57 protein-coding genes and 1 pseudogene (1 of these 58 cut by a window edge) are annotated in these 53952 nt (G+C 70.6%); 18 read left to right on the forward strand and 40 right to left on the reverse strand.

From position 1 onward, the window contains the following. Nucleotides 1-131 precede the first annotated feature (131 nt). The 4 genes from ACFYOB_RS27200 to ACFYOB_RS27215 all read right to left on the reverse strand — a co-directional run bounded on the left by ACFYOB_RS27200 (nucleotide 132) and on the right by ACFYOB_RS27215 (nucleotide 2384). A complete protein-coding gene (locus ACFYOB_RS27200) occupies nucleotides 132-716 on the reverse strand; it encodes a hypothetical protein (protein WP_388563729.1) in 585 nt (194 codons plus the stop codon). Nucleotides 717-825: 109 nt separating this feature from the next. After that, nucleotides 826-1323: a GNAT family N-acetyltransferase gene (locus ACFYOB_RS27205; RefSeq protein ID WP_388563731.1), complete on the reverse strand. Its 498-nt coding sequence runs from the start codon at nucleotides 1321-1323 to the stop codon at nucleotides 826-828. A 52-nt stretch (nucleotides 1324-1375) separates the two neighbouring features. Then, complete coding sequence (locus ACFYOB_RS27210) at nucleotides 1376-1990, reverse strand: restriction endonuclease (protein ID WP_388563733.1); 615 nt, start codon at nucleotides 1988-1990, stop codon at nucleotides 1376-1378. 184 nt (nucleotides 1991-2174) lie between these two features. Next, a complete protein-coding gene (locus ACFYOB_RS27215) occupies nucleotides 2175-2384 on the reverse strand; it encodes a hypothetical protein (protein WP_388563735.1) in 210 nt (69 codons plus the stop codon). 431 nt (nucleotides 2385-2815) lie between these two features. Here ACFYOB_RS27215 and ACFYOB_RS27220 point away from each other — a divergent pair, with 431 nt between their 5' ends. After that, entirely contained in the window at nucleotides 2816-3661 is an 846-nt protein-coding gene (locus ACFYOB_RS27220; protein WP_388563869.1) for a sulfotransferase domain-containing protein, read from the forward strand. A gap of 56 nt (nucleotides 3662-3717) precedes the next feature. On the opposite strand, the gene ACFYOB_RS27225 is transcribed toward ACFYOB_RS27220, so the two are convergent. Further along, complete coding sequence (locus ACFYOB_RS27225) at nucleotides 3718-4089, reverse strand: hypothetical protein (RefSeq protein WP_388563737.1); 372 nt, start codon at nucleotides 4087-4089, stop codon at nucleotides 3718-3720. 37 nt (nucleotides 4090-4126) lie between these two features. Next, a complete protein-coding gene (locus ACFYOB_RS27230; RefSeq protein WP_388563739.1) occupies nucleotides 4127-5161 on the reverse strand; it encodes a PucR family transcriptional regulator in 1035 nt (344 codons plus the stop codon). 107 nt (nucleotides 5162-5268) lie between these two features. Between ACFYOB_RS27230 and ACFYOB_RS27235 the strand changes: the two genes are divergently transcribed. Continuing rightward, complete coding sequence (locus ACFYOB_RS27235; protein ID WP_388563741.1) at nucleotides 5269-6168, forward strand: alpha/beta hydrolase; 900 nt, start codon at nucleotides 5269-5271, stop codon at nucleotides 6166-6168. Nucleotides 6169-6368: 200 nt separating this feature from the next. After that, complete coding sequence (locus tag ACFYOB_RS27240; protein ID WP_388563871.1) at nucleotides 6369-7502, forward strand: serine hydrolase domain-containing protein; 1134 nt, start codon at nucleotides 6369-6371, stop codon at nucleotides 7500-7502. A 557-nt stretch (nucleotides 7503-8059) separates the two neighbouring features. On the opposite strand, the gene ACFYOB_RS27245 is transcribed toward ACFYOB_RS27240, so the two are convergent. Next, nucleotides 8060-8380, reverse strand: a complete 321-nt coding sequence (locus ACFYOB_RS27245) for a hypothetical protein (protein WP_388563743.1) — start codon at nucleotides 8378-8380, stop codon at nucleotides 8060-8062. An 89-nt stretch (nucleotides 8381-8469) separates the two neighbouring features. Between ACFYOB_RS27245 and ACFYOB_RS27250 the strand changes: the two genes are divergently transcribed. Beyond that, the gene (locus tag ACFYOB_RS27250) at nucleotides 8470-9159 is read left to right on the forward strand and encodes a hypothetical protein (RefSeq protein ID WP_388563745.1); all 690 of its coding nucleotides are present in this window, start codon (nucleotides 8470-8472) and stop codon (nucleotides 9157-9159) included. A 337-nt stretch (nucleotides 9160-9496) separates the two neighbouring features. Here the strand turns inward: ACFYOB_RS27250 and ACFYOB_RS27255 are convergent, their stop codons facing one another. From ACFYOB_RS27255 to ACFYOB_RS27280, 6 genes are all read right to left on the reverse strand, one after another. After that, a complete protein-coding gene (locus tag ACFYOB_RS27255; RefSeq protein WP_388563747.1) occupies nucleotides 9497-10051 on the reverse strand; it encodes a hypothetical protein in 555 nt (184 codons plus the stop codon). Nucleotides 10052-10053: 2 nt separating this feature from the next. Next, nucleotides 10054-10623 (reverse strand): matrixin family metalloprotease, encoded by a 570-nt coding sequence (locus ACFYOB_RS27260; protein ID WP_388563749.1) that lies wholly within the window; start codon nucleotides 10621-10623, stop codon nucleotides 10054-10056. Nucleotides 10624-10878: 255 nt separating this feature from the next. Then, nucleotides 10879-11319, reverse strand: a complete 441-nt coding sequence (locus tag ACFYOB_RS27265; RefSeq protein WP_388563751.1) for an SRPBCC family protein — start codon at nucleotides 11317-11319, stop codon at nucleotides 10879-10881. A 189-nt stretch (nucleotides 11320-11508) separates the two neighbouring features. Further along, on the reverse strand, nucleotides 11509-12075 hold the full coding sequence (locus tag ACFYOB_RS27270; protein ID WP_388563753.1) for a TetR/AcrR family transcriptional regulator: 567 nt from the start codon (nucleotides 12073-12075) through the stop codon (nucleotides 11509-11511). Between the two features lie 279 nt (nucleotides 12076-12354). Beyond that, nucleotides 12355-12972, reverse strand: a complete 618-nt coding sequence (locus ACFYOB_RS27275) for a GNAT family N-acetyltransferase (protein ID WP_388563755.1) — start codon at nucleotides 12970-12972, stop codon at nucleotides 12355-12357. Nucleotides 12973-13062: 90 nt separating this feature from the next. Next, nucleotides 13063-14145 carry a serine hydrolase domain-containing protein gene (locus ACFYOB_RS27280; RefSeq protein ID WP_388563873.1) on the reverse strand — a complete coding sequence of 361 codons (1083 nt, stop codon included), beginning with the start codon at nucleotides 14143-14145 and terminating at the stop codon, nucleotides 13063-13065. Nucleotides 14146-14492: 347 nt separating this feature from the next. Between ACFYOB_RS27280 and ACFYOB_RS27285 the strand changes: the two genes are divergently transcribed. Both ACFYOB_RS27285 and ACFYOB_RS27290 read left to right on the forward strand, forming a co-directional pair. Then, on the forward strand, nucleotides 14493-15821 hold the full coding sequence (locus ACFYOB_RS27285) for a S28 family serine protease (protein ID WP_388563757.1): 1329 nt from the start codon (nucleotides 14493-14495) through the stop codon (nucleotides 15819-15821). 13 nt (nucleotides 15822-15834) lie between these two features. Then, complete coding sequence (locus tag ACFYOB_RS27290; RefSeq protein WP_388563759.1) at nucleotides 15835-16425, forward strand: DUF6461 domain-containing protein; 591 nt, start codon at nucleotides 15835-15837, stop codon at nucleotides 16423-16425. A 51-nt stretch (nucleotides 16426-16476) separates the two neighbouring features. Here ACFYOB_RS27290 and ACFYOB_RS27295 read toward each other — a convergent pair whose 3' ends face one another. From ACFYOB_RS27295 to ACFYOB_RS27320, 6 genes are all read right to left on the reverse strand, one after another. After that, on the reverse strand, nucleotides 16477-17694 hold the full coding sequence (locus ACFYOB_RS27295; RefSeq protein ID WP_388563761.1) for an MFS transporter: 1218 nt from the start codon (nucleotides 17692-17694) through the stop codon (nucleotides 16477-16479). A 210-nt stretch (nucleotides 17695-17904) separates the two neighbouring features. Continuing rightward, nucleotides 17905-18771, reverse strand: a complete 867-nt coding sequence (locus ACFYOB_RS27300) for a DUF5995 family protein (RefSeq protein WP_388563763.1) — start codon at nucleotides 18769-18771, stop codon at nucleotides 17905-17907. Next, the gene (locus ACFYOB_RS27305; protein ID WP_388563765.1) at nucleotides 18768-19343 is read right to left on the reverse strand and encodes a hypothetical protein; all 576 of its coding nucleotides are present in this window, start codon (nucleotides 19341-19343) and stop codon (nucleotides 18768-18770) included. The genes ACFYOB_RS27300 and ACFYOB_RS27305 overlap by 4 nt, the downstream gene beginning before the upstream one ends. 10 nt (nucleotides 19344-19353) lie before the next feature. Continuing rightward, complete coding sequence (locus ACFYOB_RS27310; RefSeq protein WP_388563767.1) at nucleotides 19354-21876, reverse strand: SpoIIE family protein phosphatase; 2523 nt, start codon at nucleotides 21874-21876, stop codon at nucleotides 19354-19356. A gap of 242 nt (nucleotides 21877-22118) precedes the next feature. Further along, nucleotides 22119-22610 (reverse strand): lamin tail domain-containing protein, encoded by a 492-nt coding sequence (locus ACFYOB_RS27315; protein ID WP_388563769.1) that lies wholly within the window; start codon nucleotides 22608-22610, stop codon nucleotides 22119-22121. A gap of 525 nt (nucleotides 22611-23135) precedes the next feature. Then, nucleotides 23136-23372 (reverse strand): hypothetical protein, encoded by a 237-nt coding sequence (locus ACFYOB_RS27320; protein ID WP_388563771.1) that lies wholly within the window; start codon nucleotides 23370-23372, stop codon nucleotides 23136-23138. Nucleotides 23373-23602: 230 nt separating this feature from the next. Between ACFYOB_RS27320 and ACFYOB_RS27325 the strand changes: the two genes are divergently transcribed. Then, complete coding sequence (locus ACFYOB_RS27325; RefSeq protein ID WP_388563773.1) at nucleotides 23603-23878, forward strand: isoamylase early set domain-containing protein; 276 nt, start codon at nucleotides 23603-23605, stop codon at nucleotides 23876-23878. Nucleotides 23879-24160: 282 nt separating this feature from the next. Here ACFYOB_RS27325 and ACFYOB_RS27330 read toward each other — a convergent pair whose 3' ends face one another. The 3 genes from ACFYOB_RS27330 to ACFYOB_RS27340 are packed head-to-tail and all read right to left on the reverse strand — an operon-like array spanning nucleotide 24161 to nucleotide 25918. After that, complete coding sequence (locus ACFYOB_RS27330) at nucleotides 24161-24442, reverse strand: hypothetical protein (protein ID WP_388563775.1); 282 nt, start codon at nucleotides 24440-24442, stop codon at nucleotides 24161-24163. Between the two features lie 10 nt (nucleotides 24443-24452). Continuing rightward, complete coding sequence (locus ACFYOB_RS27335; protein ID WP_388563777.1) at nucleotides 24453-25328, reverse strand: alpha/beta fold hydrolase; 876 nt, start codon at nucleotides 25326-25328, stop codon at nucleotides 24453-24455. Continuing rightward, nucleotides 25325-25918: a TetR/AcrR family transcriptional regulator gene (locus ACFYOB_RS27340; RefSeq protein ID WP_388563779.1), complete on the reverse strand. Its 594-nt coding sequence runs from the start codon at nucleotides 25916-25918 to the stop codon at nucleotides 25325-25327. The genes ACFYOB_RS27335 and ACFYOB_RS27340 overlap by 4 nt, the downstream gene beginning before the upstream one ends. A 202-nt stretch (nucleotides 25919-26120) precedes the next feature. Here ACFYOB_RS27340 and ACFYOB_RS27345 point away from each other — a divergent pair, with 202 nt between their 5' ends. Next, on the forward strand, nucleotides 26121-27035 hold the full coding sequence (locus ACFYOB_RS27345) for a C40 family peptidase (RefSeq protein ID WP_388563781.1): 915 nt from the start codon (nucleotides 26121-26123) through the stop codon (nucleotides 27033-27035). A gap of 89 nt (nucleotides 27036-27124) precedes the next feature. Here ACFYOB_RS27345 and ACFYOB_RS27350 read toward each other — a convergent pair whose 3' ends face one another. After that, a complete protein-coding gene (locus tag ACFYOB_RS27350; protein WP_388563783.1) occupies nucleotides 27125-27337 on the reverse strand; it encodes a hypothetical protein in 213 nt (70 codons plus the stop codon). Nucleotides 27338-27675: 338 nt separating this feature from the next. Here ACFYOB_RS27350 and ACFYOB_RS27355 point away from each other — a divergent pair, with 338 nt between their 5' ends. Then, nucleotides 27676-29178, forward strand: coding sequence for a long-chain fatty acid--CoA ligase (locus ACFYOB_RS27355; RefSeq protein ID WP_388563785.1), 1503 nt, complete (start codon nucleotides 27676-27678; stop codon nucleotides 29176-29178). Between the two features lie 530 nt (nucleotides 29179-29708). Then, nucleotides 29709-30363, forward strand: a pseudogene (locus tag ACFYOB_RS27360) (DUF5701 family protein). A 91-nt stretch (nucleotides 30364-30454) separates the two neighbouring features. On the opposite strand, the gene ACFYOB_RS27365 reads toward ACFYOB_RS27360, so the two are convergent. The 8 genes from ACFYOB_RS27365 to ACFYOB_RS27400 form a co-directional block, all read right to left on the reverse strand. Beyond that, nucleotides 30455-31846 (reverse strand): aldehyde dehydrogenase family protein, encoded by a 1392-nt coding sequence (locus ACFYOB_RS27365; protein WP_388563787.1) that lies wholly within the window; start codon nucleotides 31844-31846, stop codon nucleotides 30455-30457. Between the two features lie 34 nt (nucleotides 31847-31880). After that, nucleotides 31881-33665: an asparagine synthetase B family protein gene (locus ACFYOB_RS27370; protein WP_388563789.1), complete on the reverse strand. Its 1785-nt coding sequence runs from the start codon at nucleotides 33663-33665 to the stop codon at nucleotides 31881-31883. A gap of 103 nt (nucleotides 33666-33768) precedes the next feature. Beyond that, the gene (locus tag ACFYOB_RS27375; RefSeq protein ID WP_388563791.1) at nucleotides 33769-34320 is read right to left on the reverse strand and encodes a hypothetical protein; all 552 of its coding nucleotides are present in this window, start codon (nucleotides 34318-34320) and stop codon (nucleotides 33769-33771) included. Nucleotides 34321-34363: 43 nt separating this feature from the next. Continuing rightward, a complete protein-coding gene (locus ACFYOB_RS27380) occupies nucleotides 34364-35269 on the reverse strand; it encodes a hypothetical protein (RefSeq protein ID WP_388563793.1) in 906 nt (301 codons plus the stop codon). Beyond that, complete coding sequence (locus ACFYOB_RS27385; RefSeq protein ID WP_388563795.1) at nucleotides 35266-36369, reverse strand: hypothetical protein; 1104 nt, start codon at nucleotides 36367-36369, stop codon at nucleotides 35266-35268. Before ACFYOB_RS27385 ends, ACFYOB_RS27380 begins: the two co-directional genes overlap by 4 nt. Beyond that, nucleotides 36366-37439, reverse strand: a complete 1074-nt coding sequence (locus tag ACFYOB_RS27390; RefSeq protein WP_388563797.1) for a hypothetical protein — start codon at nucleotides 37437-37439, stop codon at nucleotides 36366-36368. The genes ACFYOB_RS27385 and ACFYOB_RS27390 overlap by 4 nt, the downstream gene beginning before the upstream one ends. Next, on the reverse strand, nucleotides 37436-38221 hold the full coding sequence (locus tag ACFYOB_RS27395) for a cupin domain-containing protein (RefSeq protein ID WP_388563799.1): 786 nt from the start codon (nucleotides 38219-38221) through the stop codon (nucleotides 37436-37438). Before ACFYOB_RS27395 ends, ACFYOB_RS27390 begins: the two co-directional genes overlap by 4 nt. 264 nt (nucleotides 38222-38485) lie before the next feature. Continuing rightward, nucleotides 38486-39043: a TetR/AcrR family transcriptional regulator gene (locus ACFYOB_RS27400; RefSeq protein WP_388563801.1), complete on the reverse strand. Its 558-nt coding sequence runs from the start codon at nucleotides 39041-39043 to the stop codon at nucleotides 38486-38488. Between the two features lie 79 nt (nucleotides 39044-39122). Between ACFYOB_RS27400 and ACFYOB_RS27405 the strand changes: the two genes are divergently transcribed. Then, on the forward strand, nucleotides 39123-40304 hold the full coding sequence (locus tag ACFYOB_RS27405; RefSeq protein WP_388563803.1) for an FAD-dependent monooxygenase: 1182 nt from the start codon (nucleotides 39123-39125) through the stop codon (nucleotides 40302-40304). Between the two features lie 36 nt (nucleotides 40305-40340). On the opposite strand, the gene ACFYOB_RS27410 is transcribed toward ACFYOB_RS27405, so the two are convergent. Then, complete coding sequence (locus ACFYOB_RS27410; protein WP_388563805.1) at nucleotides 40341-40580, reverse strand: response regulator transcription factor; 240 nt, start codon at nucleotides 40578-40580, stop codon at nucleotides 40341-40343. A 295-nt stretch (nucleotides 40581-40875) separates the two neighbouring features. Between ACFYOB_RS27410 and ACFYOB_RS27415 the strand changes: the two genes are divergently transcribed. After that, nucleotides 40876-41292 carry a hypothetical protein gene (locus ACFYOB_RS27415; RefSeq protein ID WP_388563807.1) on the forward strand — a complete coding sequence of 139 codons (417 nt, stop codon included), beginning with the start codon at nucleotides 40876-40878 and terminating at the stop codon, nucleotides 41290-41292. 19 nt (nucleotides 41293-41311) lie between these two features. Here the strand turns inward: ACFYOB_RS27415 and ACFYOB_RS27420 are convergent, their stop codons facing one another. Continuing rightward, on the reverse strand, nucleotides 41312-41755 hold the full coding sequence (locus ACFYOB_RS27420) for a MarR family winged helix-turn-helix transcriptional regulator (protein WP_388563809.1): 444 nt from the start codon (nucleotides 41753-41755) through the stop codon (nucleotides 41312-41314). Between the two features lie 126 nt (nucleotides 41756-41881). On the opposite strand from ACFYOB_RS27420, the gene ACFYOB_RS27425 reads away from it, so the two are divergent. Together ACFYOB_RS27425 and ACFYOB_RS27430 are read left to right on the forward strand one after the other, a co-directional pair. Continuing rightward, entirely contained in the window at nucleotides 41882-43447 is a 1566-nt protein-coding gene (locus tag ACFYOB_RS27425; RefSeq protein ID WP_388563811.1) for an MFS transporter, read from the forward strand. A 96-nt stretch (nucleotides 43448-43543) separates the two neighbouring features. After that, nucleotides 43544-43744 (forward strand): hypothetical protein, encoded by a 201-nt coding sequence (locus ACFYOB_RS27430; protein ID WP_388563813.1) that lies wholly within the window; start codon nucleotides 43544-43546, stop codon nucleotides 43742-43744. A 129-nt stretch (nucleotides 43745-43873) separates the two neighbouring features. Here the strand turns inward: ACFYOB_RS27430 and ACFYOB_RS27435 are convergent, their stop codons facing one another. Further along, complete coding sequence (locus ACFYOB_RS27435; RefSeq protein ID WP_388563815.1) at nucleotides 43874-44731, reverse strand: alpha/beta fold hydrolase; 858 nt, start codon at nucleotides 44729-44731, stop codon at nucleotides 43874-43876. Nucleotides 44732-44790: 59 nt separating this feature from the next. Between ACFYOB_RS27435 and ACFYOB_RS27440 the strand changes: the two genes are divergently transcribed. Next, complete coding sequence (locus ACFYOB_RS27440; RefSeq protein WP_388563817.1) at nucleotides 44791-45381, forward strand: TetR/AcrR family transcriptional regulator; 591 nt, start codon at nucleotides 44791-44793, stop codon at nucleotides 45379-45381. Between the two features lie 52 nt (nucleotides 45382-45433). On the opposite strand, the gene ACFYOB_RS27445 is transcribed toward ACFYOB_RS27440, so the two are convergent. Next, a complete protein-coding gene (locus ACFYOB_RS27445) occupies nucleotides 45434-46615 on the reverse strand; it encodes a serine hydrolase domain-containing protein (RefSeq protein WP_388563819.1) in 1182 nt (393 codons plus the stop codon). Between the two features lie 186 nt (nucleotides 46616-46801). Beyond that, a complete protein-coding gene (locus ACFYOB_RS27450) occupies nucleotides 46802-47182 on the reverse strand; it encodes a winged helix-turn-helix transcriptional regulator (protein ID WP_388563821.1) in 381 nt (126 codons plus the stop codon). A gap of 122 nt (nucleotides 47183-47304) precedes the next feature. Between ACFYOB_RS27450 and ACFYOB_RS27455 the strand changes: the two genes are divergently transcribed. Further along, nucleotides 47305-47712: a RidA family protein gene (locus ACFYOB_RS27455; protein WP_388563823.1), complete on the forward strand. Its 408-nt coding sequence runs from the start codon at nucleotides 47305-47307 to the stop codon at nucleotides 47710-47712. On the opposite strand, the gene ACFYOB_RS27460 is transcribed toward ACFYOB_RS27455, so the two are convergent. Then, nucleotides 47702-48103 carry a hypothetical protein gene (locus ACFYOB_RS27460; RefSeq protein WP_388563825.1) on the reverse strand — a complete coding sequence of 134 codons (402 nt, stop codon included), beginning with the start codon at nucleotides 48101-48103 and terminating at the stop codon, nucleotides 47702-47704. The two genes, ACFYOB_RS27455 and ACFYOB_RS27460, sit on opposite strands and share 11 nt — an antisense overlap. Beyond that, on the reverse strand, nucleotides 48103-49236 hold the full coding sequence (locus tag ACFYOB_RS27465; protein WP_388563827.1) for a molybdopterin-dependent oxidoreductase: 1134 nt from the start codon (nucleotides 49234-49236) through the stop codon (nucleotides 48103-48105). The genes ACFYOB_RS27460 and ACFYOB_RS27465 overlap by 1 nt, the downstream gene beginning before the upstream one ends. Before the next feature lie 136 nt (nucleotides 49237-49372). Here ACFYOB_RS27465 and ACFYOB_RS27470 point away from each other — a divergent pair, with 136 nt between their 5' ends. Next, nucleotides 49373-50023: an SMI1/KNR4 family protein gene (locus ACFYOB_RS27470; RefSeq protein ID WP_388563829.1), complete on the forward strand. Its 651-nt coding sequence runs from the start codon at nucleotides 49373-49375 to the stop codon at nucleotides 50021-50023. Nucleotides 50024-50030: 7 nt separating this feature from the next. Here the strand turns inward: ACFYOB_RS27470 and ACFYOB_RS27475 are convergent, their stop codons facing one another. Continuing rightward, nucleotides 50031-51713, reverse strand: coding sequence for a hypothetical protein (locus ACFYOB_RS27475; protein WP_388563831.1), 1683 nt, complete (start codon nucleotides 51711-51713; stop codon nucleotides 50031-50033). Between the two features lie 229 nt (nucleotides 51714-51942). Here ACFYOB_RS27475 and ACFYOB_RS27480 point away from each other — a divergent pair, with 229 nt between their 5' ends. Continuing rightward, nucleotides 51943-53562 carry a phospholipase D family protein gene (locus tag ACFYOB_RS27480; RefSeq protein ID WP_388563833.1) on the forward strand — a complete coding sequence of 540 codons (1620 nt, stop codon included), beginning with the start codon at nucleotides 51943-51945 and terminating at the stop codon, nucleotides 53560-53562. Between the two features lie 34 nt (nucleotides 53563-53596). On the opposite strand, the gene hemC is transcribed toward ACFYOB_RS27480, so the two are convergent. Next, nucleotides 53597-53952: the end of a hydroxymethylbilane synthase gene (hemC, locus tag ACFYOB_RS27485; RefSeq protein ID WP_388563835.1), read on the reverse strand. 580 nt of this gene lie beyond the right edge of the window; only the last 356 of its 936 coding nucleotides appear in the window; its start codon lies beyond the right edge, outside the window; its stop codon occupies nucleotides 53597-53599.

Raw genomic sequence — 53952 nt, forward strand, 5'->3', positions numbered from 1 at the left:
AACGACATCCGATCGTGTGACAGAAACAGCGGCAGGGGTAGCGGCCCGAGCCAGAGTTGGAGCGAGGGCCGGAGGCAGCGGCGCGACCGGTCAACGGACTTCGTCCCGTTCCGCTGACCCGCGCGGAGGTGTCAGGGAAAGGTGGGCGGCTCGGCGGCCAAGGCCTTCTCGTGACCGTCCAGCCACTGGGCCAGCTCCACGCAGCTCACCTTCCCGTGGTCGGGATAGTCGACCCGGTAGCCGCTGTCGTCATTGCCCGGCAGGCCCGTCTCCACGCACCGGGCGGCGTAGGGCAGGGTGAAGGCGATGCCCTTGGCGTTCGTGCGCACCGACGGGCTCGGGTGACTGCCGAGAATGACGGCAGCCGACGCAGCACGGGCGGCGAGGTCGTCATTGCCTTGCCGCAGACCGGCGATGACGGCCGGATCCCGTCTGGACTGCTCGTCGAGCCGCTCGAACCGCTGCATCAGGAACCGGACTCGGTTCGATGCCTGGATCAACTCCCCGTAGCGGGTGATCTGTTCATTGGTGCGGGCGGTGGCCTGCTGGCCCGCGATCTGGGCTTTCGCGGCTTCGATCGTGCTGCGCGCCTGAGCCCGGCCGGTCTCCAGCACGCTGTCGGCCTGGAGGTAGCCGGCGATGACGGTGCCGATGACGGCCGCCAGGCCTACGTATGACGGTGCGTGCCGTTGTACGTGCTCACCGAAGCTCGCCATTCTCCGATCCTGTCAGCCGCCCGAACCCATCCGTCCGAAGTGGCCTGATCGCTGCGGATTCCTGGCCGAATCGAACGTGCAGCTGGCCGACGCCCACTCAGACCGGAGATCAACAGGTTCGCTCGTATTCGACCTGGGCGAGGGGGTTGCCGTCGCCGAAGTCGAAGACCCGTGCGGCGCCGGATTCGGTGAAGCCGCACTTGGTATAGAAGCGGCGGGATCGCGGGGTGTCACGCAACGTCCACAAATGCACCCGGGCGAATCCCTCATCGCGGAGGCGGAGCAGCGTCCCGGTCATCAACGCGGGGGCGACACCGCTGCCCCAGCTGTCCGGGTGACTGTAGAAGCTACTGATCTCCGCGGCACCCGGCCTGGTCGGAGACGGCAGAAAGACGGACAGCGCCACGGGGCGGCCATCGAGGACGGCAAGCAGGATCGTCCCGGCCCCTTCGCTGATTCGCGCGTGCCATCGGTTACGCCTGCTGAGCACTCCACGGGCGGCGAACTCCGGCTCGAAGAAGGGGGCGTAGGCCGCCTCCCAGGCGGTGGCATGGATCTCACCGAGCACGTCACCGTCATCCGGACCAGCGTCACGAACCTCAATCATCCGATCATGCTACCGAGCGGGTCGGACGGCCGCTCGTGCGCTTCGAACCCCGTCATGCCCTGCCGGTCGGGGGGAGGGCGCGCAGGAGGTCCCACAGTGGGCGCGATCCGCCGGCCCATTCGGCGAGGAGGTGGCGGTCGACAAGGTGCAGTCGTTGGGACTTGGCGAACTGGGCCGCGTTGTCGGTGATCCGGCCGTTGGTGAGCATGACCAGGACGTCGCCGTGGTGGACCTGCCTGCCCGTGCCGTTGAGGACGTGGAGGTCGGGGGTGCCGACAGGCTTCCCCGACCAGCCGTCCTTCCGGTGCTTGCACTGGATGACCCACCGGCGCCCGTACGGGTCGGTGGCCTTGACGTCGGCGCCGTTGTCGCCGCGTCCGCCGACCTGTCGCGCGTCCGCGCAGCCGTCGCGGCGCATCAGGTCCCGCACCGCGAACTCGAACTCCCGATGATGCAGACCATCGAGCTGTCCGAGCACGTAGCGCAGGCCGCTCGCCCGTACCTGGTCCCACCGGGCGGCCTCCGTGCGGCGCCACGCCCACGCGGCGAAGACCGCGGCTGCCGCCAGCAGTACGGCGGCCACGGTCCAGGGGCGGGCGGACAGCCACCGCAGCGCGGCCGTCGCCAGGCTGAACAGAACCGCGACCGCGAGAGCGGCGAGGACCACCTGCTCCAGGCGTTGTTCCTTCCGCTGCCGTCGCCGCCGGGGCCGCCGGAGCCGCGTAGGCCGCCGACCGGAACGCCGGACAGGACGACGCCCGCTCACCTGATGCTCCCCGGGCAGGGATGGGCAGCGTGTTGCGAGGCCGCGGCGCACCACCCGGCCGGAAGAGGGAGACGGTATGTGATGGTCACTGGCCGGCCTGGGAGACGCCGCCGACGAGCTGGCCAAGGAAGTCGGCGATGCCCTGACCGACCTCGGTGGGAGCGAGGACGATCCCCAGCGCCAGAACGATGATCACGGTCATCTTCTCGTCGAACCGGGTCCGGGCCTGTGTGCGCCGACGCAGCCGCAGAACGACGATGACCACCAGCAGTACTGCCACGTTGATCGTCAACAAGCGCCCAGTCCCCCCGCCAGAACCCCCGCGGGGCAGCGGACGACAGCCCCTCGTTCCTGTGTAGCCCGAGGCCGGCGGCGCTGTGGCCAGATCGCTGGTGATTGGCGGCAACGCGACGCGCTGGCCGGATTCCGCGGGGCCGCGTGTTCGAAGACGTCCTCGGGCTCAACGCCGTCGGCCGGTACCACCATGCGCCAGGCCGAGCGTGCGCCGTTGTGCGCCCCGTCATGCCGCCGGGCGGTGCACCGACGCCGTTGTGGCAAGGGAGGACCGGGACGACCATTGCTGACGTTCGTCACCACACCCGGGGCCCGTCCAGGTACGCGGATCGCCCGGGGCGTACCGGATTCGCCATGGGTCGGGACCCGTGTTCGCCGCGGTGAACAGCCCGGCGCTGTGTTGTCAGAGCCCGAGAGGAACGGACTGCCGTGATGGACCCCCATGCCCTTCGCCGCCCCCTCGCCGACCCGCCAAAGACGGTTGACGCAGAGGGCGATGTCTACCTCATCTCCTTTCCCGCGTGTGGCCGGACCTGGCTGCGCCTGCTGATGGCCAAGGCCATCTCGGCAACTCACGGGATACCGATGGAAGTCTGCCGGGACCTGGAGCTGACCGATTTCAGCAACGCCGACTCGACGATTCCCCGCATCGTCTTCTGGCACGACGACCGAGTCGCCTGGCGGACACCGGCCGAACTCTCCTGGGACAAGGACTTCTACCGTGACCGCAAGGTCGTGTTCCTGCTCCGTGACATCCGGGACACGGCCGTCTCGCACTACTTCAAGCGGACGCGCGGGAAGGGAAATCCCTACACGGCCGGGCTGGGGGACTTCCTGACCGAGGAAGAGGGAAGCGTGCACACCTGCCTGGCGTGGTGGAACATCTGGCACGCCCGGCAGGACGTTCCCGCCTCGTTCCTGCTCACTTCGTACGAGGCCCTGACCGCCGATACCGCCGGGGAGCTCGCGCGCGTACTCAACTTCTGCGGCCTGCTCCCTGCCACTGACGAAACCCTGCGCAACGCGGTTCATTTCGCGAACTTCAAGGCCATGCGCGCCATGGAGATTTCCGACGCTCTACGTACCCAGCGGCTGCGACCGGGCTTGCCCGGGGATCCTGAGTCCTACAAGACCCGCAGGGGCGTCATCGGCGGGTTCCACGACTACCTCACCGCGGGGCAGATCTCGTACGTGAATGACGCCGTACGACATCGCCTCGCGCCGGAGTGGCACGAGGCGGCTCTCGCAGCGGACTCGGCGAGCTCCGGCCGCCCCTGAGCCGGGCCTTTCACCCGGGTCGAAGATCCGGCCGCCGAATCCCACCCGGCGGTCACCTACAGCGCGGAGTCGTCGAGCAGTTCACGCTTGACGGTCTCGAAGTCGGCCAGCGCCCGCGGGTCCCGGCGGTAGTAATCGGTCCAGAAGCCCGGGCGCTGCCACAGTGCGGGTGCCAGACTCAGGCCGCGGTTGTCCAGCACGAGGGCCCAGCACGCCGGCATGCCGGCATCGAGCACGTCGAAGTCGGCGACGTCCCAGAACAGTCCGGGCTCCTCGGAGTCCTCGCCCAACACGCGGATCTGTACCTCGCTGTCGGCGAGGACCTCGATCTCCAACACGGTGTAGATGCCGCCAACCCGGATTCCGTCGTACTCCGCAACGGGGAGATCGGCCTGCGGGTGGACGATCTTGGTGCATCGAACTCTCATGCGGTGAGTCTTGCAGAGGCGCCCGCCCCGCCCGCCGTCAGTCGTTCAGCAGCCGCCACGCGGTGAGGGCGAGCCTGGCCCGTGTCAGTCCGGTGGGTTCGGTGAGCTCGATGTCCAGGGTCTTCGCGATCTGTTCGAGTCGCCGGGCGATGCTGCTGTGGTGCAGGTGGAGGAGGTCTGCGGCCCGGCGCAGAGAGCCGGTGGCGCAGTAGGTGTCCAGCGTTTCCAGGTCTTCCGGGCTGTCGGCGATCCGGGCGATGGCGGCCACGTCGGCGTTGCGGCGCGCGGTGTCCTGGGGCACCTCGGCCAGGAGCGACAGCGCGCCCAGGTCGGCATAGCGCATCACGGGTTCGCGCGGGGTCGTGAAGCGGAGCGCGGTGCGGGCTTCCCGCCAGGATCGGTCGGGGCTGTCGGCGGCGCTGATCCCAGCGCGTACGCCTGCCGGAAAACGGTCTGCGGCGATGGTGGTGGCCAGGATGACGCCCACGTCCGCGAGCAGCGCCGCCTTCACCGGGCGGGCCGGGCAGAGGAGGCCGCAGATCCGGTCGAGCGCAAGCTGCGACCGCACGGCGACCACGTGGACCGGCAGGTCGGCGGCGAAACCCAAGAGTCGTAGCGCCCGTGCTCTGGCCGTCTCGTCGCTGTCGGGGCTGATCGCCAGTTCGACGAGGGCGGGGTCGGCCATGGTGGTGCGGGCCGGGCCGTACCGCTCGGCGACGGCCGCGGCGGCGATGGCGAGCCGGTCGAGGAGCACGTCGTCGAGCGGGCTCGGTGGGCCGGGGCGTTCCAGCCACGCCGTGCCGATCTCCTCCTCGTCGAGGGTGATCGGCGCGGTGGTGGAAGCGGGTGACGGCGTGTCGGACGCCTGCCTGCCGTCGGGCGAGATGCGGATCGCCCGCCCCGTGCCGTGGAGCCGGATCCCGGCCACGCACTCGGCCAGGCCCGCCGAGGCCCTTGCGAGCGCCGGGAGATCCACCCGTCGGCGCATCAGCGTGTCGTAGAAGGCGACGATGCGCATCGCGCCGTCGACATACGGATCCAGTCCCGACAGCCGTACGGCCAGTGCTTCCATGGCGGAAGGATAGAAGGACAAGCGTGCGCCGATCGGTGCGTGATCGGAGCGGTATGCGCGACGGATGGCGGATGACCCCTGGGTGACGGACCGTGAGGATGGTCGTCATGGATCCCGAACTCGAAGCCTTCATCCCGTTCCTCCCGCACTTGGACCTGAACGACCCGGTCACCTCGCGCAAGGAGTTCGCCGCGCGTGCCGCCGCCGCGCCGGCGCCGGACACCTCGAACATGGCGGTCGAGGACCGTACGGTGTCCGCTGATCCGGACGTGGCGGTGCGGGTCTATCGACCGCGCCGCCACGCGCAAGGCGCCGTCGTCTGGCTGCACGGTGGCGGCGGAGTCTTCGGTGACCTGGACACCGAACATCCCTGGGCCGCCCGGGTGGCGGACCTCTCCGGGGCGGTGGTGATCTCGGTGGGCTACCGCCTGGCGCCCGAGCACCGGTTCCCGGCCGCCCTGGACGACACGTACGCGGTACTGACCTGGGCGGCCGAGCACGCCGTCGAACTCGGCATCGACCCGGCGCGGATAGCGGTCGGCGGTCACAGCGCCGGTGCGAACCTCGCGGCCGCGGTGGCCTTGCGGGCACGTGACGAGCAGGGGCCCGCGATCCGCTTCCAACTGCTCAACCAGCCCGGACTGGACGACCGGCAGGAGACGTGGTCGGCGCGGAACTTCACCGACACGCCCTGGTTCGATCGCGGCAAGCTCACCGCGGCGTGGCGGCACTACCTGGGCTCCCGGCCCGCCACACCGTACGCAGCCCCCGCGCGGGCCACCGACCTGTCCGGCCTGCCACCGGCCTACATCGCCACCGCGGAGTTCTGTCCGAACCGCGACGAGGGCATCGCGTACGCGGTGCGCCTGATGCAGGCGGGCGTGTCGGTCGAGCTCCATCAGTGGCCCGGCACCTTCCACGGATCCCAGGCGATCCTCTCGGCCGACGTCTCGCAGCGCCAGATCGCCGAACTCGGCGCCGCCCTGCGTCGCGCGCTGGCCGAGTGAGCCATGGACGCCGAACGGCACGGGGGAGTTCCCCCATTGCACTCATTGATCACGAAAGGACGCACGTCATGAATATGCGAATGGTGTTGTGCGCGAGCGCGGCCGCGCTGATCGCTTGTACCGGCACGGTGGCGGCAGCTCCCTCGCCCGACGGGAGGAGTGCGGTGCCGGCCGACGGCAACACCCCGCTGAAGTCCGCCATGGACGGTGTACACCGCGCGGGGGTGCCGGGGGTGTACGCCGAGGTGCGTGATGCCGGCCGGACATGGAGCGGCGCTTCCGGGGTCGCCGATGTCAGGACCGGCCGGCCCGTCACGCCCGACATGCGGCACCGCGTCGGCAGCGTCACCAAGACCTTCACCGCCGCCGCAGTCATGCAGCAGGTCGAGCAGGGCCGGATCCGCCTCGACGCGCCGATCGGCGGCTATCTGCCGCGACTGGTGCCGGGAGAGCGCGGCAAGAAGATCACGGTTCGGATGCTGCTCAACCACACCAGCGGCATCCCCGACTACATCCCCTACGCGTTCCCGTCGCTCCAGGGGTTCCCTTCTCGGCCGGACGTCTCGGCCAAGAGCCTGGACGACAACCGGTTCCGGCAGTTCCGCCCGGCCGAGCTGATCGAGATGGGGCTCGCGGCGCCTCCCGTCGGCGAGCCCGGAGGCCCTGAAGGGGTGTACTCCAACACCAACTACCTGCTCCTCGGCCAACTCCTCGAGCAGGTGACCGGTACCACGGCCGAGGAGTACATCACCCGGAACGTCATAGAGCGTGCCGGGCTCCGGCACACCGGCTTTCCGACCGGGCCGCGCATCGAGGGACCGCACTCGCGGATGTACGAGGCCCTGTACGGCCTGATCGACGCGCCGCGCGACTACAGCGTCTACAACATGTCCTGGACGGGGACAGGTGCCGCTCTGGTGTCGACCATGGAGGACCTCAACCGCTTCTACGGCAAGCTGCTCGACGGCAAGATCGTCAACCGGTCGTCTCTGGCGCAGATGCAGCGCACGCTGCCGGTCCGCGCCCTGGACGGATCGACGATCGAGTACGGCCTCGGTCTGCACAAGGTCACCGTCCAGGGCTGCGGGACCTTCTGGGGCCACGACGGCACGGTCTGGGGAGCCGGAACGATGTCCCTGACCCGGGCCGACGGCAAGCGCCAGATGTCCGTGGCGATCAACCTCCAGAGGTGGAACACGCGGGACTCCTCGGGAATGCCGCAGCACCACGCCATCGACGACGCGCTGTTGGCGCTGTACCGGCAGGCGATGTGCGACAGCGGAAGTCCGGCCGGGACCGAGACCGCCTCGCAGGTCTCGGCGTTCGTCCCGTAATACCGGGTCAGGACCCGGGGCGCCGCGCCCTGGCGGGGCGTCCGTCCCTCTGCCGACGGAGCAGGGAGTACGTCAGATGGCCGGGTCGTCCTCGGCGTTGAGATGAGCGGTGGGCGGGGAGGCCGGAGACTCGTCGCGATTCCATCGCGGGGAGGCGCACGTGGCCGGGAGCGCAATCAGTGCCCAGATGGCCACATGCCGAGGGCAAGTACGCCACGACGAGTGGTACGACCACCACTGCCAGGCACTTCGCCAGGCCGAACGGGACCCGGGGCGTGACGGGGCGGCTGGTGACGAGGCAGCGGACCCGGCGGACACTGCCGAACGAGGCGATGAAGGCGACCATCGTCGCCCAGACACCGATCAGCGTGAGCCCTACGAACATGGTGGCCTCGTCCGGCAGCCCGGGAGCTTCTCGCTGACCCCGTCGTGGCTGACAGACACCTGGACGTCCCGCCAGGTGGTGACCTCCACCTCGTCGCCAGGCTTGATCAGTTGCGACAGTTCACCGTTCACAGCGAGGTGTACGGGCCGGTCGGCGGGAGCCAAAACAGGGGTCAGCAACCGCACGCTAAAACGTCCGCCTGCACGCTGGCGCTCTTGGCGCTCTTGGCGCTCTTGGCGGAGAGGACCGTGCCACGGATCGTGCGCAGACAATCTGCCGTCCCCTTCGCCGCCTCCTCGCCGGCGCACCTTGCGTCCAGGAATGCCGTCCCCTCGGCGATCCGCCCGGTGACCGGAATGCTCATCGCAGCCGAGGCCGCGGGCAACACCAGTCCCAGCAGCGCCCAGGCCACCGCACGAATCCGCTCCTGCCCACCAGACTTGTTTCGAGTGGGGCGTGGCATCACCATCCGATGCGCAATCAACGAGACCATCGACCCATGCCGAGGCTCGCCGCCCGAAACTGCCGACGATCTTGTCCGCCACCAGTCCGTCCTCTGCGCGTCCGGCGGGACTACTCCAGATGAGTAGACACGACACTTCCCGCCCGCTCGCCCCGCAGACCCAACATGTGGTCGTCGGTGAGGCCCGCTGGCCCATGGCCCTTGCCGTTGTGACTGTGATCGCACTGACCCTGCTGCTGCCCGACGACCTGATCCTGGCGCAACGCTGGGTGCTCCCTGTCATCGAGGGGATGCTTCTTCTGGCGCTGATCGCAGGCGATCCCGGCCGGATCGACCGCCGCTCCACCGCCCTGCGCGCCGCCTCGATCGCGCTGGTCGGCGTCTTGGCGTGCAGTGCCGTGTGGTCGACGATCCGGCTCGTCGACGATCTCATCCACGGCGGGAAGGAGACCAGCTCCGCCGACAGCCTGCTGCAGGCGGGCGGGACCGTCTGGACCATCACCGTTCTCGCTTTCTCCCTGCTGTATTTCGAGCTCGACAGCGGCGGGGCCGCAGCCCGTGCCCACCACATGCCGCGCACCCCCCAGCTCGCCTTCCCCCAGCACCTCAGCCCCGAGGTGAGCGCCCCGCACTGGCGGCCGCGCTACATCGACTACCTCTACCTCGCGCTCACCAACGCCACCGCCTTCAGCCCCACCGACGTCATGCCCTTGGCGCCCTGGGCCAAGATCGCCATGAGCATCCAGGCCCTGGTCTCGCTGCTCGTCCTCGGCCTCGTCATCGCCCGCGCCGTGAACGTCCTCGTCTAGCCGATGAACACGCCCTGCCTGGTGGATCTCGGCCCGATCCGATGCGCGATCAACCGCCTGAACCGTCCTGGTCGCGCCCATCAACGAGTGGCTGTGACGAGCACATTCAGTCGGTGAGGGGGTCTTCGAGAACTTGAACGAGCACCCGGGTCTGGAGGTGTCGTCGGCGGGAATGGCCAGGCCGAGGCCACCGCTTCTGCCCAGACGGACTGGCACGGGGCGATGTCGACGGCTTCCGGGAGCGTGTCGAGGGCCCGCTCGACCTGATCGCCGAAGACGCTGGGGTGGCAGCCCCGGAAGTGGGATTGGCGACCGGCGCCCGCTGTCGGTACACGCCCTAGCTGACGTCGATCACGTCATCACAAGCCGTCGACTCCGGGATCGGGGTGCGGGAGTCGACGGCCCTCACCCACGCCTCCTCCTGGGAGACGGCGCCGGGCCCGCCGATCTTGTCGGCGCCCCACACCCACATCCCGCCCTCCTCGACGCTCTTCCCGATCGCCACCGTGTATCGCTGCCCCGGCTCCAGCACCTGGATCTGCGGCTCGTACGTCGTGAACGATCCGTCGGCCTGCCGCCGGGCGGCCTGTGCGAGCGTGACCACGGCGGGCGGCTCCCCTTTCAGCCTCCGGTCCACCGTGAACTTCGACAGGATCACCCCACCCTGATCGTCCCCGCGCCCCGGCCCGTTCGCCTTGTACCCGACGCGTTCGGTCACCGTACCGATGGCTACCTGATGGGCGAAGGTGGCGACGTACTCGGGCCGGGACAGGTCCGGGGAGCACAGGGCGTGGACCGTGGTCGGCTTGCCCGACCAATAGGCGTACGCCGACGCCGCAGCCGCGCACAGAGCGGCGACGGACACCACGGCAGCGGTGGTCTTGCGGTTCATCCTCAGCCCCAGAGCTTCTTGTAGTTGTCCTTGTCGACCGGTTGCGGTCCGGTGATCGCCGGGTCGTCGCGCACCTTCGTCCACATGAGTGATGCGATGGCGTCCGACTTGTGGCACAGCCCCAGGGCGTGACCGAGTTCGTGAGCGCCCACAGCGCGCTGGAAGTCCCGTGAATGACCGGTCATCTTCTTCCGGTTGAAGCGGATGACGTCGGTCGCCCCGATCCGGTCGTCCCACACGTACTGCGCCACGGCGTCACCGGTGCCGCTGTCGACGTCCCTGAACGCGAGGTCGTTGACGGTGGTGGCACCGTCCGCCAAGATCTTGATCTTGCGCCCGGAGTAGGACCAGCTGGAGATCGCCCACTTACGGGAGTCGTCGTAGGCGGTCTCGTCCGTCCACCTGATCTCCCCCTCGTCCACGGCGCTCTTGTGACGTGCCTCGGTCTCGCCGTTGATGCACGGGGCCGCCGCGCGTGCGGAAGAGGCCATCGCGGGGTGCGGTACGGCCAGGAAGACGACGGCGGCGGTAGCCGCGGCGAGCCCTGACGGGCGGACACGGGGATGGGTCATGGCGCGGCATCGTAGCGCCGGTGGTGATCACTCCGAGCGACGCCGCTCGTGTGGGTGATCAGATCGGCGGCGAGGTGTTCGGCAGTCGTCCGTGTGTCCCGAACCGATGGGGGCGGCACCAGCTCCGGGGGCAGGTTGCCCTCTCGTCGGCCGCGTGGGTGTAGTGGCCGATCGGGTCCGGCTTGCTGGTCATGGCGGGAACCTCGCTTCTCGGATACGGCGGTGAGGGCTGGGAGAGTGCTGGCTGAGGCGGCGTCAGCCGGCCTGCTCGGCCCGGGTCTTGAGGGCTGCGAGCCAGGCGGTCAGGGAGTCGTGGAGCGCCTGGCCGAGCACCGTGGCGTCGGCGTCGACGGGGGCGCCGCTCCAGGACTCCTCGGTGCGGACGGTGACCTGGCCGGCGGTCTGCTCGAAGGTCCAGACGTGGACGCCCTCGATGCCGGCTGCGGGGCCGCCCCAGACCACGCGCTCGCCGGGGACGATCTCGCGGATGGTGGAAGTGATGTCCAGGCCGTGGGTCTTCCACCGGAAGGAACTTCCGGGCAGCAGCGGGCCGTCGAGCTCGGCCTGGTCGACGTCCGCGTTCCAACTCGCCCAGGAGTCGATGTCGGTGTGCAGCGCCCAGACGCGCTCCAGCGGGGCGTCGATCGCGATGGACAGGCGGACGATGACGGGGGCGGTCTCGTCGATGGTGAACATGGTGTGTGTCGTCCTCTCGGTGGATCTGGCGATGGGTAAGTGGGTGTGGATGGCGGGCGGCGCGTCGGTGGCGGCGGTCGGGTTTTCCTCACACACGCAGCTGTGTGGTTAATTACTCACACGTGACGCCTAAAGAATGGCGGGGCTTTCGCCCCGCCGGCAGGCCCGGCTGCGCGGGTGTGGCGGGTGTCAGTAGTGCCTGATGCCCGCCGCCAGCGTCCGGGTCCAGGGTGCGTCCACCTCGTCGGCGCCCATGGAGACGATGAGGTGGCACAGCATGCCGCGCGCGAAGAACTCCTGGACCTGTTCCTCGGTCCCGCCGGAGGCGCCGCGAACGTACTCCACCAGCCGGGCGTAGCCCTGGCGGACCGCCTCGCGTACGGCCTGCTCGGAGACGGCCGCCGCCTGGGCGTGGAGCTGGATCAACATCAGGTCGTTGTTGCTGATCAGGCGGGCGTAGGCCTCCCCCATGGTGCCCAGGACCACCTCCGGCGAACTGCCCGTCGCGTCGGCCGCGGCCTGCTCCAGGCCGGCCCGCACCTGTACGAAGCAGTGCTCGACCACTGCCGTGAAGAGCAGTTCCTTGTTCGGGAACAGGCGGTAGACGTACGCCTGGGAGATGCCGGCCGCCTTGGCCACCTCGGTCGTGGTGGTACCCCAGTAGCCGCGGGCGGCGAAGGCGCCGATGGCGGTGCGCAGCACCGTTTCGCGGCGCTCCTCGGCGGTGGACAGCTGGCGGGGGCGTTCGGTCTTCATGTGAGTACTCAACCACTCACACTTTTGAGTGTCAACCCACCCATGCGGCAAGACGCCATCCTCGCCGGCCGGCCTGCCCCGGCGGATGTGCCCGACGGTCGGGTGCTGTGGGATCGCGAGCCGGGGACGCTGACCCGGCGTCGGGCTGCACCGCCAACTCCGTCTCCGCAAGCCCCAAGTGAACCGGCGTGCACAGCGGAGTTCTGCGGCGGCAGCCCGACGACGCAGCACCGGACGAACGACGGCACCGGTCTCCGGGACCAATCTGTCAGGAGTTCTCTAACCGCCGGCCGGGAGGCGCGGCTCGCGCCGCATGGCCCACAGCACCGGCCCGCCTCCCGGCAGTCGCACCTCTTCGCGCACGGTGAAGCCGAAGTGCTCGTAGAAGGGGAGGTTGGACGGTTTGGAGGACTCCAGGTAGACGGGCATCCCCGCCGCGTCGGCCTTGGCCAGCCCCGAGCGCAGCAGGGCAGCCCCGTGTCCCTGGCCCCGGGCGGCCGGGTCGGCGCCGATGACCGCCAGGTACCAGTGAGGTTCCGTCGGGCCGTGCTCGGCCGCCGCCATGACGGCATCGCGGAACAGCGGCGCCCGGTCGCCGAGGATGCTCTGGAGCTCCTCGATGGTCTCCGCGTCGGGAACGGCCTTCGCCTGCCCCTCCGGCGGCACCCAGAAGGCGGTCGCTGCGTCGGTGCGCTCGCACACGCCGTGGCGGGCGTACTGCCGGGTGAAGAGTGCCGTGAAGTAACGGCCCAGCCCCGCCTCGCGAGTGGAGTCATCGGGGAAGAACCAGCGCATCATCGGGTCATCGTCGAAGGCGAAGGCCAGGGTGCGGCTGACGAGTTGAGCGTCGGCGACCGTTGCCTTCGTCACGGTGTTCGTTATCGGCATATAGATCATTCTGCACCCTTGATGATCTTCGAGGTCCGGCGGGTGTACACTCGCGGCGAGTGAGCGGCACAAGGGGAGCGCGGGACCGTGCGTCCGGATCTAGGCTCCGTTCCGTCCGGCGTCGCACAGGGCCGTGTCGACGACACTTTCGAGATGCTTCGTGGCTGCCCCGGCGGTCGGGATGCTGGTCACCGCGACGTTGGCGGCCCGGCCGTCGTCCGTGACTCCGCCCCGGGTCTCGAATCCCGTGATGTCACCGCCGTGGCCCCAGTAGACACCGCCGCACGACAGCGGCCTGCTCATGATCCCCAGTCCGTAGCCGGCGCCGGTGTCCCCGATCGGGACGGTGGTGCGCATCTGGGCGAGCTGGGTCGCCGGGAGGAGGCGACCTGCCAGGAGCGCCGTGTAGAACCGGTTGAGGTCGGAATTGGTGGAGATCATCTGACCGGCCGCCCAGCCCGCGGAGGGGTCGATTTCCGTGACGTCGCGCAGAGGCGCGCCTGCCGCATCCCTGTGGTAGCCCTTGGGGTGGGGCTCGCGGATGGTCATGTCACCGGAGGCGGGGAAGTAGGTGTGGCGCAGCCCGATGCGCTTGACGACACGCCCGTCCATCTCCTCGGCGAGGGGCCGGCCGGTGACCTTCTGGATGATCAGGCCGGCCACCACGTAGTTCGTGTTGCTGTACGCCCATTTCGTCCCGGGGGCGAAGCCGGCCTTGCGCTGGAGGGCGATGTCCAGGAGGTCGCGGGGTTCGAAGTACCTGTGCCGAAGGATGTCGTCGCCGACGAGGTCTTCGTATTCGGGCAGTCCGCTGGTGTGCTGGAGGAGCTGACGGACGGTGATGCGTCGTCCGTCGATCCCCTCCCCGCGGAGGAGGCCCGGCAGATAGGTGTCGACGGTGGCGTCGAGGCCGATCTTCCCTTCACCGACCAGTTGCAGCACGACCACGGCGGTGAACGTCTTGGTGCTGCTGCCGATCCGCACCTGCCCGTCAATCGGCACCTTCGAGCCGGTGGCCAGGTCGCCCACCCCTGCGGTGTACGTACGCACGTGGCCGTCGCGGTCCTTGACGCTCGCCAGCGCGGCGGGCAGGCCGTCGGTGTGCACCAGTGCGTTCAGACCCTGCTGGACGGTGTCCGGCCTGGCGGCGGCGAACGCCGCGGGCTGCGCCACGACCCCCATCGTCATGATGCCGACAGCCACGGCGGCCGCTGCCCGCACGGCGCTGCGCCGACCGCTCCGCTGCCGCCTGGAAGAACGAAAGCCGTGCCATGCCCATGCCTGCTCGCGCACGAGTCCACTCCTAAGGAATCAAGGAATCGCTGAGAAATCGGTGATGTGCTCCTGCCCCACCTTGTCCGGATCCGTCCGCCCGGGGCGATCCGGCTACCCGCCCAGCCCCAGGTAGGGCTACCCCCCGGGTGCGCTCACCCGATGGGGCAACGCCTGCGTTGTCTTCCCCCATGAGAGGGAGACGCCTTCCACGCTCGGGGGATCCGCGGTTCCACCGCGTGCGGTTGTCTGGAGTCATGACGAACGCGACAAAGCTCCTGCTCACTCTCTTCCTGATGACTCTGCTGACAGCGACCGGGCTGTCGGTCCCGGCTCTGGCACAGCCGTCGGACGGTGACATCCGGGCCCGGATCGAGGCCATCCCCGGAATGCGGGTGCTCGGCGAACGGCCTGCCGTCCCCGGCCAGGTCGTCCTCGACCTCACCTACCGGCAGCCCACCGACCATCGGCACCCCGACCAGGGTTCCTTCGACCAGAGGCTGACCTTGGTGCACAAGTCGACACAGCGGCCCATGGTGCTGTACTCCAGCGGCTACGACCTCGGACCGTCGCCGAACCGCTCGACCGAGCCGACCCAGTTGCTGGACGCCAACCAGATCACCACCGAGCAGCGGTTCTTCGGGACGTCCCGGCCTGAAGACCCGGACTGGTCCAAGCTCACCATCTGGCAGGCGGCCGGCGACCACCATCGCCTCATCACGGCCCTCAAGAGGATCTATCGCGGCGCGTGGATCTCCACCGGTGGCAGCAAAGGCGGGATGACCGCCGTCTATCACCGCCGTTTCTATCCGCGAGACGTGGCCGGTACGGTCGCCTACTCCGCCCCGAACAACGTGGATGACCGGGACGACACCGCCTTCGACGCCCGCCTCGAAGAGGTCGGCACCGCAGAGTGCCGCGCCGCGATCAAGTCGGCTCAGCGTGACGCGCTGATACGGCGCGAGGCGATGACGGGGCGGTACGCCCGCTGGGCCGAGGGTGAGAAGAGGACCTTCCAGACCATCGGCAGCGTGGACCGCGCCTTCGAACTCGCAGTGCTGCGACTGCCGATGATGTTCTGGATGCATCAGCCCACGGGCGGCTGCGGATCCATACCCGCCACCACAGCCACGGACGACGCCCTCTACGCATGGGTCGCCAAGGTGACCCAGCTGCCGGTCTACACCGACCAAACCCTCGATGCCTTCACACCGTATTTCTACCAACTGGGCACCCAACTCGGGTACGTACAGTTCGCCGCCCCCCACCTGGACGGACTGTTGCGCTACCCGGGCATCCAGGAGACACGCTCCTACGTGCCGCGGGACATCCCCTTGCGTTTCCAGCCTTCTGCAATGGCGGACATCGACCGCTGGGTACGCGACCACGGCAGCTCACTCATGTTCATCAACGGGGAGAACGACATCGCGCTCGCAGAACACTTCAGTCTGGGCAGCGGTACTTACGACTCCTACCTCTTCAACGTGCCCGACGCCAACCACCACGTTTCCATCACCGGCCTGAGTCCGAACGATGCCGAACAGGCGGCCACCGCACTGCGCCGCTGGGCGTGTCAGGGGGTGTGACAGCATCCACTGCATGACGAGCACAGATGCGGGTGGCGGCCTGGACCTGTTCCGGGAAGGGGACTTCCCCTTCTTCACGCTGACTTTCGTACGGGACCTGTCGCCGAGGGAGATTCTCACCCGCATGGGCGTGGACCCGTCGACCGTGGCGCTTCGCGATGCCATGGACTTGTCGGACGATTTCGACGACGATTTTCTCGACGACGATGAACCAGTCGTCACCACCGGCACCGACGGCCCCTGGTCGTGGGCATGGGAACAGGGCGGCACGCACGGGCTGGACGAGCGCATTCTCCGGGCCGTCTCCACGGGTACCGAGGCCGTGGTGCTGCACTACAACGAGAAGCCGATGCACTGGTTCAAGTACGCGGTCAACGGCGAGACCATCGTGGACTTCCACACGCTCCAGGCCCTCGAACCGACCGGGCTGGACCCGGCGAGGCTTGACGAGTACATGAGGCCGCTGGGGCTCGTTCCTGGCAGGGTCGCGCCCGTTCACAGTGTCCTGGCGCTGGTGGAGGGTGCGTTCGGTATCAGCCTGACGCATCCCGGTGAGGTCGATGACGAGCGTTGGAGCGGGAGGCTGAATCCCCTCCCGGACTGAGCTCTTCATGCGGCGGCCTTCGGGGCCGGAGCGCCGGACCGTGTTCTGTCATCACGTCCAGGTGCGGTGGGCCGCACGGGCGCGCACCACGAAGGGCCGGGAGAAGACGGTGACGGCGACGGAGATCGCGGCCAGAGCGGTGATCGCGGTCCCAGGGGTGCAATGTTGGGCGACGCCGCCGGCGATCGCTGCTCCGACGCCCTGCCACGTCATGCGGCCGGCGGACTCGACGCCTTGCACCTGGCCCCGGACCGGGTCGGGGGTCGACGCGAGGAGCTGTTCCTGGAGCGGCAGGGTGGCGGCGAACCCGATGCTCGCGACGAACACCGCGGCGATCGCCACCGGTGTGGACGGGTGGGTGGCGAACAGCAGGTACGGGACGGCCAGCAGCAGCCGCAGCCCGAACGCGTAGCGGCGCCGCTGGTCGGCGGTGAGCAGCCGCCCGACGACAAGGTCTCCGATGAGCATGCCGGCCGATCCGGCGGCCAGGAGGGCGCCGGCGTGGTGTGGGGAGTAGGAGATGAACAGGGCCTCGCACCCGACGAGCAGGCCGTTGGGGACCCACAGGTTCAGCATCAGCGCCCGCTGGCCGGAGCGGGAGAAGAGCGCGACGTTGGTGGTCCAGGTCTGGCGCAGTCCGGGGCGGCGGGTCAGACGGATCGAGTGTTCCCGGACGGTTGTCGCCACGACGACGAGTGCGAGCCCGGTCAAGGCGGCTGCTATGACGAAGACCCCTTGCGGGCTCAGGTACCGGAGCAGTAGGGCCCCGAGGGCGTAGCCGAGGATCGCCATGCCGCCCGAGGTGATGTTCATCAGCGAACGGGCGAGCGCGTACGTGGAGGCCGGCGCGACCTCGGCGAGCAGCCCCATCCGCGTTCCGGTCCCGAGGGACTGGAAGAACCCCAGTACCAGGAGCAGACCGAAACGGGCAGTCAGCGGCAGCCCCGGAATCGCCTGAGCGGCGACACCCGCCAGCGAGACGCACTGGAGCGCGACGAGCGTCCGGCGAGGACGGCCCCCGTCCGCGACCGACATCAGCGTCAGTGCGCCGAGCACCGTCGCGAACGTGGCGCCGTACATGCTGACGGCCGTCAGGAACGGCGACCCCGTCTGGTGGTCGACCAGCATGCCGAGGGCGAAGCCCGACAGGGTGGAAGCGGCGGTCGTCAGAGTGAAGCTGGCATACAGGCCGGCGAACTCACGGTTGCGGAGCAGCGCGCGGTAGCCGGTGGTGGACGGCGTGGTGGGCGAAGACGTGTCAGATGGCATAAAAAAAGCCTCCGGACACACCCGCTGGGGCGCCGAAGGCCAACGCGACCATTCTAACAGCTGGTCGTCAGCCCCTCCCGGCGCTTACTGCCCGTCAGATCCTCGCGACTGGCGGGCGTTTCGGCGCGGCGGGAAGAAGACGCGCCCGTGGCCGCACCGTACGCCGTGTGATCGATGGTCAGCCCTGAATGAGCGCCCCCCGCAACAGGCTCAGCGCATGGCCTCGACGGGCGTGCCCGGCGCCGGCCACTGGCGACGGGAGGGAACCAGTGCCCGCAGGACCTGGAAGGCGTGGCGGCGCCGCCAGTCGTCCGGGGAGCGGAACTCGGCGATGAACGCGGCCGTGGACCTGCTGATGGAGCCCATCGCCTCGTCCCTCGCATCCGGATCCAGGAGCCTGTCGCAATTGAACCAGGCCAGCCCCCGAGCGACCCGGATCCCGTAGCTGGTGAAGAGTTCGTCGTCGCGGGTGAACAAGCGGTCCAGTGAATCGAGCCGACGGCAGTAGCGGGCGGCGATCTCGTCCTGGACCACGTCGATGGAGGTGGCCAGCAGGTCGTTCATGCGGTGGAAGTCGGCGATGCGGTGGTGGACCTCCTCGCGCGCGACCAGGGCCCGCAGCGCCAGCGGCAGGTCGTACGACATGTGCGCCATCATGGAGAAGAGCACCTCCTCCAGGACATAGGAGTGCCGCACGGTCGAGGCGGCGTAGACATCCCGCCAGGGTTTCGGGATGGTCTCCGGAAGATCGGCGGGGCGGATCTCCTCACCGGGTCGGGCATCGGGGACGGGGCCCAGCCAGCTGTCGATGGCGTCCATCGCCGTGAAATAGCCCGCGGCGAGGGAGACGGACAGGTCGGCGACCCAATCGGGAGCCCTGAACGACAGGTCGTTCGTACGCAGGCTCGCGGCGAGGTCGGACGTGAGCCGGAAGTAGGTGTAGGCGAACGCCGCGCGATGGTCCCGTTGGGCGTCGTACCGCGTGACGCGGGCGGCGAGCTCCCCGGCCACTTTGGCGACCTTCTCGGCGGCGGCGGCGGCGGCAGCGGCGGCAGCAGCAGTGACGTCCCTTGTCATGAGACCCGGCGGGCGTTCTCCGTGGCCTTCGCCCAGTCGCAGACGAGTTCCCCCGCCAGGCTCTGCCGGTCGGCTGCCACCCGGTACGTAGCCGTCCACGGGCTCCCCAGCAGCGGCATGTGGTAGACGGACCCCATGCCGGATGGCTGGATCTCCGCGGGGTAGGTGAACTTCCGCGTCAGGATGCCCGGCACGGGGCCGAACTGCTCGCTCGCCTCCACGGTGACGCCCCTGCCGTCAGGGGCGAGCAGATAGCGCTCCTTCAACAGGTACAGCGTCACACCGAACTTGGAGAGCCTGACCACGTTGTCGGCCACCCCGAAGGCGCCCGCGGACGGGCTGACGATGATCTTCGACTCCAGCCGGGACGCGCCGGTCAGCCGCTGGGTGACGGCCATCGCGACGACGAGCACCCGGTTCCGCAGTCCGATGCCGCGGGTGTCGCGGAAGCGTCGCCACGAGGTGACGCGGAACGTGAACTCCCCCTGCCAGCGCCCGGCCCCCACGTCGAAGTAGTAGATGTGACTGGGAGCGTCCGAGCGGGACGGCGCACTGCCGACATTGTTCGTCACCCTGTGTAGTCTACCGTTGGCCGTGTGTGCGGAACGTGAGCGCGTGGGCGTGTCTCTCGTTCTGAGCGGTGTGCTTGTCGGGGGCGGTCTCGATGAGGAGCAGGGCGATGTCGTCCGCCCGGTAGGCGGAGCGGCGGGCGTTGTGCAGGAGCCGGTCGGCGAGTTCGTCCAGCGAGTCGGCACGGGCATGGGCCAGGGACGCTCGCAGCCGGTCGATCCCCACGTCGATGTCGGCTGTGGGCTCCTCGACCAGGCCGTCGGTGTAGAGGGCCAGGACGGATCCGGGCGGGAGCGCGATCCGGGTTTCGGGGTAGGTGCTCGTACGCTCCACACCGAGGATCGGGCCGACCTCCAGGTCAAGGACGTCGGTGGCCCCGTCGGGGTGACGGAGCAGGGGTGGGGGGTGGCCGGCGGTGACGGCGTGGGCCTGGTGGCTCCGGGGTTCGAGGTGGATGAAGCAGCAACTGGCCAGCAGCCCGGGGTCGAGGTCGATGAGGGTCCGGTTGGCGCCCGCCATCACATCGCCGGGCGCATGCCCCACGGCCGCGAAGGCTCGTACCGCACTGCGCAGCTGGGCCATGGTGGCCGCGGCGGCGATGCTGTGGCCCTCCACGTCTCCGATGACGAGACAGACCCCGCTGTCGGTGGGGATGACGTCGTACCAGTCGCCGCCGATCTCCATTCCTCTGGTGCCGGGCAGATAGCGCATGACGGTACGGATCCCCGGGAGTACCGGCAGCCGGTGCGGCAGGAGCGCCTGCTGCAGGCCGCGCGCGAGGGTGAATTCCGAGTCGTAGAGCCGAGCTCGTTCCAGAGCCTGGGCGATCAGCCCTGCGAGTGCGGTCAGGACGCCGCGGTCCTTCTCGGTGAACTGGTGGATCTCGTCGAAGCCGAGGATGCAGGTGCCGACGGGGTGACTGGAGGCGATCAGTGGCAGGTACGCCCAGGAGCTCACCCCACCCGTGGGGATGTCCGGATAGTTCCGGGCGAGGTCGTGCTGCGACTCGATGAAGAGCGGAGCGCCGGACGTCAGGGCTTCCGTGCCCGGCAGGTGGGCGTGCAGAGGTACGCCCTCCAGCCAGTCGAGGAACCCCTTGTCGTGGCCGGTGTGGAAGAGCAGGTGCAGCGTTTCTTCGCGCACCACATAGATGGCCAGCCGCTGGCCTCCGAAGGCCGGCAGGAGCTGGTCGGAGACCACTTCGCAGACTTCGCGGGCGGTGACCGCCTCGGTCAGCGCGCTGCCCAGCTGCAGGACGTGGTACATGACGCCCATGCGTGCCGGGGCGGTGGCGGGTGCTGCCAAGGCGGGCGGGGCGGATGGCGTCGAATCCGGAGGCGGTTGACCGACGGGCACGACGCGGCCGGTCACCCCGTCCGGGGCGGGGTGGAGGGAGAAGGCGAGCCACCGGTCGGGCGAGGGACAGGCGAGGAAGGATGCCGGCGCCTGGGAGATCATCGCGGACCGGTGCCGGTACTCGATGTCGGGATCGGCCAGCCACGGCAGCGCTTCCCAGAGGCAGCGGCCCAGCAGTGCTTCGCTGTGAACGTCCAGCAGATGCAGGGCGGTGCGGTTGGCGTACGTGACCTGTCCGTCGGGGGCGAGCGCGAACAGTCCGTCTGTCAGGCGCTCGATCGCTGAGAGCGCCATATGGCCGGCCCGCGCGTCCACGACCGCGCCGACCAGCTGGGCGCGTGCCGACCCGTCTTCGGCCTCCGGTGTGCGGCCCCACACCTCGACCGTGCGGTACTTTCCCCCGCCGTCCGTGCCGACCCGGACGCGCAGGCGGCGTGCCACGGGCTGGCCTTCGGCAGCTGCCGTCTGCCCGTAAGCCCGGAATACGGCGAGGTCGCCGGGGTGCAGGCGGGAAGTGAGCGTTTCGGATCGCCCGTCGAATGTGCGGGGGTCAAGCCCGAAGATCGCGCAGCCCTGATCGTCCATGGTCACGGTGCCAGTGGCAAGGTCCCAGTCGAAGAAGCCGACCCGCACGGCCGACGGCGAGGGAGCCGGAACCTCGACGGGGACCGTGTCCGGTTCGCATTCCACAGGATCGCCCGTACGCGCCCGCAACGCGGCGAGGGAGTCGCCGAGCCGTCTGGCGATGGTCCGCACGCGCCGTCGCTCGGCCTTGGAGAGCCCCTCCATGCCGGGGGACGCCGCCCAGACGATCGCCAGCGTGCCGAAGGCCTCGCCTCCCGCGCTCACCGGAACGGAGCAAGAGCCGAACGCGTACGGCAGGGCAAGCGCGACCTGCGGATACCGGCGCATGGTCTCCTCTGCGTCGGCCAGGTGGATCGTGCGTCCGGCGCTGTACGCCACGGCGACCGGGATGGGGCTGCTGACCGGAATGAGGCGCCAGCCGCCGAGCAGGGAGGGCGGCACTCCGCAGGCCGCGGCGAGCACGACCGATCGGCGGTCACGGGAACGGAGAAAGACACTCCCGGCGTAGGCACTGGTCCTTTCGACGGCTTCGACAGCAGCTGCAGAGAGCAGGTCCTCACGCTCCGCCGTCTCGCCGAAAGTCATCCCGGGCATGTTTCCAGTGTGCGCAGACAAACGCGGGTCAGCCCGGCCACGGTGGCGACTCAGGGCGATCCGTCGATTGCGTAGCGCGTGCACCCGCCCTGACCAGGGCGTTTTGCGGGGAGGCGAAGGCGCGAGTATCGGCATGGGCCGTGGCACGGGTGTGGCGTGCCGCGGCTGGTTGCCGCGACACGCCACACCACACCTCGTGGCCGGCAGTTCACCCTCCTCGTGGGTGCGGCTGCCGGTCTGGATCAGCCGCGGTGCATGTGTCCGCGGCGACCCCAGGATTCGGTGTCGATGACGTTGCCGCGGTTGTCGCGGAGGGTGGCCGTGTCGCGCTCGTCCCACACCTGGTGACGGCGGTCCTGGTAGACGTCGTGACGGGTGTCGCGGCCGTGGCCGGTGTGGACCCTGACGCTGGAGCGGCCTTCGAGGCGGAAGTCGGTGAAGCGGTAGCGGTTGCCGTCGCGGTCGCTGAGGGTGAAGCCGCGCAGGTTGACGCTGTGACGGCCGGTGTTCTTCACCTCGACCCATTCGCCGTTCAGGGCACGGTTGGACCGGTCGTTGCGGTCGTTGCGGCCGGGGCTCTCGTACTGGACGTCGCCGATGACGATCGAGGAGCGGGAGCTGTGGTGGTCGCGCCGGTGGTCGTCGGCGGCGGCCGGCAGCGCCGCCGCGCCGATCAGGCCACCGGCGGCCAGGACCGCGGCGAGAGCACGGCGGGTGGCGAGAGAAGCAGACATGGAGATGACCCCTTCAACAGACGGCCCGGTCCGGCCTCGTGCAAGCCGGACGGGCTTCGAGCGGTTCCCGGCGTCCTGCCGAGGAGCCACACTCTGGCCCCCAACCGCCCCTGAACACAGCTCATTCGGTGCGTGTTGCCTAATCCGGATATGTCCGTAACTCTCCCTTGTAATAGGCAACGGTCAAAGCCGCATTGACGCCGATAACGTGGCAATTGGACGCAGGCCAGTGGGAAGCCTGCGAACCGCGCTTCCGGCAACGGAGACCACACGTCCGAGGGCACCCCTCGTCCCTGCGCCGAACGGGTTCAGGGGCCTGTAACAGCCGGTGCTCGCATTTCTTCGCATGGAGATGCGGAAACGATTCTGGTGTGCGAGGCATGGCGTACTGAGACGGCACTCGTGCCGGTTGCCGCGTCGGCCGTCCGAGGGCGTGCGGACGGGCGAGGGCGCGTCCACCCACAGGAGCCCCGAACGCCTCCGCAGCGTCGCCCTCGGGGCGAGCCGCACCACCGGGCCGCCGTCTCAGAACGTATGCCAGTGGTACTTCCCGCCGCCGACCCATCGGACCTCGCCCGGGTTGTCCAGGTCGTGGATCGTGATGCCGGAGGCAGCGGCGGTCAGCACCACGTCCGTCATGGACCTGGCGGTGCCGACGACCTCGCCGTCGATCTCCACAATGCGGAACGGCGGGTCACCAGGCTGTACGCCGAGTACGGTGACCCGCGCCGAGGAGATGTAGGGACTCGCGCTTTCGGTCATGCGGAGATCGCTTCCACGTCACGACCTGCCGTAATCGCCGTCAGCCGCCGGCACACGCCGACGCGCTGCGCATGGGCTCGCCGAGCGCATGGGGCGTGGACAGGGCCGTGCGGCGGATCCGGTGGTCGCCCCGGCGGGGGTGTGCTGCTCGCGCCGCGCTGCTGCTCCGTCCTGCGGGAGTGACGATGGTGGCCTGTGACTCGTCCGACGGAGAAAAGGGAGCCGGCCCCGTGCTCGAACGCAAGCCTCGCAAGGATTCCACCGCGGTGACGTTCACCTTGCCCGCCGACGTTCCCGCGGGCCCGGTGAGCGTCGTGGGGGACTTCAACGGCTGGACCCCGGGCGCGCACCAGCTCAAGGGCCGAAAGGGCGGAATGCGGGCCGTGACCGTGAACCTGCCTTCCGGGCAGCGACACGCGTTCCGCTATCTGGCGGCGGGGGGCTACTGGTTCGACGACGACACGGCTGACGCGCACGACGGCCGCAACGGTCACATTCACACCTGAACTTCCGCCTTCCTCCGGCGCGCTTGGCGGCTGTGTCTCCGTCCCGGAGGGGACGGCTGCTTCTGCGAGCGACTGCAGCATGCGCAGGCGCAGGCCCGTCTACGGCCCTGGCCACGATCGGGTGGGGAAGCGGCCGCATGGGGTGGCGATCACGGCGAACGGGCGGCACGCCTGTGTGGCCAACGTGGATTCGGACCCGGTGATTGTGATCCCCAAGCGCCGGTCCTGAGCGCCTCACGTCGCCTTGAACGGATGGGGGACTCGGAATGAGGTCAGGTACCCCTACCCCGGAGCGTGTCCCCAAGGCTTGGCTCCCGCCGGGGCGAGAGCGTCCGCGCGGGCGCGCAGGTCCTCGGCGATGTCGTCCCAGGACGGGCCGTGTGCTTCGAGGTTGAGGGCCGCCTCCCGCATCATCGCCGGATCGTGGGGCCGCTGGAGCAGGATCAGCCGGTAGGCGAGGTTGCGTACCCACACCGGCAGGAGGCCGTGGGCCTCGCACTCGGGCGTAGGGCCATACTCGTCGCCCCAGACGCACCGGGCGTGCTCTGTGAGGGTGGTGTGCATGCGGCGAACGTTACGCGGAGTGTCCATCGGGCGTGGCCGCGATCGCCGCCCCGGAGCGGAAAGCCTTCCGGAGGAACTCGACGGACTCGGCGGGATGTGTGGTCAGGCCGGTGTGTCCGCCGGGGAAGTGCAGGAGTTCCGTGCCGAGCCGCTCTGCCAGGAAGGCAGCTGGACGGTAGGGCAGCTCGCCTCGTGAGTCCTGGCCACAGGCGAGCACGAGCCGGTCCGACAGCGCCTCCAGCCGGTGGACGTCCGGGACGTAGGACATGAAGCCGGGCACGATGCGCCCGACGAAATACGGCAGGTTGGCCATCGTCCGCTCGGCCCGGGCAGCAGCCTGCGGTGGAAGCCTGACCTCGGCCTTCGGCTCGGTGGTGTCGCCGTCCTTCTTCAGGCCCGCGGCGAACACGGCCATCGCCGGCATGAGCCCCTCCGAGCGGAACGTTGCCTGTACGCGCGCGATGAGCGCGCGATGCTCGGAGGCGTCCGGCAGGACCTCCACCACCGGCGGCTCGTGCGCCACGACGCGTTCGATGCGTTCAGGGTGGGCGGTGAGCAGGTGCAGGGCGGCGATCGCACCCGAACTGGCGCCGAACACCCGGGCAGGCTTACCGGGTGACAGCAGTTCCAGCATCCGGAAGGCGTCATCGGCGTGTTCAGCCACTCGCTGCTCGGCCTCGGGGTCGTCCAGAGTGCTTCGGGACATGCCGCGCGGGTCGTAGGTCGCGACGGTGTATTCGGCGGCCAGGTCGTCGCTGATGCCGTCGAACGAGGCCGCGCCGCCCGCCCCTCCGGGTATGAGCAGCAGGAGCGGGCCCTCGCCGCGTACTTCGTAGTGCAGGGTCGCGCCGTTCACGCGCAGGCTACCGATGGTCGGGTCGATCACGAGTCGTCTCCTTCTCGGGACGGGGGCCAGTGCTCCAGGAGGGTGTGCAGGGCGTCGAGGGCGCGGACCCAGGACTGCTGCGGCGTGCGCTCGTGCGCGAAACCGCCCGCGGCCTCCAAGGCGACGAAGCCGTGGAACGTACTGCGCAACAGCCGGACCGCGTCGGTCAGGTCCGGCTCGGCCAGTCCGTAGGCGCGCAGCATGCCGTAGGTCAGCTCGACCGCGCGTCGCGGTCCGGTCGCCTTCGCGGCCAGCTCGGGGTCGATCCGGATCGGGATCTGTGTCGCCATGTAGCGGCCCGGATGCTCGTGGGCGTACTCCCGCCATGCGTTGGCGAACGCGACCAGCGCGTCTCTGCCCGCCAGCCCGGCGGTCGCCTCCGCGATACGGATGGTCTTCTCGTCCGCCGCCAGGAGCGCGATCCGTCCGCGCAGATCCTCCAGGCCGCGGACGTGCGTGTAGAGGCTCGCATCCTTCACGCCGAACCGCCGGGCCACCTGCGACATGGTCACCTGGTCGAGCCCGACCTCGTCCGCCAACTCGGCGCCCGCGATCGTCACCCGCTCCGCCGTCAGCCCTGCCCGCGCCATGCGGCCTCCCTTGGTCGTTCCTAGTAGTCCTAGGTATAACCTAGGGCTACTAGGAACACAAGGCGCCGCTCCGGGGCCAGGAAACCGCTTGCAGTAATTTTCGCTCCTGGGCTTTCTGCGCTGACCTCGCACTGCTTGAATGGCCCGCCGCCAACTACCCCTCGCATCAAGCCACTTGTGGCCACGATCCTAGGAAACCTCCATGCCTGCGCGCGTCAACCCCCCACCGCGGCGCTCCCTCCCGGTCCTGCGCCTCGCCGCACTGCTCGCCGTGCTGGCCTCCGTCATCGTCTTCTTCTCCGGCGCCCCGCAGGCCCGCGCGGCGCCGGCCTGCGCCGTCCTGTCCTCCGGGGCCGCTCCACAGGCCAACTCGGCCGTGAACGCCGCCTGCGGCTTGATCGGCACGCCGTACTCCTGGGGCGGCGGCCACGGCGGGCGGCCAGGCCCCACGTACGGGATCTGCGATCCGTCCAACGGTGCCCCGAACGACTGCAATGTGCGGGGGCTGGACTGCTCCGGAATGGTCCGTTACGCGTACTACCTGGCCGTGGGCACCGACGTCATCAACGGAGCGAGCAGGATCCAGTGGGCCTCCTCCCGGGCGGTCGCCAGGTTCTACCGCAGCGACGGCGCCGCACCCCTGCTCCCCGGTGACCTGGTCTTCTTCGGGAACGCGCCTTCGACGATCCATCACGTGGCGATGTACCTGGGTCGGGGCTACATCGCCGAGGCGCCGTACTCCGGCGGTCACGTGCAGGTGTCCGCGCTCTCGTCGCACGGCGACTACTACGGAGCCGTACGCCTCTACGGCCCGGGAGGGGGATCCCCCGTACCGCCCGGCGGCGGCCGGTACTGGGTGGACACGTTCGCGAAGGCCCAGGTCTACGGTTCGCCGACGAGTACGTCGGGCACGGGCACGCTGAACGCGGGAACCAACTATGTGTTCTGCAAGGCGTGGGGGCGTGAGATCCGCAGTGGGAGCAGCTTCAACCATTGGTGGCTGAAGACCGATCCGGACGTGGGTCCGGCCGGGCAGTGGGTGTCCGCGTACTACCTGTCCAGGTGGGGCAATGACGTCGCCAAGGACAACAACGGCACCGTCATCCCCGACTGCTGAACCCATACTCCTGATCTCGGACACGATCGACTGCAACACGATGCCCCGGGCGCTCGCCCCGGGGCGTCGTCTTGCCGGAGGAGGCCGCGTCAGGCTTCGCGGTCCATGACTCGACGGGCCGCTTCCGCCTCCGCCGCGGGTGGTGACAGTTCATCGAGCGTGTCGAGCTCGTCGTCCGACTCCAGCTCCTGCTCCCAAGCGGACGCGAGACGTTCCTGCTCGTCGTGCGGTCTGCTGGTGACGGCCTCCCGATGGTCCGGTTCCAACGCTGCGAGGAAACGTCTGACCGCGTCCGTCGGCATGCCGTACTCCTTCTCGCCGTGGGGGAGGGGCGGCGGCAACTGCGATGCCGCGCCCGGCCCAGGATGGCGAACCAGGCCGGCGCCGGCAGCCCGACACGGCGCGTCGCCACCCGAATGCCTGCGCCGGCCCCTCACGGGCCAGGATCGTCGGCATGCCGGCACGATGACCGCCCACTGCCGAGGCCGGACAGTACGACCTCACCCACCGGGCCCGACCCTGCAGGCCCTGAGTGCTCGGCGTCCGACACCTGACCGATAGCCTGGTGGCGGCCAAGATCAAGTCAGGGTCGAAGCGACCGGCGCCCGCCTGAAGACCGAACCTCAGAAAGAGGTCAAAGATGACCAACCTCGCCCTCAACCTGGCCCGCACCGCCGCGGCGAACCCCGACCGCACCGCGATCCAGTTGGACGGCCTGGCGCTCGACTACCGGTCGCTGGACGAGCGCAGTGCCGGCGTCGCCGGCTGGCTGGCCGCCCAGGGCGTCGGGCCCGGCGACCGAGTGGCGATCCTGCTGCCGAACATCCCGCACTTCGCGGTCGCCTACTACGGCATCCTGCGGGCCGGCGCGGTCGCCGTCCCGATGAATCCGCTGCTGAAGGCCGCCGAGATCGGCTACGGCGCCGACGACTGCGGCGCCCGGCTGATCCTGGCCTGGGGGCCGGCGCTGGCCGAGGCCGGTGCCGCGGCGACGGAGCTGGGCATCGATTGCGTCGACGTGACCGCGGAGGACTTCGGTGCCGCCTTGGCCGCCACCGCGCCGCGTACCGAGGTCGTGGACCGGGACACCGACGACCTCGCCGTGCTGCTCTACACGTCCGGCACCACCGGCCGGCCCAAGGGCGCCCGCCTCACCCACGGCAACCTGGGCAGCAACACCGCCACGGTGGCGCGCATGCTGAAGATGTCGGCTTCGGACACGGTCTTCGGCGGCCTGCCCTTCTTCCACGTCTTCGGCCAGACCTGTGGTCTGAACGCGGCGGTGCTCACGGGCGCCCGCGTCACCCTGCTGCCGCGGTTCGACGCGGCGAAGGCGCTCGAGATCCTCTCCCGTGACCGCGTCACGGTGATGGAGGGCGTGCCCACCATGTTCCTGGGCCTGCTCGCCGCCGCCGACGCGAACGGCTCGACCGGTCTCACGGGCGAGAGCAGCGCCCTGCGGCTGTGCGTGACGGGCGGTTCGGCGATGCCCGTGGAGGTTTTGCACCGCTTCGAGTCGGCGTTCGGATGTCCGGTCGTCGAGGGCTACGGCCTGTCCGAGACCGCCCCTGTGGTCACCTTCGGTTCGCTCGACGGCCCCCGCAAGCCCGGCTCGATCGGCACTCCGATCGCCGGTGTGCGGGTACGCCTGATCGACGAGGAGGCCAAGGACGTCGCCGAGGGCGAGGTCGGCGAGATCGCCGTGCAGGGGCCGAACGTCATGGCCGGCTACTGGAACCGCCCGGAGGCAGACGAGGCCGCGTTCGCCGACGGCTGGTTCCGCACCGGCGACCTGGCGCGGCTCGACGAGGACGGCTTCTACTTCATCGTCGACCGCAAGAAGGACCTCGTCATCCGGGGCGGATACAACGTCTACCCGCGCGAGATCGAAGAGGTCTTCTACGAGCACCCGGCCGTCGCCGAAGCCGCCGTCGTGGGAGTCCCGCACGAGGTGCACGGGGAGGAGGTCGCCGCCGTCGTCACGCTGAAGCCGGGTGCCGAGGTCACTGCGGACGAACTCCGCGAGTTCGTCAAGGCCCGCGTGGCCCCGTACAAGTACCCCAGGGTCGTCCAGCTGGTGACGGGCCTGCCGAAGGGCCCGACGGGCAAGATCCTCAAGCGTGAGATCACGATCCAGAACTGACGGACCATCACGTTGGGTGGCGCCCGGGCAGGGCCGCCCACTGGAGCGGAGGCGACGCGGACGGCCTGGAGATCTCCCGGGCCGTCCGCACGCCCTGCGATCACGTCACGGAGAATGGGGCCGGGGGAGTCCCGAGGGCGGCGAATGAGGCTGGGGGCGGACGATGTCGAGGTCGATCCGGCGGTGGGCGGTGGCTGGTTGGGCAGTGCTCGTACTGGTCGCAGGCGTGGCCACGTTGTACCTGGAAGGCCCGGCGAGCACACCCGCCGATCCGCCGCGATGGGAGCGTCCGTCCTCACCGGCGGAGGTGCCGGTCCCGTGCCCGAGCCTCGCCCCGGGCGCCCCGGAGACCCGCCGCAACTGCACCTCCTGGGAGCGGGGTTAGCCCCCGACTCGGCACCTGTCGTCCTGCCGAACCGGATCCCGGGGCCGCCGCCGGGACGAATCGCCGAATGGCTTCGGGAACGACCTGGCAGGCTGCCTCGTTCACCTCAGGTCCACTGCCCCAGACGGCGGAGCCGATGAACACCTTGCCCGATACCTCGTCCACCGCCACCGTGCCTCCGCTCCCGCCGCTCACCGCCCAGGCGGAACACCTGATCGGGCTCGGGGTACATGAGCTCGCGGGGATGCCCGCCGACGAGCTGCACGCCTTCGCCGAGGACGCCGGCAGCCGACACGGCGACGCCCTGCTCGCCGTCCACCCGGACCGCGTTCCCGCGTCCGTCCTCGCACCGCTGCTCCGCCACGACGGCAAGCCCGGCTTCGTCGTCACCGACATGCCCGACGTCGACCGCTTCGTCCCCTGCACCGTCGAGCTGCCCGACGCCCCCCTCTACCTCGTCACCGGCCTCGATCGCGGCGACCACATGGCAACTGGAGCCGGACGAGGCGCTGCCCGCCTTCACCGAGGAGGACCGCACCCCACTGCTGCTCACCGAAGGCATCCACTGGGTGCTCCAGCAACCGGCGGTCGTTGAGCGCAACCACTGCTTCATGACCATCGGCTCGCGGCTGCGCAAGGCGAACGGCGCCCTGGACGCCCGCACCACGGCGATCTGGATCAGCAACGGCACGGGGCGGGACGGCCGCGAGCGGCGCAACGCGCCGAAGATCGGCTGGTGCTGGTGGGGCAACCGCCACACCTGGCTGGGCTTCGCCTCCGCCGGCGGCCGCGGGCACTAGGGGGTGCGGTCGGCCGGGACTTACCGGGTACGGGACGGGACGGGCCGGGCCGCGGGGCCCGGTTCCGTGAGGCGTCCGGGGTGGGCGGCCGCTACCGGGTCACCCGTACGGTCACCGTCTTCGGCCGCTGGTACTCCTGCAGCGCCAGGACGCTCAGGTCGGTGCCGTGACCGGACGTCCCCCGGCCCCCGTGCGGGAGTTCGGCCGTCTGCACCAGATGGCAGTTGAGCCACGCCTCGCCCGCGTTCAGCCGGGCCACCAGGTCGAGGCCGGTCTCCAGGTCGGTGGTCCACACGCTCGCCCCGAGCGCCTGCGGGACGCTGTTCGCCAGAGCCAGGGCCGCCTCCGTGTCCTGCGCCTGCTGGACCGTGAGGAGGGGACCGAACACCTCCTCGGTGACCGCCGGGTCGTCGTACACGAGATCCGCCAGCAAGCGTGCCGGGCGCCAGTTCCCCCGCGCGCCGTCGGCGTCAGGTGCGATGCCGGCCGCGAGGTTCCGCTTGGCCGTGGAGGAGGCGACCAGACGGTCGTACCGGGCCGCCTGGTCAGGATTGTTCAGCGGCCCGAAGTCGCGGCCGGCGAGCCGCGATCCCAGTGCCGCCGCCAGACCCGCGACCGTGTCCTCGTAGTTCTCCGCGAGGGTGATCACGCGGGCCGGGGCCGCACAGCTCTGGCCCGCGTTGTACGTGGCGGCCTCCGCCAGGGAGGCGTAGGTGTCGGCGGGGGCGTCGGGAAGGATGATCGCCGGTGCGTTGCCGCCCAGTTCCAGGCTGACACGGCGGGTCCCCGCCCGCGCCGCCACGTCGGCTCCGGCCCGGCCGCTGCCGGTGAACGCGACCATGTCCACCGCGGACTCCACGAGCAGGCGGCCGGTGCGCCGGTCGCCCGGGAGGGACTGGAGCACGCCGGCGCCCAGGGCCCGCGCAGCGTGCTCCGCGAGCAGCTCCAGGCTGTCGGGGGTCGTCTCGGCAGGCTTCGCCACCACCGTGTTGCCCGCCGCGAGGGCCGGCGCGCAGCGCCAGGCGGCCATCAGTAGCGGGTAGTTCCACGGCACGATCACCCCGACCACGCCGATCGGCTCCCAGCGGACCCAGCTCTCGTGGCCCGCCACCAGCCGGCCCGAGGCCGGGACGGTCCGGGTGCGCGCGGCCGTCGCGTAGAACCGGAACAGGTCCACCACCTGCTCGATCTCGCCCGCCGTCTCCGCCCCGGGCTTGCCCGTGCCGGCCTGCTCGCGGGCCGCGTACCGATCCGCGTGCTCCTCGATCAGGGCGGCGAGGCGGTCCAGCCGGCGGCCCCGGTCCTTCGGGGTCAGAGCGCTCCACTCGGCCAGGGCGATGCGGGCCGCCGCCACGGCGGCCGCCACCTCCGGCTCCCGCGAGAGGGTGGCCGTACCGCGCGGCCGCCCGGTGCGCGGGTCGGTCAACTCGGTCAACTCGCTCGACTCGGTCGATTTGTTCAGTTCGGTGGGTGCGGCAGTCATGGGCGCCTTTCACGGATCGGGGTTTGACCGGAACTCATACGTCGTACGACCTCAGCCACAGCTCCAGCGTCAGCACCAGCCACAGCTTGCCGCCCTGGCGGGGCAGCAGCGTGCCTTGGCCCTTCAGCCACGTACGGATCGTCTCCGGGCGGAACAGGCCCCGCTGCCGGGAGCGGCGACCGAGGAGGAGTTCGTGGCCGAGATCGCGCAGCGGACCGGTCAGCCACTGCTGGACCGGCACCCGCATCCCGCTCTTCGGGCGGTCGACCACCGTGCCCGGCAGCAGGTCCCGCACGGCCTCCTTGAGGATCCACTTCTCGGCCGTGCCGCGGAGTTTGTAACCCGGCGGCGTGGCGAAGGCGTGGTCGACGACCGACCGGTCGAAGAGCGGGGAGCGGCCCTCCACGCCCTGGGAGGAGGTCAGGCGTTCCACCTTCGTCAGGATGTGGTGCGCGCCCTTGGTCCGCAGGTTGCAGTGGAGCAGCCGGTTGAGGAGGTGTTCCATGGCGTACGGGCCGCCGGCTTCCGCAAGCAGGTACGGCTCCACGTGCCGCTCCAGGCGCGGGGCGTCCCGTAGCGCGTCGAGGACCGGCGCCGTCAGCAGGACCGGGAGGTCCGTCCAGCACTTGCGGTACGAGCGCAGGTACGCGGTCGCCCGGTCCTCGTCCCAGGGAGCGCCCGGCGTCCGGTGCATCTCCTGTACCAGCATGGGGAGGTTCTTGGGCCCGCCGAAGACGGGGTCGCCGCCCTCGCCGTTGAGGACCACGGAGGCACCGTCCGCGGCCACGGCCTCGGCGAGCATCAGGTTCGGCACCGTCAGCGGGTCCCCGACCGGGCTGTCCAGCAGCGCCGCGGCCTCGGCCAGCCGCGCCGCCACCGCCGCCCCGGAGACGTTCAGGATGCGGTGGCGGGTTTGGCAGTGGGAGGCCACCAGGCCGGAGTAGCCCAGCTCGTTGGGCAGGTCGTCGCCGAAGCTGATCGAGTACGTGTGGACGGGGTGGCTGTGGAGCTTCGCCGCCAGGGCGGTGACGAGGGAGCTGTCGATGCCGCCGGAGAGGAGCACCGCGGCCGGCTCCGCCACGGGCAGCCGGGTCGCGGTCGCCTGCTCCAACAGGCCGCGCAGGGCCAGGACATGGCCGGTCGGGTCGGCGGGGGCGGGGTCCTCGATGTGCTCCCGGGGCTCCCAGTGGACGGTTTCGGTGACCCGGCCGTCGCGGCCCAGCCGCAGCACCCGGCCGGGCAGCACCTCGCGGACCCCGGTGAGCAGGGTCTCCTCTCCCGGCAGGTACGCGAAGGTGAGGAACGAGCGGACAGCCGACAGGTTCATGGACGTGCCGAGCGCGGGCCAGCGGCGCAGTGCCCGCAGTGAGGTCGAGGCCGCCCAGGCTGCGCCTGCCCGCGCGTAGTAGAGCGTGCGGGCGCCGACGTGGTCACGGATCAGGACCAGGTCGGGGCCGTCGAGTACGGCCAGCACGAACATTCCTTCGGCGAGCGCCACTCCGGCCTCGCCGAGCGACGCCCAGCAGTGGAGGAGGAGTTCGCCGTCGGAGCAGTCGGGCGGTGGTGGCGCAGCGGCGGCGGCCCGGGCCGAGAGGGCGGCGCGCAGCACCGGGCGGTTGTGGAGGGTGACCTCGCCGACCGCGGTGCGTCCGTGCGCCGTGAACGGGCCGGTGGCGCGGCCGGGTTCGCCGGTGATGAGGCTCAGCCCGGCGCCCGGTACGTCCACGGGGACGTGGCCCGGTCCGGCGGCGCCCATCGCCTCGAGATGGGCGCGGGCCTGCCCGGTGGTGTCGGCCAGGCAGGCGCAGAAACGTGCCACGGGTGGCTCCTTCCCTTCGTGCTCGCGTACTGCTCGGTGCTCGGTGCTCGGTGCTCTGTGCTCGGTGCTCCGCGCTCCGTGTTTTCGTGTTCTGCGCTCCGGATCAGCCGAAGTCGTCGTCGCTCCAGGCGTCCTCGTCGCCGTCCCAGCCCGCTTCCCAGCTGTCGTCGCCGGAATCCCCGTCGCCTCCGGCGTCCCCGCCTCCGCCGTCACCGCCGGAAGCCGACGACGAGGCCTGGCTCTGCTCCTGCTGGCGGCGCAGGGCCTCTTCCTCCTCCGGCGTCATGCTCAGCGGCGGCAGATGGGCGGCCGTGATGGCGAGGGTCGCCACTCCCAGGCCGGCGAGCAGCACCCCCATCCGGCCACCGAAGGAGCTCCGGTTGACGGTGACCTTCTCGCCGCGCGCCCACACGGTGCGGCCGTAGCCGATGTCCCGGGCGTAGGTGGTGGTGCCGTCGGCGAGGGTGCGTTTGATGACGCGGTTGCCGAGGAGTTCATCGGTCCCCGAGGCACCCTGGTTGTCGTGCCAGCGCACCACGTGGGGGCGACCGGGGGTGCGGCTGCGCCACTCCTCCAGGCCGCCTTCGTATCTGCGGTGGACCGTGCCGTCGGCGAGGAGTTCGTCCGCGTAGCCGATCTCTTGGGGCCGGATCATCGTGTGCGTACCTCGGGTGTGTGGAAGGGGTCACGGGGGCCGCTCACGCGGCGGGCCAGGTCATGAAGCCGGCGGTGCGCAGACCGCTCAGCTCACCCCACATGGAGCCGCGGGGCGGCCGCGGCCCCCGGGTAAGGCGCAGCACCGTCCGTACGAGCCTGGCCGGCGGTACCGCGGCCACTTGGGCGAACCGGCCCCGCTCCAGCCACGCGGCCTCGCGCGGCCGCAGCGCGGCCGGCCAGTCGGCGCCCGGCGCCGGGGTGGGAGCCGGGCCGCGTCCCGAAGGCAGCCGCAGGGCGGCGGCGTGCCGCGGTACGAGACCCAGGGAGCTGACCCGTACCCCGGGGACGGGGCCGAGCGCGGCCCGTACCCGGGCCGGGAGCGTCACGCCTTCGGGGCTCGCGTCGTGCAGGACGTGCACCGTGGCGCCGTCCGCCCGTTCCAGGGCCGCGAGGAGGCGCGGGGGCAGGGGCAGGGCGTCGGGCGCCGCGAGGACGGGGCAGGCCGCCTCCAGGTGGACGTGGTTGGCGAGCAGCATCGCGGCGATGGAGCGGTCCTGGCAGAGCAGCAGGCGGGGCAGCCCGTAGTCGTACAGGTCCGGTTCGGACGGCCGGTACTGCGCGAGGTCCGGCTGGTGCGCCGGGGCCGTCGCGGCGGGGAGGAGGCCCGGTACGGTCGCCCGGCCCCGCGCGTCCAGGGCGCGGGTGAACGAGGGCAGGCGCAACGTCGGCGCCGGGGTGCCGGGGACACGGCGCAGGAGCGGCGCGGCCGGGCTCAGGACGCGGCAGGTCTCGTAGTAGAGCTGACGCTCGGTGAACCGGAGTCCGCCGGGGTCGGCCGCGCGGACGCAGGCGGCGCCGATGGCCAGGTCGAGCAGCCGGTCACCGATGGCGGGGGCTCCCGACGGGGAACGAGGCTTGCTCGTACCGGTAGACGTACTCGTGCTCATGCGGTGGGCGTGCCCTTCTTGCCGGAGGTGTCCGCGTCTGCCGACCCGTCCGGGTCCGGCCAGGTCAAGAAGCCGTACGCGGCGGCGGAGTCGGGCCGCGCCGCGGCCACGGCCCGTTCCACCGCGTCCTCGAGGACGGTGGCGAGCAGCGGCGGGGGCACGGCCGCGATCGGGCTCCAGAACCCCTCCGCCAGCCAGGAGGCGTCCTGTGCGGACAGGCCAGCCACGGCCCGCAGTTCCGCGGCGTCCACGGCCGCGACGGGCGAGACGCGGTGGACGGCGCCGCGATGGTGCCGGACCGCGGCCACCGGCAGCCCGGCGTCCACCACGGCCCGGTCCGGATGGGCGATGCGCAGGAGGGGTGCCAGCAGCGCGCCCAGTGCGCTCGCGTCGTGCAGCACCACGACCGGGAGCCGCCCCGGGAGGTCCACGAGGGCGTCGTGGGCGGAGCCCGGGTCCGCCTCCACAAGCACCACCCGCAGCCGCACGGGCAAGTCGTTGGCCTCCAGGAACACCGCCACGGAGTGGTCGGTGCACAGGATCACCGCCCTGGGCCGGGGCTGCCGCGGCGCGGAGTCCCCGCGGCCGCGTCCCGCGTCGTCGACCACTCCCGGCGGAAGCCCGCCGTACGCCCTACGCCAGACGCCGTCCATCAGCTGCCGGAAGGCCTGCTCGGTCGGGCTGACGGACGAGCCAGCGGGCCGAGCCCGCTCGTACGGCATGAACCCGGGCACCACGAGGACGAGGACGGCAGCGGTTGCGGCCAGGACGGCGGGGGTTCCGCTGGTGACGGCCGCGCACCCGACGAGCCCGGCGCAGACGGCCAGCGCCACGAGCCAGCGGATTCCGGGCCGGATGCCGCGCGCCTCGCGCGCCCTCCAGGCAGTGCTGGACCTACGGGAGCGGTACCAGAGCTGGGTGACGGTCACCTTGAGCCGCCCGCCGTCGGTGAGGGACTCCACGCACCGGCGTATCCGCAGGTCGTGCATGCCGCTGCCGTGCAGCTGGGGATCCAGGGCGAAGCGGCGGTGGCAGTGGGAGCACACCTGGTCTGTGCGCTCCGTACGTTTCAGCTCGGTCGAGCAGTTCGGGCAGATCACCGCCCACCTGCCGGATCCGGGCCGTCGTCGGCCACCCCTGGCCAGGTCAGGAAGCCGACCTCCGCGGCGTGACGCCGTTCGGCGTCGACACTGCGGCCGGCCTGTTCTGCGAGCCGGTCGAGCACGGTGAGCAGCCGGACCGGGGGGACGCCGACGAGCGGGAACCGCCAGCCCTGCGCCAGCCACTTCAGCTCCTGCGGAGTGAACTCGCCGAGGGTGGTCAGCCGGCGCATCACCTCCGCCGCGGGTTTCCGCTCGGGGTCGCGGTAGGCGACGGCCTTCGGCATGCTGCGGACCGTACGCAGCGACACACCGGCGTCGACGACCGGGCGGCCGGGGAGGGTCTCGCGGAGTTGCCGCAGGAGCAGTTCACCGTGCGCGTCGGCGTCGTGGAGCACCAGTACCGGGCCGCGCGGCGGCAGGGCGGGGAGCAGAGCCGTGACGTGCTCGGGGCCCTGGACGAGGGCGACTCCGTGGCGGTCGGGCAGGCCGTCGGCGGCGAGGAAGGCGGCGACGGAGGCATCGGGGCAGACGAGCACGGCGTTCGGCGGCGGCGCGTCGGCCTGCCGCCGGGGCCAGGGGTGGCCGGAGTCGTCGATCACGCCGGGCGGCAGCTTCCCGTACACCCGCAGCCACTCGGCGAGCGCCTCGGAACGGAAGGCTCCGCGGGTCATGGGCGCGATGCCCCGGCCCGCTCCCATCTGCCGGGCGATCTGGATGCCGAGCGCGGTGGCCAGCAGGGCCCCGGAGATGTACAGCATGAACGGCAGCTCACCGAAAAGGCCCCAGAAGCCGACGAACACGCCGCCGAGGAGCGCCCCGCCCGCGCATCCGGGCGCGAACTCCCCTTCCCTGAGCCGTTTGCGCGAGAGCGCGTACCACAACTGGCCCGGTGTGATCAGGATCCGGCCGTCGTCCGTCAGCCCGGTGGCGATCCGGCGCACCCGGAGGTCGCTGAGGCGCAGCGAGTTGGTCTTGGGGTCCAGCGCGTAGCGGCGCTTGCAGTGGCTGCAGATGTTGCCGGTGCGCTCCTTGCGGAGCAGGTTGCGTTCGCAGTTCGGGCAGATCACCGGTGGACCTCCAGAGCCGTCGCCACCCGGCGCAGCCGTGCGGCCAGCCGCTCGCGGACGGTGGTGCCGGCGATGCCGTGGACCCGCTGGGCGCGCTCGATGTCGCGCAGCGCGGCGGCGAGGACCCGGTAGTCGGTGGCGGCCGCGGTGGCAGTGCCGGTGCCGGTTCCGGTGGTGAAGGCTGTCGGAGCGGTGGGCCCCGCCGGGTCGGGCCGCACGCTGCTGGTGGCGGCCCGCTGCTCTGCATCCGCCGCGGTTATCGCGTAGTCCTCGTGGTCGATTCCGTATCCCGTGTTGGCTGCGAGGATGGTCAGTGGGGCGTCACCCCGGTTCGCGAAGGAGTGCGGCATCATCTCCGGGATGCGGATCAACATGCCCGGCGCGAGCAGGACTTCGGTGACGCGGCCGCGGTCCGGGTCGAACAGTCCGCAAGCGGCGTGGCCGAGGCTGAGGACGAAGTGCTCGCCCCCGTGCGCGTGCGGGGTGAAGGCGCTGCGCGGGCCCACCACCCCGAGTTTCACGGTGGCGTTGGAGGGCCGCTCGGGAGAGGTGCCGGCGTCGCCCACGAGATAGTGCGCGAACTGGCCGTCGTCGATGAACCGCAGGAACTCCCGCTCCGGCCCGAGCTTCCGGGACCCCTCCCGGTCGGCCAGCACGATGCCGCCGTCCGGCATCAGGTGGTACAGCTCCACCCCGCCCGGCAGCCCGCGCCCGGCGCGGTCCGGCAGGTCCTCGGACATCTCGCCCGGTCCGGGTGTGCGGTCGTACGGTCGTGCTGCCATCGCGCCTCCCCCTGACGCCCAGCTGTGCGCTCCACGCGCCTCGCACGCGCATGGTAAGGCCTTGATCGCCACGAGCGGGAGCACTCAGTACGTACTCGGGGTAACCGGCAGATGGCCGCCCGGTGCCGGGCCCGCGCGCCGGAAGGCGAGCCTTCCAGGGCGGGGCGGGGCGCCTTTCGACTGATCGACTGTTCCGAGGACGCGGGCGCCGTCGCGGCGCAGGTCCCAGGGCGAAGGGGATCGCGGGGGCCGACGCACCCTGCCTCAGCGCAGGGCAGCGGCGACCAGTCCCTCCAGGGCCTCGCGGGGGACCGGGGTGCCGGTCAGCAGGTGTTCCAGGACCAGGCCCTCCACGCAGGCCAGCAGGGTGTGCGTACGGGCGTCGAGGTCGGTGACGCCGTGCGCGGCCAGGAAGGCGCGTACGGCGTCGCGCCCCGCGTTGGCGCGCGGGACGAGGATCTCGCGCAGCTCCGGGTCGCGGACGCTCTCCACCATGCAGGCGTAGCGGGCCAGAGAGCGGCGGCGGCCTTCGCCGGTGAGACGGAGCACCGTCAGGAACTCGAAGGCGTCCGTGAGTTCGGCGGGGGTGCGGAAGGTCGGCATGCCCTCGCCTGCGGTGTGGAGCTCGGCCTGGTCCCGGGCGACCAGGCGGAGCACCAGCCCGGTCAGCAGTGCGGCGCGGGTGCGGTAGTAGGCGGACGTGGTCCCCGGCGGGAGCCCTGCCTCCCGGTCCACGGCGCGGTGGGTCAGCCCGCGCATGCCGGCCTCGGCCAGCACCTCGATGGCCGCATCGGCCAGGACGGTTCGTCGCTCTTCGCTCACACCCCCCTTTCTACACCTGTAGAAGCATCGGAGTACGCTGCACCGCAGGTCTTCTACACCTGTAGAAAGGGGAGGCGTCATGGCTGGCAGGGCTGTGGTGGTCGGGGCGGGCATCGGTGGACTGGCGGCGGCGGTCGGACTGCACCGCACCGGCTGGGAGGTGACCGTCCTCGAACGCGCCGCCGTCCTGGATGACGCGGGTGCCGGGATCTCGCTCGCCCCCAACGGGATCCGTGCCCTCGACGCGCTGGGTGTGGGTCCCGCAGTCCGCGAGGCGGCGCGCCGCCAGTACACGGGCGGGACGCGCACCCCCGGCGGGCGGTGGCTTTCGCGTATGGACGGCGCCGCGCTGGAGCGGGCCCTGGGAACCCCGATGACGGGGATCCCGCGTGCCGAACTGCACCGGCTGCTGCGGGCGGAACTGCCGGCGTCCTGCCTCATCGTCGGCGCGGAGGTGGAATCTGCCGAGGACCTGGACGCGGACCTCGTCGTGGCCGCCGACGGTCTGCGCAGCCGGATCCGGACCGCCCTGTTCCCCGGCCACCCCGGGCCCGCGTACAGCGGATCGACCGTGCTGCGCGCCATCACGGCCGAACCGGTGCCCTTGGACACCGACTTCGAGCTGACGTGGGGTCCGGGTGCGGAGTTCGGGCACATCGCCTTCACCGATGGGCGCGCCGAATGGCACGCCGTGATCAACTCGCCGGCGGGCGTGCGTCACCGGGACCCGCTGGCCGTGCTGCGCCGCCGGTTCGGCGCCTGGCACCGGCCGATCCCGGACTTGCTGGACGCGACCCGGCCCGAGGACGTCCTGCACCACGACATCCACGAGCTGGCCGTGCCTCTGCCGTGCTTCGCCGTGGGTCGGGTGGCCCTCCTCGGCGACGCGGCCCACGCCATGACCCCGAACCTCGGCCAGGGCGCCTGTCAGGCTCTGGAGGACGCGGTCACCCTGGCCGCCGAACTTGCGGCCGGCCCCAGCCTCCCCGCCGCACTGGCGCGCTACGACGCGGCCCGCCGCCCCCGCACCCAGTCGGTGACCCGCGCGGCCCGCCGAGCAGGCCGGATGGGCCAGCAGCTGACGCACCCCCTCGCCCTGGCGGCCCGCAACACGGCTCTGCGCCTCGCGCCTTCGGGCGCCACGATCCGCGCGATCCTCCGCCATGCGGACTGGACGCCGCCCGCCCTGGATCGCTGTCTCAACGGCGATGCGGACCGGGCTGGTGAGGCGCCGCCTGCCCCTGCCCGGACCGTCAGATGAGATTCGTACGCGGCGTATGACGCTTGTTGCTGAGCGTCACAGTCCTAGAGTGATGGCGAGACGGGTGAGCTCGGCGGTGCTGTGGACGTTGAGCTTGGCGCGGATGCGGCGGAGGTAGGCGTCGACGGTGTGCTTGGAGAGTCCCATGTGGCGGGCCGTCTGGAGGTAGGTGCGTCCGGCGGCGATGTGTCGCAGTGCTTCCTGCTCGCGCGGGGCCAGCTCGGGTGCGGTGGCTACGGTGGCTACGGTGTGCGACGTGGTGAGTGTGAGACTCATGGGATTTCCTCCGCCGAATCGGCTAGGTCATCACTGCTCACGTCCTCGGAAGCAGAGGGACATATGACTGAATGTCCCGATTTGTTCTCTTGTTAAGAGATTGGCCGCCTGACTTCACGGCGCTGTCCGCCGACTGTCACAGGCGTGTGACAGGGACCGGGCCGTCCCAGGGGGCACTCCGTCACCGTGCACATCGCGTGCGGTTACGACTACGTACCGGCGCCGCGTTCCTACTCGGGTGGAGCTGAGTAGCTGCGCTCTGACGGGCGTTCGGGTGGGCCCGGACACTGGGGTCATGTGCATGCGACTGCAGAAATCTGTTCGCCGACCGCTGGCGACCCTGGTGCTGGCCGGAATGGCGATGGCGGCGTGGGCTGCCTGGTTGGGCTGGGACCAGCACCGTGACGTGCATCCTGACGGTTCGACGACCGGCCCCTACGAGGCGTGGCAGGTGATCGGGCTCGGGCTGACCCTGCTGGCGCCGGTGTGCTGGGCAGCCTTCCGGGAGTACGCCGCGGCCGCGGTGCTCGGCACCACCGCTGGGCTGACCATTGCCGCCTGGTACGACTGGTCGGACGACTCCAGCGGGCTCTTCGCGATCGGCGTGGGCATGGTCATGATCGGGAGCCTGGTCGTCACCGGCATCCTTTCGCTCTTGATCGCCTCCTCGGCGCGGAAGGCCGGAGTCCGCCACCGCCGGCCCGGGCACTGATCCCTCGGAGCCGGGAGCGTTACTTCTCCACCGGTTCCTGGCAGGCGGTCGAGACGCCCGACATCCAGATGAGGGCGGCCTCCCGCTGTTCCGGGGTCAGTCCCTCCTCGAGCTGGGCCTCCCGTCGCAGGACGGCCGGAAGCGCCTCCTCGTAGCGCGTGCTTCCGGCGTCGGTCAGGTGCAACTGGTGCGTCCTGCGGTCGGTGGGGTGGGGGGAGCGGGTGATCAGGCCGTCGCGTTCCAGTGCCGCGAGCATTTCGTTCGCGGCCTGGCGGGTACTCCCGACGGAGCGGGCCAGCTGGGCCACCGACATGCCCGGCGACGTCCTGACCATCATCAGGGTCGCGAACTGCGGCACGGTGAGCCCGAACTCTTCCAGTTCGGCCCCGATCGCCGCCCGCATGCTGAGCCAGGCGTGGCGGACCAGGAAGCTCAGCACCCGACCGTGACCGTGCTCGCCCATGAGGCGACCTCCAAAGATGCGATTGACAGGAACTTGACGAATTGTCACGATGGCTCAACCGTCAGGTACCTGACGATTGTACGCTGCGGCCGCGTCGAAATCCTCCTGATCCGAAGGCAGTCACACATGTCATCCACCACGCCACCGCCGGCCCGTCGGCGCCTCATCCTCGGCGTCCTCGTCTTCGCCCAGCTCCTCATCTGGCTCGACGGCACCATCCTGTCCACGGCCTTCGAGACGCTGTCCGACCCCGTGCGGGGATTAGGGGCCACGCCCGGCCAGCTCCAGTGGGCCACGGGCGCCTACACACTGGCCTTCGCCGGCCTCATGTTCACCGGGGGCACGCTCGGCGACCGCTTCGGGCACCGCAACACCCTGCTGGCGGGCATGGCCCTGTTCGGCGTTGCCTCGGCCGTCGCCGCGTACGCCACCACCCCCGGCCAACTCATCGCCGGGCGGGCCGTGATGGGCGTCGGCGCCGCTCTGCTCGTCCCGGCCACCATGGCGGTGGTCAGCTGGACGTTCGAGCCCGCCGAGCGGCCGGCAGCCTTCGGCAGACTGTCCTCCTTCGCCGGCGTCGGCCTCGCCGCGGGGCCGATCCTCGCCGGGGCGCTGCTCGCGAGGTTCTGGTGGGGCTCGGTGTTCCTCGTCAACGTACCCGTGGTCGTCCTCGGTCTCGGCTTCATCGCGCGGTACGTGCCCAACTCCCGCAGCCCCCAGGTCCGCCGCCTCGACCCGGCCGGCATGCTCCTGTCGACGGCAGGGCTCGGCTTCCTCACGTACGGTCTGATCCGCGCCGGCCAGGACGCGTCCTTCGCCCAGCCGCACGTCTGGGGATGGACCGCCGCGGGCATCGCGCTGATCGCCGCCTTCGTCGTCACGGAGCTGCGGATCGCCCACCCCAGTTTCGATCCCCGGCTGCTGGCGCAGCGCCGCTTCGCCGCGGGGAACATCACCTTGATGATGGTCTTCCTGGCCATGACGGCCGGATCCTTCTACCTCGCCTTCTATCTGCAAGGCGCCCGCCAGTACTCGGCGTTCCACGCCTCGCTCCTTGCGCTCCCGGGAGCACTTGGAGTGGTCGTCGGCTCGCCCGTCGCCGTCAGGCTGGCCCGCCGGACGTCCGTCCGGCTCGTCTCGTCGATCTCCCTGACCGTCGCGGCCCTGGCGATGGGATCCTTGGCCCTTTTCGGCACGGCCACACCGATCGCCTGGTACTCGGCGGTCATGCTGGTGCAGGGCACCTCCATCGGCATGGTGATCGCTCCCGTCACGGGCGCGGTGCTGGGATCCCTGTCGCCGGAACGGTCCGGCGCGGGCGGCGCGGTCAACAGCACCCTGCGCCAGACCGGTAGCGTGCTGGGCATAGCGGCCGGCGGCACGATCACCTCGATCGTCTACCAGCGCTCGATCGACGGCTCGCTGACCGGCCTCCCGGATGCGGTGCGGCGGCAGGCTCACGTCTCGGCCGAGCTCGCCAGGCACGTGGCGGCCGCCACGCACGACACGCAGCTCGCCGCCGCGGCCGATGCCGCGTTCCTCCACGCCATGCATGTCGGTGCGCTCTGGACGGCGGGATTCGCGCTGATCGGCGCGGCGGTCCTGGCCGTCGGCTTCCGCCCGGACCGCCGTACGGGGCCGGTGAAGGAGGAGGCCCGGCCGAGGCTCGCGACGAGCTCCACACCTTCCTGAACGTGGGTACGAGCGGTGCACCGCAGGTTTCCCGCAGAGGTGTCCGGGCATGCGCCAGGCGACAAATGGGGGGCCGAACCGCGGAAGGAGACGGCCATGGACGACCAAGGTGGCGCCGGAGGCGCCCCCCTGCACGGCCACGACGATGACCAGCAGCGGCGCCGCGCCCCGCACGTCGCGCGCAAGGGCGAACCCAAGCCGACCATTCGGGCGGCGGAGGACGAGGCGAGCCGCCTGGACCGGCCGGGAGAGGCGGACGAGCCGGTCCGGCCGCCCCACCGCAAGGGGCCGGAGTGAGCCGCAGCGGCCCGACCGGCCAGGACGCGCCGTGGAGCCCTCACCACGTCCGGTAGGTGACTGAGCGGCGGCCGCCGGGCGCCCGCTCGGTCACGGCGCGGGAAGAGGGGCCGCCTGCCGCCTTCGCACTCAGTCGATGTGCCGGACCGGCCCTGCTCCGGTTTGGGCCAGGAAGTCGGTGAGTACTTCGGCGAGTCGTTCGGGCTGGTCCTCGGGGATGAGGGTGGACGAGTCGGCGATCTCGATCAGTCGGCCCTGCGGGTACAGGTCGGCCAGTCGGGGGCCGTGCTCACGCGGCATCAATCGGTCCTCAGTGGCCCAGACGACCAGTACCGGGCGGTCGAAGTCACGCAGACGCTCGCTCCAGGCGAGCAAGGTCTTGCGGTCGGGTGCCCCGGTGGCGAATTTGGCGAAGTCCCTGCGGATGGCCCTGCTGCGGGTGGCGGGGGCGAACCAGTCGTCCATGATCTCGTCGGGGATGCCGCGCAGGCTCATCCCGCCGTATCCGCCCCGGTTGTGGCGGAACGCGGGAATGCGCATGAGCCGCGTCAGGAGCCAGACGCTGCCGGGAACCCTGCTCACCTGAGCCATGGCCTTGGCCGGCCCCGGGGGAAAGTTGTCGAAGGCCTCGCAGGCCACCAGTACCAGGCGCGCGATCCGCTGGTCCCGCCGGTCCGACACCAGGAACTGGCCCCCGCCCCAGTCGTTGAGCACGAGGGTCACCTGGTCCAGGCCGAGCGCCTCGATGAACTCGCCCAGGAGCCGCGCGACACCGAGCTGGGTCAGGTCGGCATCCGGATTCATCGGCTGACGGTGACCGCCGAGCGGCAGCGTGGGCAGGACACAGCGGTATCCGTCCAGCAGCGGGACCACCTTGCGCCACTGGGTCTCGTTCATCGGCAGCCCGTGGCCGAACACCAGCACAGGCCCGTCACCGCCGGTGTCCTGGTAGTCGATGGGTCCGGCCGACAGTTCGATCCTTGGCATGACACCCCACTTGATAGATCGTTCTACTGTAACTTTGGACTGGAAAGGGGTGGAAGGCAATGGGACGGTCGGACACACGAGCCAGGATCCAGGCTGCCGCCACGGTGCTGTTCCGCCGCCACGGCTACTCGGCCACCGGCCTGAAGCGGATCGCGGCAGAGGCGGACGCACCGTTCGGCTCGATCTACCACTTCTTCCCGGGTGGCAAGCGGCAACTGGCCGAGGACATGATCCGCACGTCCGGAACCGAGTACGGCCGATTGGTACTGGCGCTGCTGGACAGCGTGCCGGATCCGGTGGAGTCCCTCGTGCACGCATTCGAAGCGGCGGCGGATGACCTTGCGGCGGCAGACTACGCCGACGCCTGCCCGATCGGGACGGTGGCGCTGGAGGTCGCCAGCAGCGACGAGGTGCTGCGGGCCGCGACGGCGGAGGTGTTCGAGGAGTGGGTCGCCGCTGCCACGCGCTGGTTCGGCCACTGGGTGGCCGAACCGACGGCGGCGCGGTCCCTCGCGTACTCGATGGTCATGATGCTGGAGGGAGCCTTCATGCTCAGCCGGGCCGCCCGTGATCCGGAACCGCTGAGGGTGGCCGGCCGGTCAATGGCCGAGTTGCTGCGCGCAGCCATCACGCAGGCGAGTGCCCACTGATGCCGGTCGGCGAGACGGGCAGCCCGTGCGCGGTGGGCGAAGGGTGTACGGCTCAGCCCGAGGACGCCGGTGTGGGGCAGTACTCGGCCTCCATGATGTTCTGAGCGGATCCCACCTTCCAGTCCCCGTTGCGGTTGTAGGCGAGCTGGTGGCGGCCGTCCTCGGTGGTGACGGCCATCGAGATCGACCCCACCATGCCTCCGCCGTGACCCCAGACCGTTGTGCCGCAGGTCGTCCGGAACCGGGTGAGGCCGAGTCCGTAGGACATGTCGGGGCGTTCGGGGTTCGAGACGGTGGTCTTCATGGCCTCGAGTTGTTTCGGCGGGAGCAGCTCGCCGCGCAGCAGGGCGCCGTAGAACCGGTTCAGGTCGCCGGTGGTGGAGATGATGTCGCCGTCGGCCCAGCCCTGTGAACCGTTCATCTCGGTGACGTCGTCGATCCGGTCGGGTGCCGACGCGAACAGCTTGGAGTAGCTGCGGCTGCTGGGCCGGGGTATGCGGATGCTGTTGCCGGGGTTGGAGGTGGCTGTCAGGCGCAGCGGATTGATGATGCGGTCGCGGACCTCGGCCTCGTACGTCCGTCCGCCCGCCTTCTCGATGATCAACCCGGCCAGGATGTAGTTGGTGTTGGAGTACGAGAACCGGTCACCCGGCTTGAACAACGGCTCGTGGGAGAGAGCCACCCTCACGTGTTTCTCGGGCGGCAGGGTGTCGTACCGGTGCTTGAGGTAGCCCTCCCCCCGCAGGTACGTCTTGGCGTACTCCTCATCGGCCAGGTAATCGAAGAGTCCGCTGGTGTGGCTGAGGAGATGACGTACGGTGATCTTGTCGCCGTCGTTGCCGTTGCCCCGTACCAAGCCGGGGAGATGGTGCTCCACGGTGTCGTCGAGACCGAGTTTCCCCTCCGCCTCCATCTGGAGCAGCACGGTCGCCACGAACGTCTTGGTGATGCTGCCGATCCGGAACCGGTCGTTCGTGCCGCGCGGCGCGCCGGTGGTCAGGTCGCCGACACCCGAGGCTGACTTCCAGACGCCGTTGGCGTCGCGCACCTGGGCCGTGATGCCGGGGATGCCCGCCTTCACCTCCGCCTCCATCGCGCGCCGGGTCGCTTCGTGCCCCGCCCTCGCGGGGGCGCTGTCCGGCGATGCCTGGGCGGGGACCGCGAAGGCGGCGGCCGCCAAGGCGGCCGCCGCCAGACCCACCGCGCCGACCCGTGCGGTCTTCCCTAATGCCATGTCGTGCTCCTAATCGTTCGCCGTACTCCGTGGCGCTCGTGCCGTGTCCGTGGACCAGAGTGGTCCACTTTCACAACATGACCGCAATTGACCGGAGATGGTTGAGCGAAGATCTGGATCGGCTGATTCTTCGGTATCGGGCCGCGATGCGCTGCTCGCGGATGTCGTCCCGGAGCGCTCCTCCTGTCAGCCGTCGAAGCGCTGCCGGGAGGCCTCGATGTCACCGAGGTACCGGTGGGTCCAGTCGCAGAGTCCGTCGATCGTCACGCGCAGGGCCCGTCCCGGCTCGGTGAGGGTGTACTCGACCCGCGGCGGCACGACGGGGTGCACCGTCCGATCGATCAGGCCGTAGCGCTCCAGCATGCGCAGGTTCTGGGTGAGCATCTTGTGGCTGATGCCTTCGATCTCGTCACGCAACTCGCTGAAGCGCAGGGTGCGTTCACCCAGAGCCTCGATGATCAGGAGCGCCCACTTGTTGGCGACGTCCGAGAAGATCTCCCGCGCCAGGGAGTCCGCGCGCCTGAGGTCCGCGTCCTCGGGCGAGCCGCTGTACTGCTTGGTCACCATCAGGTTCCCCAGTCACCGAAAAGTGCGTTCTTCCATGTCAGCGTTCACTCTCCTACGGTTCCTGAGTAACCACAAGAGAGCGGCTCTCGCGACAGCTCTCCCAGCAAATGGAGGCGGGCAACATGGCCATCACCCTGGTGAACCCCAACGGACTGCCGGAGATCGACGTCTACCGGCAGGTGTCGGTCTCGACCGGATCGAAGCTGGTCTTCATCGCCGGGCAGGTCGCCTGGGACGCCGACGGCGTCACGGTCGGCGAGGGCGACCTCGCCGCCCAGGTCGAGCAGTGTTACGTCAACATCGCCACCGCTCTGGCCGCGGTCGGTGGCTCCTTCGGCGACGTGGCGAAGCTGACCGTCTACGTCGTCGACTGGACCCCCGACAAGATGCCGCTGCTGCTGGAAGGGATCACCCGGGCCGGCGCGAAACTGGGGGTCACACCGGTCCCGCCGGCCAGCATGCTGGGCGTCGCGGCACTGGACGTCCCCGAGCACCTGGTGGAGATCGAAGCCACCGCCGTCATCGATTGAACGGCCGGCCTCCCCTGCGGCCCCGCAGCCACCGGGTGACGTGCAACAGGGCGGCCAGGACGGCCACCGCGACGAGGGCGAGCGACCAGTTGCGCGGATAGTCCAGCGGCAGCACGGAGGGGTTGTCCGGCGTGCCCGGCCGCAGGAGTACGGGCAGCGCGACCAGGGTCAGGGAGGCGGCGACGATCAGCGCAGCGCGCACCGTCCTGCTCGCACGGACGCGGGCCAGGAGCAGACCGACGGCCAGGACCAGCGGAGCGACGATGCCGTCGTGCAGCGCGACGGCACCGGCCAGCCAGATCGCCACATCGAGGTACTGACCGCCGTCGAACAGGAGCAGCACGCCATAACCCAGGAGGGCGGCGCCGACGGCGCCGACAGCCGTTCGCATCACAGGACCTCCAGCCGGTGGACCCACTTGGTCTGCAGTACGCCCGGCCGGTTGGGCGCGATCACGCGCGCCGGGAAGCCGTGATCCGGCGACAGCACCTCGCCGTTGAGCCTCAAGGCGAGAAGGGTGAGCTCGTCCCGGGCGTAGGTGTGGCCCATCTCGGTGACCGCGTACCCGCCCTGCCGTTCCATGGAGACGACCCGCAGCCCGGCTTCGGGGGGAGCCCCTGCCCGGTCGAGCAGATCCCGGATCCGCACGCCGCTCCAGTGCGCGGACTTGCTCCAGCCCTCGACGCACGCGATCGGGAGCGTCGCGTCGTACTGCCTCATGTCCCGGAGTTCGTCGAGGGTCAGCTCGTACGGACGGGGCCCGGCAACAGTGAGACGCCACTGTGCGACGGACACCGCGGCGACCCCGGCGGCGACGGCGGTACGGTTCACCGGCAGGCCCTGCTGTCCGTGGTCGGGGTGCCGGGGGGCCAGCAGGTCGAACCGCCGCAGCGGGGTGAAGGACTGGCCGACCGTCGCGAGGGTGACCGCGCCGGCCGCGGCGGCGACTCCCGTGAGCAGAGCCCGCCGGTCCAGCGCGTCCTCGGACGGCAGAGCCAGCGTGCCCGTCGACCCGCGGCTCCAATGTGTCTTGATCTCCGGGGCTTTGACGGCGATGTGCAGCACCATAGCGCCGATGAACACCCAGCCCAGGGCGTAGTGCACCTGGACGAAGGAGAACGGCCACGGATACCACTGCGCGGTGTTGAGCAGCCCGGTGAACACTTCGAGGACCGCTGACGCGACGAGCACGGCCACCGACAGCCGTTCCAGGGCGTGGCGTACCGAACGCACGGCGGGCCACTCGAACAGCCGCGGATAGACCGTCCACAGCTTCGCCAGCAGCAGCGGAACGGCGGCGATACCGCTCGCCACGTGGAGTCCCTGGGTCAGCCGGTAGCCCCACGAGGGACGGCTGGGCAGGTCTGCGGCCAGCCAGCCGGGCGGATGCTGAAGGTAGTGGCTGATCACGCCGGTGACGAAGCACACGGCGACGGCCGCGGCCAGCCAGCGGCCGATCGCCGTCGCCGTGCGGGCATCGTGGAGCCGTCCGGAGAACCTCGGTGGATGGACACGCAGTTTCATGAGCCCATGACACCCGCCGAGGAGCCTTCGCGGGGGCGTGAGCGCCTTACGAAACCCTGACGGCGCCCCCGGCCGCCCGGCACCCACGAGACGAGGAGCATGACGGTGACCGCTGTTCTGATGAAGGGTGGGGGTCATGCTGAGCGATCATGATGAGTTCGACGCGGTTGGCGCCGCCGTGGCGCCAAGGGCCGGGCGGAGCCTGCGCTACACCGACCCGCTGATCCGCGCCTGTCCGCCTCCCTCTTCTGCGAGGCGGCCCGTGGACTGGCCCACGGTGGAGGAGCAGTTGGGTACCGCCCTGCCGGCGGACTACAAACGCCTCATCGAGGTGTACGGCGGTGGCGTCTTCTCAGGCGTTCTGTGGCTCATGGAGCCGGGCTGCCCCGATGAGATGTACGACTTGCTCGTGCAGACGGTCGAGCGCGAGGAGATCCTGGCCGATCTCTGGGCAGCGGGCGAGCCGAAGCCGGCCGAGTTGGAGCAGAGCGGTGCCCGGTTGGTGCCGTGGGGCTACTCCGAGAACGGGGGAGAGGTTCTCTACTGGCTCGTACTTCCCGGCGTTCCCCCGGAGGAGTGGCCGGTCATCCTCAACGAGGGCCGCGGCCCCCTGTGGGAGTTCCACCCCACGTCGTCATGCAGCCGCTTCCTTCTGGAGGTGTGCACCGAATCGACAGGTTCCTACTACTTCTCGGACTTGGGGGACTTCGTGTCCCCGTCCGAGCGGGGCGCGTTCCTCCCCAATGCCGAGCTGCTCAGCCCACCGGACACAGACGGTATCCGGTGAAGGCGCGTCATGGCAGGGCGAGTACCACGTCGATTTGCGCGCGGATTTCCTCGTCTTGGAGGAACGCCCGGTAGTCGTGGTACGCGGACAGCCGGCGGTCCGCGGCCCGCAGGGCCGTCAGTGCCTCTCGGACCGGCGGGGCGAGGCGTTCGTGGCGGGCGAGCGAGGCCAGGGCGGTGCTGAACGCCCCCAGGAACTGCCCGTCGGCGGCGTACTCCAGGACGGTCGCCTCCGCTTGCGCCGGTTCCATCGATGGTGGTTCCCAAGGCCGCGGGTACGGCTCGTTCTCGCCGGGGAGCAGCGGGTTCTCTCCCCAGGCCTGGAGGACGTCCCGGAGGTCCCGGACCAGCCAGCCATTGCGCGCCACCTCGTCCCGCAGGGCCTCCCGTACTGCGGGCAGCAGCACCGCGCTGTGCGCGCGCAGCGGCCGGAGCACGTCGGCGACGTCCGGCTGCCGTGGGTCCCCGAGGACGTAGCCCCGGCTTGGCATGTCCCGGTAGGGCGCGACGAGCCGCTCGACGAGATCCGGCAGGGCGCGCGGGTCCCCGATCCGGGTCAGGGCCCACCGCGCGTGGTCGCCGACGGTGCCGTCGAAGAACTGCGATGCGCCGGGGTCGTCGAGGAGGGCGGCGAGCCGGTCGGCGTACGGTGCCGCTCCGCGGCCGCTCACCGCCAGCAGATGGGCCGCCTTGTAGCGGACGTCGTCGTCCGGGTCGGCCAGCATCCCGGCCGCCAGCTGCAGCACCGCGGCGGCCACGGAGGGCCGGACCACCAGCAGGCGCCACGCCGCGTCCAGCGCGCATCGGCGAAGACCCTCGTCGTCCGTCCGGTTCCCGGCCTCGGCGAGCCCGGCCACGAACGAGGTCGCCACCATCGTGTCCTGCCCCAGCAGGTGCACGGCCCAGGCCGCGACGGCGTCGCGGTCGTACGGATATTCGCAGTTCAGGGTGTACCAGACCGTCTCGAACTCCGGGGCGAGCGCGGGATCGGTGAGGAGCTCCAGCAGCATCGGACAGTCACGCAGCGGTGCCTGCGGGTCCAGGGGCGCCGTGGCGATCACGCCGGCTACCCGAAGTACCGGGTCCTCGCCGTGGACGACGGCGTCGAGCACCGCCCGCACCTCGGCGGCCTTCGCACCCGCGGGGTCCTCCGCACCCGCGGCGTCCTCCGCGGCCGCGGCTTCGCCCATTGCCAGCAGCGTGGTGACCCGGACCGACGGGTCTGTCTCCTTGTGCCACTGTTCCAGCAGGAGGGCGGTCCGGCCCTCGACCAGCTGGAGCGCGGCCCGCCGTATCACCGGATCGGGGTCGTCGAGCAGCCGCTGCAGGCGCGGCCGGTGCAGCCGCCAGGCCGCGTCCCACCCGGAGTCCGCCGCCCGGGCCCCACCGGCCGCGGCGTGGTCTGCCACGCCGGCCAGCACATCGACCAGGTCCGCCCGCGCGACCGTTCCCGGGTCGAGGGCGAGATCCACCAGGAACGGCAGCGCTGCCGTGCCCGCGTCACTGACCCCCTCCGGGGTCCAGAGGAGGTCCTGCAGCTCGCCGTACGCCCGGTCCACGGCCTCCTGCCCGGTGGTGGCGTCCGCCCGTGCGATCCGGCGCAACACCTTCGGCACGGCGGTGGCCGACCGGCGGTCCGGCCCTACCGGCTCCAGCCCGCGCCAGTCCACCGCGTCCAGCCCCTCCAGCATGTTCCCCACCTCGCTCGGGCGCGTCCGTCCCGCGTCGGGGCATCCTGCCACTGCGACGGAGGGTGCGGCGCGGCATTTCTCGCGCCGATGTGGTGGGTCAGACCCGTATCAAGGCCGGTGCGAGGAGCAGATCCCCCGGGTGCCGTTGAACCGCGACGACGCGTACGCGGGGGCACGGGGCGAGTGCGGGGTCATGCGGTGGGTAGACGCCGGGCGGAGGAAGGTTGCCGTGACACGCGCAGACTGGCTGCTGACAGCAGGTGAACGGGGCAACGCCGCGACGAGCCTGGACGAGCGCCACCCGGACGGGTCGGCATGGTCCGAGGGGAACCGCGTACGGGCCCTGGTCCACGGCGCTGCGTACTTCGTGCAGCTACTGGCCGGGATCCGCGCGATGCACGCGGGCGACCTGCTCCTGTTCACCGACTGGCGCGGCGACCCCGACGAGCGGCTCGACGGACCCGGTACCGAGATCGGTACCGTCCTGTGCCGGGCGGCGAAGCGCGGCGTCATCGTCAAGGGGCTGCTGTGGCGCTCGCACCTGGACAGCCTCCACTTCAGCGAAGACGAGAACCGCAGCCTCGGCGAGGAGATCGAGGAGGCCGGCGGCGAATGCCTGCTCGACCTGCGGGTCCGGCCCGGCGGTTCGCACCACCAGAAGATGGTGGTCCTGCGCCACCCGGGCCGCCCGGAGCTGGACGTCGCGTACGTCGGCGGCATCGACCTCTGCCACAACCGGAACGACGACGCCACCCACCGCGGCGATCGCCAGTCGCTGCCCATGGCCTTGGCATACGGGCCGCACCCGCCGTGGCACGACGTACAGCTCGCCGTACGGGGACCGGCAGTCGGTGACGTCGAGGCCGTCTTCCGCGAGCGCTGGCAGGACCCGGCGCCGCTCAGCCGCAGCCCCCTCACCCGCCTGCGGGAGCTGGTGAGTCGGGAGGACACCAGCGCGGACGTCCTGCCGCCGCAGGCACCCGATCCGGCGCCATGCGGCACGCACACCGTGCAGGTGCTGCGCACGTACCCGAACCGTCTGCTGCACGGCTACCCCTTCGCACCCGACGGCGAGCGCAGCATCGCCCGGGCATATCTCAAAGCGCTGCGGCGGGCCCGGGCACTGGTCTACCTCGAGGACCAGTACCTGTGGTCCCCCCGGGTGGTGGACTGCTTCGCCCGGGCGCTGAGCACGCATCAACAGCTGCGACTGATCGCCGTCATCCCGTCGGTCCCGGAGCAGGACGGGTGGCTGACCCTGCCGATGAACCTGATCGGACGGATCACGGCCCTGGACGAACTGCGCAGCGCCGGCGGTGACCGCGTGGCGGTGTACGGCCTGGAGAACCCTGCCGGAACCCCCGTCTACGTGCACGCCAAGGTATGCGTGATCGACGACGTATGGGTCTCCGTCGGCTCCGACAACATCAACCTCCGTTCGTGGACGCACGACTCGGAGCTCAGCTGCGTCGTGCTCGACCAGAGCCCGGACCTGCGGGGGGAGCCGTCCGATCCGGGAGGTCTCGGCGAAGGCGCGCGCGCCTTCGCCCGCGAGCTGCGCCTGGAACTCATGCGCGAGCACCTGGACGCACAGGGCGGGGCGGGGCAGCGGACGCAGGACGGGCTGTGCGACCCGATGACCGCGTTCGACGCCTTCGACGAGGCGGCCGCCGCCCTGGACGCCTGGCACGAGGGCGGCTGCCGTGGTCCACGGCCGCCGGGCCGTCTGCGCCGCTACGTTCCTCCGGAACTGCCCACGGTGAAAAGGGTGCTCGCGACTGCGCTGCACCACGTCCTGGTAGACCCGGACGGACGTCCGCTGGGATTGCGGCGCCGCAACGTGTTCTGAACGCCGGGGATCGGGCCCCGCCGCGAGCTGTGGGTCAGTGCGGGATGCCATCGATGAGGTCGCGGGCACCCTGCCGCAGCAGTGCGACGGCGACAGAGGTACCGAGGGTGGCGGGGTCGAGCCGGCCGGCCCATTCGTGCGCGTTCAGGACCGTCTTTCCGTCCGGGGTGAAGACGCAGGCACGCAGCGACAGGTCTCCCCCGCGTTCGGCACGGGCATAGCCGGCAATGGGACTGTTGCAGTGTCCCTGCAGGACGTGGAGCAGCATCCGCTCGGCGGTCGCCTCGCGGTGGGTGTCGGGGTGGCCGAGGCTGCTGACGAGGTCGATGAGCTGGGCGTCGTCCTGGCGGCACTGGAGGGCGAGGATGCCTGCGCCGATGGGCGGCATCA

Source organism: Streptomyces sp. NPDC006463, from assembly GCF_042870715.1.
GTDB lineage: Bacteria > Actinomycetota > Actinomycetes > Streptomycetales > Streptomycetaceae > Streptomyces.

What these genes read in the sequence shown, in the direction of transcription:
- ACFYOB_RS27200 (WP_388563729.1), bottom strand. Translation starts at nt 716, where the DNA reads ATGGCGAGCTTCGGTGAGCACGTACAACGGCACGCACCGTCATACGTA.
- ACFYOB_RS27205 (WP_388563731.1), bottom strand. Translation starts at nt 1,323, where the DNA reads ATGATTGAGGTTCGTGACGCTGGTCCGGATGACGGTGACGTGCTCGGT.
- ACFYOB_RS27220 (WP_388563869.1), top strand. Translation starts at nt 2,816, where the DNA reads ATGGACCCCCATGCCCTTCGCCGCCCCCTCGCCGACCCGCCAAAGACG.
- ACFYOB_RS27225 (WP_388563737.1), bottom strand. Translation starts at nt 4,089, where the DNA reads ATGAGAGTTCGATGCACCAAGATCGTCCACCCGCAGGCCGATCTCCCC.
- ACFYOB_RS27230 (WP_388563739.1), bottom strand. Translation starts at nt 5,161, where the DNA reads ATGGAAGCACTGGCCGTACGGCTGTCGGGACTGGATCCGTATGTCGAC.
- ACFYOB_RS27235 (WP_388563741.1), top strand. Translation starts at nt 5,269, where the DNA reads ATGGATCCCGAACTCGAAGCCTTCATCCCGTTCCTCCCGCACTTGGAC.
- ACFYOB_RS27240 (WP_388563871.1), top strand. Translation starts at nt 6,369, where the DNA reads ATGGACGGTGTACACCGCGCGGGGGTGCCGGGGGTGTACGCCGAGGTG.
- ACFYOB_RS27245 (WP_388563743.1), bottom strand. Translation starts at nt 8,380, where the DNA reads ATGGTCTCGTTGATTGCGCATCGGATGGTGATGCCACGCCCCACTCGA.
- ACFYOB_RS27250 (WP_388563745.1), top strand. Translation starts at nt 8,470, where the DNA reads ATGAGTAGACACGACACTTCCCGCCCGCTCGCCCCGCAGACCCAACAT.
- ACFYOB_RS27255 (WP_388563747.1), bottom strand. Translation starts at nt 10,051, where the DNA reads ATGAACCGCAAGACCACCGCTGCCGTGGTGTCCGTCGCCGCTCTGTGC.
- ACFYOB_RS27260 (WP_388563749.1), bottom strand. Translation starts at nt 10,623, where the DNA reads ATGACCCATCCCCGTGTCCGCCCGTCAGGGCTCGCCGCGGCTACCGCC.
- ACFYOB_RS27265 (WP_388563751.1), bottom strand. Translation starts at nt 11,319, where the DNA reads ATGTTCACCATCGACGAGACCGCCCCCGTCATCGTCCGCCTGTCCATC.
- ACFYOB_RS27270 (WP_388563753.1), bottom strand. Translation starts at nt 12,075, where the DNA reads ATGAAGACCGAACGCCCCCGCCAGCTGTCCACCGCCGAGGAGCGCCGC.
- ACFYOB_RS27275 (WP_388563755.1), bottom strand. Translation starts at nt 12,972, where the DNA reads ATGATCTATATGCCGATAACGAACACCGTGACGAAGGCAACGGTCGCC.
- ACFYOB_RS27280 (WP_388563873.1), bottom strand. Translation starts at nt 14,145, where the DNA reads ATGGGGGTCGTGGCGCAGCCCGCGGCGTTCGCCGCCGCCAGGCCGGAC.
- ACFYOB_RS27285 (WP_388563757.1), top strand. Translation starts at nt 14,493, where the DNA reads ATGACGAACGCGACAAAGCTCCTGCTCACTCTCTTCCTGATGACTCTG.
- ACFYOB_RS27290 (WP_388563759.1), top strand. Translation starts at nt 15,835, where the DNA reads ATGACGAGCACAGATGCGGGTGGCGGCCTGGACCTGTTCCGGGAAGGG.
- ACFYOB_RS27295 (WP_388563761.1), bottom strand. Translation starts at nt 17,694, where the DNA reads ATGCCATCTGACACGTCTTCGCCCACCACGCCGTCCACCACCGGCTAC.
- ACFYOB_RS27300 (WP_388563763.1), bottom strand. Translation starts at nt 18,771, where the DNA reads ATGACAAGGGACGTCACTGCTGCTGCCGCCGCTGCCGCCGCCGCCGCC.
- ACFYOB_RS27310 (WP_388563767.1), bottom strand. Translation starts at nt 21,876, where the DNA reads ATGCCCGGGATGACTTTCGGCGAGACGGCGGAGCGTGAGGACCTGCTC.
- ACFYOB_RS27315 (WP_388563769.1), bottom strand. Translation starts at nt 22,610, where the DNA reads ATGTCTGCTTCTCTCGCCACCCGCCGTGCTCTCGCCGCGGTCCTGGCC.
- ACFYOB_RS27320 (WP_388563771.1), bottom strand. Translation starts at nt 23,372, where the DNA reads ATGACCGAAAGCGCGAGTCCCTACATCTCCTCGGCGCGGGTCACCGTA.
- ACFYOB_RS27330 (WP_388563775.1), bottom strand. Translation starts at nt 24,442, where the DNA reads ATGCACACCACCCTCACAGAGCACGCCCGGTGCGTCTGGGGCGACGAG.
- ACFYOB_RS27340 (WP_388563779.1), bottom strand. Translation starts at nt 25,918, where the DNA reads ATGGCGCGGGCAGGGCTGACGGCGGAGCGGGTGACGATCGCGGGCGCC.
- ACFYOB_RS27345 (WP_388563781.1), top strand. Translation starts at nt 26,121, where the DNA reads ATGCCTGCGCGCGTCAACCCCCCACCGCGGCGCTCCCTCCCGGTCCTG.
- ACFYOB_RS27350 (WP_388563783.1), bottom strand. Translation starts at nt 27,337, where the DNA reads ATGCCGACGGACGCGGTCAGACGTTTCCTCGCAGCGTTGGAACCGGAC.
- ACFYOB_RS27355 (WP_388563785.1), top strand. Translation starts at nt 27,676, where the DNA reads ATGACCAACCTCGCCCTCAACCTGGCCCGCACCGCCGCGGCGAACCCC.
- ACFYOB_RS27365 (WP_388563787.1), bottom strand. Translation starts at nt 31,846, where the DNA reads ATGACTGCCGCACCCACCGAACTGAACAAATCGACCGAGTCGAGCGAG.
- ACFYOB_RS27375 (WP_388563791.1), bottom strand. Translation starts at nt 34,320, where the DNA reads ATGATCCGGCCCCAAGAGATCGGCTACGCGGACGAACTCCTCGCCGAC.
- ACFYOB_RS27380 (WP_388563793.1), bottom strand. Translation starts at nt 35,269, where the DNA reads ATGAGCACGAGTACGTCTACCGGTACGAGCAAGCCTCGTTCCCCGTCG.
- ACFYOB_RS27395 (WP_388563799.1), bottom strand. Translation starts at nt 38,221, where the DNA reads ATGGCAGCACGACCGTACGACCGCACACCCGGACCGGGCGAGATGTCC.
- ACFYOB_RS27405 (WP_388563803.1), top strand. Translation starts at nt 39,123, where the DNA reads ATGGCTGGCAGGGCTGTGGTGGTCGGGGCGGGCATCGGTGGACTGGCG.
- ACFYOB_RS27410 (WP_388563805.1), bottom strand. Translation starts at nt 40,580, where the DNA reads ATGAGTCTCACACTCACCACGTCGCACACCGTAGCCACCGTAGCCACC.
- ACFYOB_RS27415 (WP_388563807.1), top strand. Translation starts at nt 40,876, where the DNA reads ATGTGCATGCGACTGCAGAAATCTGTTCGCCGACCGCTGGCGACCCTG.
- ACFYOB_RS27420 (WP_388563809.1), bottom strand. Translation starts at nt 41,755, where the DNA reads ATGGGCGAGCACGGTCACGGTCGGGTGCTGAGCTTCCTGGTCCGCCAC.
- ACFYOB_RS27425 (WP_388563811.1), top strand. Translation starts at nt 41,882, where the DNA reads ATGTCATCCACCACGCCACCGCCGGCCCGTCGGCGCCTCATCCTCGGC.
- ACFYOB_RS27430 (WP_388563813.1), top strand. Translation starts at nt 43,544, where the DNA reads ATGGACGACCAAGGTGGCGCCGGAGGCGCCCCCCTGCACGGCCACGAC.
- ACFYOB_RS27435 (WP_388563815.1), bottom strand. Translation starts at nt 44,731, where the DNA reads ATGCCAAGGATCGAACTGTCGGCCGGACCCATCGACTACCAGGACACC.
- ACFYOB_RS27440 (WP_388563817.1), top strand. Translation starts at nt 44,791, where the DNA reads ATGGGACGGTCGGACACACGAGCCAGGATCCAGGCTGCCGCCACGGTG.
- ACFYOB_RS27445 (WP_388563819.1), bottom strand. Translation starts at nt 46,615, where the DNA reads ATGGCATTAGGGAAGACCGCACGGGTCGGCGCGGTGGGTCTGGCGGCG.
- ACFYOB_RS27450 (WP_388563821.1), bottom strand. Translation starts at nt 47,182, where the DNA reads ATGGTGACCAAGCAGTACAGCGGCTCGCCCGAGGACGCGGACCTCAGG.
- ACFYOB_RS27455 (WP_388563823.1), top strand. Translation starts at nt 47,305, where the DNA reads ATGGCCATCACCCTGGTGAACCCCAACGGACTGCCGGAGATCGACGTC.
- ACFYOB_RS27460 (WP_388563825.1), bottom strand. Translation starts at nt 48,103, where the DNA reads ATGCGAACGGCTGTCGGCGCCGTCGGCGCCGCCCTCCTGGGTTATGGC.
- ACFYOB_RS27465 (WP_388563827.1), bottom strand. Translation starts at nt 49,236, where the DNA reads ATGAAACTGCGTGTCCATCCACCGAGGTTCTCCGGACGGCTCCACGAT.
- ACFYOB_RS27470 (WP_388563829.1), top strand. Translation starts at nt 49,373, where the DNA reads ATGCTGAGCGATCATGATGAGTTCGACGCGGTTGGCGCCGCCGTGGCG.
- ACFYOB_RS27475 (WP_388563831.1), bottom strand. Translation starts at nt 51,713, where the DNA reads ATGCTGGAGGGGCTGGACGCGGTGGACTGGCGCGGGCTGGAGCCGGTA.